Origin of the sequence: Marinobacter alkalisoli (assembly GCF_045449855.1) — a bacterium.
Taxonomy (GTDB): domain Bacteria; phylum Pseudomonadota; class Gammaproteobacteria; order Pseudomonadales; family Oleiphilaceae; genus Marinobacter.
Genome location: NZ_JBJJLC010000006.1, coordinates 229,261 through 271,356 on the forward strand (window position 1 = coordinate 229,261; position 42,096 = coordinate 271,356).

The window sequence follows — 42,096 nt, forward strand, 5'->3', positions numbered from 1 at the left end:
CCGGGATTGCGGTGATGGTCAGCATAGTGCCCTACATGTGCCAGATGGATGTGCCTGTTATGATAATGCATTACCCCGACCGCCCCAAGGGCGGCAATCACTTGGCCGAGGGCAGAACACAATGGCAGCGCGCGAACCCGTTGATTTCTCTTTACGGCATGACAGCTTTGAGCGGTGGTACCAGACGCCCCTGGGGCGGGCGCTGCTTGCGGATCAGCGTGCGTGCGTTGATGCTCATCTTGACGAACTGACCGGGGCCAGGCAGCTGCAAGTGGGTATCAGTCACCGGTTCCCATTGGCCAGTGGTACCGATTTTTCCCAAAAGATCGTAAGCACCCCGAACTGGAGCCCGGCCATTCCCGATGGTGTCGCCGTGTGCGATGCGGATGAATTGCCTTTCCCGGGTGACTCCATGGATCTGGTGATACTTCACCACACCGCGGATTTCTCCCCCCATCCCCATCAGGTATTGAGGGAAGCCTCCAGGGTGCTTCGCGGTGAAGGTACGATCCTGCTGATCGGCTTCAACCCCATCAGCATCTGGGGATTGCGCCGGCTGTTGTCGAGATCCCGGAATGGTCCGTGGGGCGGGCGGTTCCTGATGAAAAGCCGTATGGAAGACTGGCTCAGATTACTGGACTTTTCGGTGGAGTCTTCACGCTCATGCTTTTACCATCTGCCGCTGCAGAGGCCGGTGACGGAGCGTCGCCGCAACCTGGTCGGAAAACTCTGCGGTAACGGGATTCTTCCGGTGGGCGCCTATTACTGTATCCTTGCGAAAAAGCGGGTCTGCTCACGCATTCCCCGCCGCCCCGTGTGGAAACAGCAAAAAGTGATTACACTGCCCGGTTCCGGAACCGTGGGTGCATCGCGAGGATGTGCCAGCCGATCCACTATCAAATCATCCAATTCAGGGAGCAGTAATGGCCGGTAAGGTTGTGCTTTATACCGATGGCGCCTGCAAGGGCAATCCTGGCCCGGGAGGCTGGGGCGTGGTGCTCCGATACGGCGATACCAGGAAAACTCTCCATGGCGGTGAGCCACAGACCACCAACAACCGCATGGAGTTGATGGCAGCGATCAAGGGGCTGGAGGCTTTAAACAGGCCTTGCGAGATAGAGCTTTATACCGACTCCCAGTATGTGCGCAAAGGCATCACTGAATGGATGGCCGGTTGGAAGCGCAACGGCTGGAAAACCTCGGCAAAGAAACCTGTGAAAAACGAGGACCTGTGGCAGGAGCTGGACAGCCAGGTGGCCCGTCATGCTGTGAACTGGCACTGGGTGAAAGGGCATTCCGGAATTCCCGATAACGAGTTGGCGGATGAGCTTGCCAACCGGGGTGTCGAAGAACTGGCAAATGGGTAATCAGAGACAGGCAGGGGTATGAGACAGATAGTACTGGATACTGAAACCACGGGTATTGATCCTTCGGAAGGCCATCGGATCATCGAAATCGGGTGTGTGGAAATGGTTGAGCGACAGCTCACCGGCCGCAACTATCATGTATACATCAATCCCGAGCGTGAAGTCGAAGCGGAAGCGATCACGGTCCACGGTATTACCAATGAATTCCTGGCGGACAAGCCGGTGTTTTCTGAAATCGCGGACGAGTTTTTCGAGTTTATCCGGGGCGCTGAACTGGTCATTCACAACGCCGCGTTTGACGTGGGCTTCATGGACTCGGAATTTGCCCGTCTGAAACCCGTCCGCAAAACCGCTGATCATTGCGGTATTGTGGACTCCCTCGCCATTGCCCGTAAGAAGCATCCTGGCCAGAAAAACAGCCTGGACGCCCTGTGCAAGCGCTACGGAGTCGATAACAGCAATCGTGAGTTGCACGGCGCGTTGCTGGATGCTGAGATCCTGGCGGATGTCTACCTGCTGCTGACCGGTGGTCAGACTGCACTTTCCCTGGATGCCGGTACTGATAATGACAGTGGCACGGATGGTATCCGTCGATTGTCCGCTGAGCGGAAGCCGCTGAAGGTTCTGAAAGCGTCTGAAGATGAGTGTGCGGCCCATGACCAGTTCATGGAGTTGCTCGCGAAGCAGGCGGGCGGGACCGTCTGGGAGCGTATGGACAATCCGGGAGAATAACGCCGGATCTGGGTACACCGAACCCAGAGTGCGAACTGGGTCGTGCTGTACTCTTTGTTACATTCCCGGTTTCTTGAGCTACTTGAGTTTTATGTTATAAGTAATGATAAGTTCGCCAGTTTTTTGCGAACACAATAGTTAACCGGACAGGACAAAGCCGGTTCATAACAAGGCCTCGAAGTCCATCGACAGGGTCACATTCCAAGAACAGGACGCGGTAGTTTCCGCGAAGTCAACAGGAAGCGTTTATGGTTCAATCGTCTCTGGCGACGAAGTCACAGTCCTTTGATCTGGTCAAAAGTGAAATTGAGCAGACCATAAAGCAGGCTGAGTCCAGCCTTGAACGCTTTCAGGAAAATCGCGAGAGTGGGGAAGATCTGCAAAACTGTGTGGACTTCCTGAACCAGCTTCGCGGTATCTTCATTCTGGTGGAACTGCGCGGTGGCACCCTGTTGTGCCAGGAAGCCGTCACCATGGCGAACGACGTACCTGTCGGCGCCAACGATGACAAAAACATTCTGCTGACCACTCTCAACAGCGCACTCTTCATTCTACGGCGTTACGTTGAATACTATCACCAGCAGCGGGCGGACCATCCGGAACTGTTGCTCCCGGTGATCAATGACTTGCGCGAGGCCCGCCGGGAAAAACCTTACCCCGAATCCTGCTTCTTTGATGTTGATGTCAAAGCCCGACCGGACTTCTGTTCCGGGGTCGCGCTTGCTCCGTTCGAGGGCGATGAATCAGAATATGAAATCCTCGCGCGCCGCATGAGGCTGACGTTCCAGGTCGCCCTGCTGGGCATTCTGCGAGAGCGTAATGAAGTGGTCAGCAAAAAGCTGATCGGACGTGCCGCCAGGGGGCTGGCCAGAGTGTGCCAGGGGGCGCCGATGGGGCAGATGTGGTGTCTTGTCGCGATCGTGGCGGACACTATGCTGGATCGGGCAATGCCTTTTACCAAAGCCCGCAAGCGCATGTTCATGCGGATAGAAAAGTATGCCCGGGAAGTGGTTTACGTCGGCAAGGTGGCCACTTCCAAGGATGCTCCCGATTCACTGATCCGCGATATGATCTACATCCTCTATCGCAGCGGCTCCGGTAATCCGGAGGTGGCCGGCATTCTGTCTGCCTACCGGCTGGCGCCGGCGGAGTTCCCGGATTCCATGCTGGAAGCGCACGCAAGGAGGTTGTACGGTCCCGGTGCGGATGTTCTCAAGTCTCTTTCCGAAGCATTGCAGGATGAGCTGAACCAGCTGAAGGACAAGCTGGATATCATTGAGCGTGGCATTGAGCCCGATCTGGCAGAATTCTCATCGATTGCGGACACCCTTGAACGGCTCGGTAACACCCTGGTCATGCTGGACCTGAGCCAGCTTGCCGGAAAATGCCGGGCCGAGGCGAGCCGCCTGCGTGGCTGGGAGTCTGAATCGCGGTCGCCCGGTGATGAGGAACTCTACGCCCTGGCGGATTCCGTGCTTGGCATAGAAGACGCCATAATGCAGATTGTGACCCGTGGTATTACCTCGGAAACCGATGCCCTGGCAACGGGTGAGCGTAAGCGCGATGAATCCCTGTACCTGCAAGAAGCGACGTACGTAGTGGCCGATGAGGCCAGGAGCGCGCTGACACTGGCCAAGCGTGCCATTACGGCCTTCATTGAGTCTGATTACGACAAGCTGCACCTGGCCAACCTGCCTGGAACGCTGCACAGCATCTGGGGAGGGCTGCATATGGTCGGGGATCCCGGCGCCGCCAGTGTGCTGGAGCGTGTGGCCGCATCGATTCAGGAGCGACTGCTGGATTCCCGGGAAGCGCCATCCCCACAGGTGCTGGAAGCTCTGGCGGATGCGCTGACATCCCTCGAATATTACATCGAGAGCATAGGCAAGCGAGAAGATTGTAACGCAGACCTGCTCCGCCTCGCCGAGTCATCACTGAACGATGTAGGCCTGTAGAGAGACCTAAAAAAACCCTGCTGAGTAAGGCAGGGTTTTTTCAGGTCTGTCTGTCCGGGACTGCTTAGCCCATCTTGAACAGCTCGCCCAGCTTGGTAGCCAGCATCATGTCGCCTTCGGCGCGGAGTTGGCCAGCCATGAATGCCTGCATACCGTCAGTTTCGCCTGACACGATGCCCTGCAGGGTTTCAGAGTTCATGATCAGGGTTACGGAAGGATCGTCGTGTGCACCTTCGTGGAGTTTGCAGGTGCCATCCTTGATGACCAGGTGGTAGGTCTTGTCGTCTTCGATATCGAACTGGAATACCAGATCCAGGCCTTCGGCTGCGTCTGCGTTGAAATTCTGTTCGAGTTTGTCAAATACCTGAGCTACAGACATTATTTTACCCTTATTGATGATTGTCTTGGCTTGGCGACGGCTTGACGTCCCTGGCGGTGAGCCTGTTCCGGAAGGCCAGGGTTAGCCGACGCAGCCATTCGACTTTATGGTGCCAACATAGCAGTGTCAAGCTCGATCGAACGCTTGTTTTAAATTTTCGAGCGGCTTACCACAAAGACACCTGTAAGTTACAATCACCGCTTTAAAATCTGGCTGGAGAAGCACTTTGGAATTTCTGACAGAGTTCGGTTTGTTTATCGCCAAGGCCGCGACAATCGTCGTTGCCCTGGTCGTGGTTATCTCGGTGGTCATGTCAGCAGCCCAGAAGGATAAAGGTGACGACGGTGACGGCGAACTGAGGGTTCGCAAGCTCAATGAAAAATATCGAAAGCTGCGAGAGTCCCTGCACGCCCGTTTGCTCTCCGCTCACGAACGCAAGGCCTGGTCCAAGAAACACAAGAAAGAAGAGAAAGCCCGGGCCAAGGCAGAAAAGGAAAAACTGAAAGCCGGGGAAGGTCAGGCTGAAGACAAGAAGCGAGTGTTTGTCCTGGATTTCGACGGCGACATCAAAGCCAGCGACACCGACCCTCTGCGCAAGGCGATTACCGCGGTACTCAGTGTGGCGAATCCGGCTACGGACGAAGTGGTTATCCGGCTGGAAAGTGGCGGTGGCCTGGTGCACTCCTACGGGCTGGCGGCCGCGCAGCTGGACCGTATCCGCAGCAAGGGCCTGCACTTGACCGCCTGCGTCGACAAAGTGGCTGCCAGCGGCGGTTATATGATGGCCTGTGTAGCGGACCGCATCGTGGCATCCCCCTTCGCAGTGCTCGGCTCCATCGGTGTTGTCGCCCAACTGCCGAACTTCCACCGCCTCCTCAAAGAGAACAACGTGGATTTCGAAGTCCTGACCGCCGGCGAACATAAGCGTACATTGACGGTGTTTGGTGAAAACACCGAAAAAGGCCGGCAGAAATTCCTGGAAGATCTCGAAGATACCCATGTGCTTTTCAAGGAATACGTCAGCGAGCGCCGCCCGGAGCTCGACATCTCGGCGGTCGCCAACGGTGATATCTGGTTTGGCCGCCGGGCGCTGGACGTGAACCTGATCGACGAAATCAAAACCTCCGACGAATATCTCATTGAGGCCTGCGAAAGTGCAGACGTAATCTCAGTGAGCTACCAGCGCAAACGGACCTTGCCGGAAAAGCTTGGCCTGGCGACCAGCGCAGCCCTCGAGCACACCGTATGGAAAGTGCTGAGCGCGTTTCGTAACCAGAAAATCCAGTAGCTGATACAGACAAACGGGGACCAGTATGACAACAACGACCGAATTCAAAGCCTGGCGCGTACAGGAGCGGGACGGAGAATACGTTGGCAGTGAACAGACCCTGTCGACCAGCGACCTGCCGGCGAATGAGGTGCTGATCAGGGTCAGTCACTCGTCCCTGAACTACAAGGACGCCCTGTCAGCTTCCGGAAACAAAGGCGTCACCCGCAACTTTCCCCATACCCCTGGCATTGACGCCGCCGGTGAAGTCATTGAATCAGCCACTGGGGAGCCGGCGGTTGGCAGCAAGGTCATAGTGACCGGCTACGACCTGGGCATGAACACCGATGGCGGCTTTGGCGAATACATCCGCGTGCCGGCCTCCTGGTGCGTTACCATGCCCGACGGCTGGGAAAACCGTACAGCCATGATCTACGGCACCGCCGGCCTGACCGCCGGGCTATGCGTCCAGAAACTGCTAAAAATGGGCGCAGCCCCGGAGCAGGGCAAAGTCGCCGTCTCCGGCGCCAGCGGCGCTGTCGGTAGCGTCGCGGTAGAGCTGTTATCAACACTTGGTTTCGAAGTGATCGCCATCAGCGGCAAACAAGACCACGCCGACGAACTGAAAGCCCTGGGAGCCTCCGAAGTCGTCGGCCGTGACGCCCTGGCCGCCGAGAAAAAGCCCATGCTCAAGCCCGCATTCGCCAACGCCGTAGACACCGTCGGCGGACAGCCCCTGGCAGAGCTCCTGAAACAGATCCAGCCAGGCGGCTCCGTATCCTGCTGCGGCCTCGTCGCCGGCCCACAACTGGAAACCACGGTTCTGCCGTTCATCCTGCGGGGTGTAAACCTGCTCGGCGTGGACTCGGTAGAAATTCCGCTGGCGGACAAAACCGCTGTATGGAAAAAGTTCGCTGGCGAGTGGGCATGCCCGAAAACCGAAGCCTCCGCCCGGGACATTGGGCGAGGTGGGCTGGATGGCGCGTTGAAAGCGTTTCTGAAAGGGGAGTCGTCAGGAAAGATCGTGCTAGATCACTCTCTTTAAGAGAGTCGATTCTTTTCTTTAGAAGGGACGGCTGTCTGAATAGTCAGCCAGAACAAAGGGGGAATGGGTAACCAAAACTGTGCGGAGCCATGGATGGCGGAGCCCAAGCCGCACATGGACGTCTCGAGGCGTGTTTTGGTTACCCATTCCCCCTTTGTTCGTTTGGGGAGTAATTAGTAGTCAGGGATTAGGAAGCTCGGCGCCTAAACAGCGGCACGTCAGTATCTGTAGCAGCCTGATACCCCTGACTGAAAAAGTTCAGAGCACGGGCAGCCTTGGAAGCATCCTTATCTTCCCGCAAAGCATAACTATCAAACCCGCAACGCTTCATGAACTGCAACTGATCCAGCAGAACATCCCCGATTGCCCGCAGCTCATACTGGTAGCCAAAACGCTCCCGCAACAGACGCGCAATGCTGTAACCCCGGCCATCGGCAAACTTGGGAAAGTTCACGGCAATCAGCTTCAGCTCATTGACCTGACCCTCAAGCAACTCCGGCTCATCGTGACTGTCGAACCAGACGCCAATATCATCGCGCCCCTCAAAATGCTCCTTGCCAGCCAGCCAGAGATCCACAGGAATCAGCGCCGGCTGACCTTCGGGAATATCCAGGGAGTCGCCGTCCGCCGGGCGGGGAACAACAACCCAGGAATCCTGCTTGATGGCCCCGACTTTAGTGATAACTTCAGGCATAAACCCGCTCCTTGAATGGCTCAATTCCAATCCGACGGTAAGTCTCCAGGAAAGGCTCTTCCTCCTTCCGGTTGTTGACGTACACATCAATAATCTTGGCGATCACTTCCGGCATGTCCTCCTGGGCAAACGACGGCCCAAGAATCTTGCCGATGGTCGCATCGTGATGAGAGGAACCGCCCAGACTTACCTGATAGAACTCCTCGCCTTTCTTGTCGACGCCCAGAACGCCAATATTGCCCACATGGTGGTGGCCACAGGCGTTCATGCATCCGGAGATGTTCAGATCAATCTCACCCAGGTCGTAGAGGAAATCCATGTCGTCAAAGCGACGCTGGATAGACTCGGCAACCGGAATCGACTTGGCGTTGGCCAGGGCGCAGTAGTCGCCACCCGGGCAGCAGATAACGTCGGTCAGTGTGTTGAGGTTGGCGGTTGCGAAGCCCATGGGTTCGATGTCTTGCCAAAGCTCAAACAGCTGGTCCTGGCGAACGTCAGCCAGCACGACATTTTGCTGGTGAGTGACGCGAACTTCGCCAAAGCTGTATTGGTCTGCCAGCTCGGCAATCTGTTCCAGCTGTGTATCGGACACATCGCCGGGCGGAGTGCCGGTCTTCTTCATGGTCAGGGTGACGATCGCATAGCCGGGCTTCTTGTGACTGTCGACGTTGTGGCTCAGCCACTGGTCGAACCGCCGGTTCTCGAATCGCTGGCTGGCCAGCTGTTCGGAAGCGTTTTCCAGAGCATCATAGTCCGGCTCGGTGAAGTAGCCCTGAATGCGCTCAATGGCTTCGCGGGTCAGGCGGGTGGGGGAGTCCTTGATATGGGCCCACTCAGCCTCTACTTTCTCGGCAAAGCCTTCCGGCGTCAGCGCCTTCACCAGAATCTTGATTCTCGCCTTGAACTTGTTGTCCCGGCGACCGTAACGGTTGTATACCCGCAGTACGGCTTCAAGATAGGTCAACAGATCCAGCTCCGGCAGGAACTCGCGAATCACCGGACCCACCATTGGCGTACGGCCCAGGCCGCCGCCAACGTGAACGCGGAAACCAAGCTCGCCCTGATCGTTGCGCACCATCTGCAGGCCGATGTCGTGAACCTGGATGGCCGCCCGGTCGGTTTTCTCGGAGGCATTCACCGCCACCTTGAACTTGCGGGGCAGGAACGCAAATTCCGGATGGAAAGTGGACCACTGGCGAATGATTTCGCAGTAGGGTCTTGGGTCGGCCACTTCATCCACCTGGACGCCGGAGAACTGATCCGTGGTCGTGTTACGGATGCAGTTACCGCTGGTCTGGTTGGCGTGCATTTCCACTTCCGCCAGTTCCGCCAGAATGTCGGGCACATCTTCCAGTGCCGGCCAGTTCAGCTGAACGTTCTGACGGGTAGTGAAGTGGGCGTAGCCCTTGTCATAATCACGGGTGATTCGTGCCAGGCGGCGTAGCTGGCCGGAGTGGAGCATGCCGTACGGGACACAGATCCGCAGCATGGGCGCAAGACGCTGAACGTAAAGACCGTTCTGGAGTCGAAGCGGGAGGAATTCGTCCTCGCTCAGTTCGCCGGCAAGAGCCCGCTCGGTCTGGTCACGGAATTGGGCAACCCGCTCGGCAGCTATTTGCCGATCGTGTTCATCGTATACGTACATAGTAAAACGTCCTGCAAAAACGCGTGGAATCAGGCTCTATGGCCTTTTCAGGAGGGCAGAATATCACCGTGTATATATTCTTAAAATGATTATTTCCAAATATGTTTATCGATTTAGGTGATAATGAATTGGGAAAAACACTGGACGGATGGCCATTCAGTGCTTAACTTTATAGGGCGAGTGTTCTGGCGGGGCTCAATCCCGTGTGCCAGATCCAGATAACAAAAACAGTACCAGGAGGAATCCGGAATGAAGAAAAACGCACATTCTGACAGCAGTGTTGATGCCGTGGCAGCCGTGTTGCTGATCATGCTGGTTGTGGCATTTGCCGTGGTCTGGGTAAGCGGACAGTAGTCTACTGTCCGGACAGTACCAGTTTGACGACAATCACCAGGGTCACGACAAAACCAATGGTGAACAGCAGGCCCGCAATGATATAGGGAAGCGGGCTGTGGCTGGAAAAATCCTCCTGCCGGCGTTTGTCCGACTGGACACCAAAGGCGCCGGCAATGATGCTTTGCATTATTTTCAGCACCCCCGGATTTCTGGGTCTGGATTGTTGCTCCCCGTTATCCTCTTTACCTTCACTTGCCATCGGATTGCCCCGTTTCAGTGAATTATTCAGCCGGGTCATAAGCCAGGCTGGGCGCCAACCAGCGTTCAGCTTCCGCCTTTGAAATACCCTTGCGCTCAGCATAGTCCTCGACCTGATCCGCGCCAATCTTGCCGACCGCAAAATACTTGGACTCGGGGTGGGCAAAGTACCAGCCGGATACCGCAGCGGTCGGATACATGGCAAAGTGCTCGGTCAACTCAATGCCGGTTTGCCCGGTCGCATCCAGCAGGCTGAACAGCTCAGCCTTCTCGGTATGGTCGGGGCAGGCCGGGTACCCGGGTGCCGGACGAATACCGCGATAGCGTTCACGGATAAGATCTTCATTGGCCAGCTTTTCATCCGTGGCGTAGCCCCAGAATTCCTGTCGCACCCGTTCGTGCATCCGCTCAGCGAAGGCTTCGGCCAACCGGTCGGCCAGGGCCTTTACCATAATGGCGTTGTAGTCGTCGTTACGGTCTTTGTATTCCACGGACAGTTCTTCCGCGCCAACTCCCGTGGTCACAGCAAAGCCGCCCACGTAATCGGCGGTGCCGGATTGCTCCGGTGCGACAAAGTCCGACAGCGTCATCATTGGCTTGCCCGGGGCTTTATCATCCTGCTGGCGCAAGTGGTGCAGGGTAGTCAGTTCCTCGGTTCTGGCGTCGTCCTTGTAAACGACAATGTCATCGCCCCTGCGGTTGGCCGGCCAGAAACCGATCACGCCCCGCGCCGACACCCGCTTTTCATCGATCATCTGGCGCAGGATTTTCTGCGCGTCGTCAAAGAGCGTGCGGGCCGCTTCGCCACGCTTGGGGTCATCGAAAATGGCCGGGTATTTGCCAGACATGTCCCAGGAGATGAAGAACGGCGTCCAGTCGATGTAATCCACCAGTTCGTTGAGGTCATAGTCCTCAAAGACACGAATGCCGGTAAAGGCAGGTTTCGGGGGCTGATAGCCGTCGAAATCGATGTCCGGCGCGCGGTCACGGGCTTCTTTCAATGACACCAGTTTGGTGCGATCGCCACGATTCTTGCGGCGTTCGCGAATCTCGTCGTACTCGGTACGGGCCGCCTCGACCATGGCGGGTTTGGCCGTGTTGCTCAGCAATTGCGAGGCAACGTTCACGCAGCGAGACGCGTCAGAAACATAAAGTGCAATGTCGTTCTTGTACTGGGGCTCGATCTTGACGGCCGTGTGGGCCTTGGACGTGGTTGCGCCGCCGATCATCAGCGGAAGGTGGAAATCCAGGCGCTGCATTTCCCGGGCAACGTGTACCATTTCGTCCAGGGACGGGGTGATCAGGCCGCTGAGACCGATAATGTCGACGTTTTCCTTCTTCGCCGTCTCCAGGATCTTGTCGCAGGGCACCATGACGCCCATGTCGATCACTTCGTAGTTGTTGCACTGGAGTACCACACCTACGATGTTCTTGCCGATATCGTGGACGTCGCCCTTGACGGTGGCCATCAGGATCTTGCCCTTTGCCTTCTGGCCTTCGCTCTTCTCCGCCTCGATAAACGGAATCAGGTGAGCAACGGCCTGTTTCATCACTCGGGCGCTCTTGACCACCTGGGGCAGGAACATCTTGCCATCACCGAACAGGTCGCCGACCACGTTCATGCCATCCATCAATGGACCTTCGATCACCTCAATGGGATGTTCGGCCTCAAGGCGGCAGTCCTCGGTGTCCTCAATGATGTAGCTGGTAATACCCTTGACCAGTGCGTGTTCGAGACGCTTCTGCACTGGCCATTCACGCCAGGCCAGATCCTCTTCCTGGGTCTTGCCGCCTTTACCTTTATAGCGTTCGGCAATTTCCAGAAGGCGGTCGGTGCCGTCGTCCCTGCGGTTGAGCACAACGTCTTCCACCAGTTCCTTGAGCTCCGGATCGATCTCATCGTAGATCACCAACTGGCCCGGATTCACGATCCCCATGTTCATGCCGGCCTTGATGGCGTGGTACAAGAACACGGAGTGGATCGCCTCACGGACCACGTCGTTGCCGCGGAACGAGAAGGACACGTTGCTGACGCCGCCTGAAATGCTGGCATGGGGCAGGTTTTCCCGAATCCAGCGGGTGGCGTTGATAAAGTCGACGGCGTAGTTGTTGTGCTCTTCAATGCCGGTCGCAATGGCAAAGATGTTGGGATCGAAAATGATGTCGCCCGGGTTGAATCCGATTCCGGTCAACACATCGTAGGAGCGCTTGCAGATTTCGGTCTTGCGCTCGTAGGTATCTGCCTGGCCCTGTTCGTCAAAGGCCATGACCACCACGGCCGCACCATAGCGCATGCAATCACGGGCACGCTTGATGAATTCCTCTTCGCCTTCCTTGAGGCTGATGGAGTTGACCACGGCCTTGCCCTGGATGCAGCGCAGGCCCGCCTCGATCACATCCCACTTGGACGAGTCGATCATAAGAGGAACACGGGAGATATCCGGTTCGGAGGCGACCAGCTTCAGGAAGGTCACCATGACCTCCTTCGAGTCCAGCATGCCTTCGTCCATGTTGATATCGATGATCTGGGCGCCGTTTTCCACCTGGTCACGGGCAACGCTCAACGCTTCCTCGTACTGCTCTTCCTTGATCAGGCGCAGGAAGCGCTTGGAGCCGGTGACGTTGGTGCGCTCACCCACGTTGATGAACAGGGTGTTCTTGTCACCGGTGAATGGCTCCAGGCCGGATAGGCGCAGGGCCTTGGGGCGGTCAGGAATCTGGCGGGGTGGATACTTGGCAACCGCAGTGGCAATGGCTTCGATATGGTCAGGGCGTGAACCGCAGCAACCGCCGATAATATTGAGGAAACCATCCCGGGCGAAGCCTTCGATGATCTCCGCCATTTCTTCCGGCGTCTGGTCGTATTCGCCAAATTCATTGGGCAGGCCCGCGTTCGGATGCGCACTGACGTAGGTTTCTGCCTTGGTGGACAGCTCTTCCACGTATGGGCGCAACGCGTCGGCCCCGAGGGCGCAGTTCAGACCCACGGAAATGGGCTTGGCGTGCGCCACCGAGTTCCAGAAGGCTTCGGTGGTCTGGCCGGACAGCGTGCGGCCGGAGGCATCGGTAATGGTGCCGGAAATCATGATCGGCAGGGTAATGCCGCTGTCTTCAAAATACTGCTGGGTGGCGTAAATGGCCGCCTTGGCGTTCAGAGTATCGAAAATGGTCTCGATCAGGATCAGGTCGGAGCCACCCTCGACCAGGCCTTCCACCGCTTCGTAATAGTTGTCCACCAGGGTCTGGAAATCGACATTACGATAGCCGGGGTTGTTCACATCCGGGGAGATGGAGGCCGTGCGCGAGGTGGGGCCCACGGCACCGGCTACAAACCGCGGCTTCTCCGGGTTCCTCGCCGTAAAGTCGTCCGCGATCTCCCGCGCCAGCCTGGCAGCGGCAACGTTCAGCTCTTTGGCAATGGATTCCAGCCCGTAATCCGCCTGGGACAACTGGGTTGAGTTGAAGGTATTGGTCTCAATGATATCCGCGCCGGCGTCCAGGTAATCCGCATGGATATTGCGGAGTAGGGCAGGCTGGGTCAGGTTCAACAGGTCATTGTTGCCCTGAACTTCCCGGTCGTAATCCGCAAAACGATCACCTCGAAACGCTTCCTCGTCCAGCTTGAGGTTCTGGATCATGGTGCCCATGCCGCCATCAAGGACAACAATGCGTTCCTGCAGGGCCTTGTGGAGCTGTTCCAGGCGAGTGGTGCGATCGGTCATAGCGTACTTCCGGAAGTCGTGTTTAACGTCGTATTTAACTGAACGGCGCGGGATCATAGCAAAATTGCAGGATTCCGTCCCGGTACCGATGACAATAGTCAACTATCGGCGTCAATAGGGGAAATTCATCATCATCGTAATGCCCGACTATTTTACTTGGTCTTTCATGTTCAGGCGAACTCCCTTAAAATGAAGTGAAACTTTCAAACGGGTTGAAAACATGGCATTGGTTACTGTGACTGATCCCGCACGGGATTACCTGGCACAACTTATCGAAAAGCAGGACGTGGAAGGCATGGGCGTACGAATCTTCGTGACCCAGCCCGGCACCAAGAATGCCGAGACCTGTCTGGCCTACTGCCCGCCCAACGAGGTTGTTCCAACCGACGAGCAAGTGGATCTGGGCAAGTTCACCCTGTTTCTGGACCATAACTCCATACCCTTCCTCGAAGAGGCGTACGTAGACTATTCCAAGGACCAGATGGGCGGCCAGCTTACCATCAAGGCGCCCAACGCCAAGGTTCCGAACGTTGACGACGATGCGCCGCTGCCGGACCGCGTGAACTACGTACTGGCGTCCGAGATTAATCCCAATCTGGCCTCCCACGGTGGCGATGTGTCGCTGGTGGAAATTGTCGACGAATCTATTGCGGTGCTGCGCTTCGGTGGCGGTTGCCAGGGCTGCAGCGCGGTGAGCCTGACCCTGAAGCAGGGCGTTGAAACCACTCTGAAAGAGCGTGTCCCCGAGATTACCGCTGTCCGTGACGTGACGGACCATACCGTTACCGAGAACGCTTACTACCAGTAATCCCCGTGCTGAATCGCCGGGTTCCGGACAATTGATTCCGGGGCCGGGCGAATCCCTTCACTGCTGCCGCATTACCCTCGCTTGTTTGGCTACACGGCCAATGCCGTTGCATTTCAATTACTTCATCATCTGTCACACAATCAAAAACCATGGGCGGGTAACATGCCTGTCTGATAAATAAGGGCGCAATCGCGGGCACAAAGGGTCTGCGACACTTTTATAACCGGGGTTAGATTTGTTCGACGTTGCACTTCTTTCTGTGCCACTCATGGCGGCTGTTGTTGGTTGGTTTACCAACTGGCTGGCTATTCAGATGTCCTTCTATCCGGTGCGGTTTATCGGCATCGGTGTGATCGGCTGGCAGGGCGTTATCCCGCGCAAAGCGGAGAAGATGGCGCACATTTGTATTGATCGTACCCTGCAACAGTTCGGGGACCTCAACGCGGTCTACCGTAAGCTGGAACCCCATCGAATCGTCGAGCAAGTGGTTGCCCAGGTGAATCCGCGACTGGATGAATACATTGATGAAGTGATGTATGAAATCCAGCCGGTATTGTGGGACAACCTGCCGTTGTTTCTGCGCAACCGCATTTACGAGTGGGCGAGGGAGCAGTTGCCCTCGCGAATCGAATCCCTGGTCGAGGATTTCGGGGATGACCTCAACGATCTGGTGGACCTCAAGGCCCTCCTAAGCCGTGAGCTGGAACACCACCCGGATCTGATGAACCGTATTTTCCAGCAGGCCGGTTCGGTCGAGCTGCGTTCCGTTATCAATCGCGGGGCGATCATCGGCGGCTTGCTGGGCGCGATTCTCGCCCCATTGTGGGCGAGGTATCCGGAACCCTGGCTGTTGCCGTTGGGCGGGTTTGCCGTTGGTTTTCTGACCAACTGGCTGGCGATCAACCTGATCTTCAGTCCCCTGAAGCCCAGGCGCATCCTGTTCTGGAAGGTCCAGGGTCTGTTCCTGCGCCGGCAGCCTGAAATCAGCGATGTGTGGGCCCGTCTGGTGGCGGAAGAGCTGATTACTGTCGAGAAAGTCGCAGACGCGATGATCAATGGCAATCACGGCGACCGTACGCGGGCGATTATCCAGAAACACCTTCGCCCATTATTGGACAATTCCGTATTGATGAAGCTCACCGCTCAGGTCGCCGTTGGTATGACCGGCTACACTGAGCTGAAGAAAGCCATGAACCAGAAGGCCGTACTCGCGACCCGGGATGTGTTCGGTGACCCTGCTTTCAATCGTGAACGGGCGCCGGTCGTTGCGGATGTACTTGCTGGTCAGATGAAATCACTGAGGCCATCGGAATTTCAGGACATCCTTCGCCCGGCCTTCCGGGAGGAAGAGATTCAACTGATGGTGGTTGGCGGGTTGTTCGGCGCCGTGGCGGGCATACTCCAGTTTATTGCCCTCAACCATCTGTTGTAGATTTTTGAACACCTATTCCAAGGAGAGTCACGCATGGAATTCGGATTAATGTTACTGACCCAGGTTATCGTCACCGCCCTGGTTGTGCTGGGCGTGCTAGCCGGCTTCTGGTTCAGGGTTGTGCGCCCGTATCTGGACCGCAAGGTGCAAGAGCTTATCGAAGCGTCGAAAGAGATAGAGCCCAGTGTCACGCGAGGCGTGAAAGCAGGCGTGGCGGAAACGATACGGGAACTGCCTGAGAGCACGGTCAAGGAATCCACCCGCCAGTTTCTCAAGTTCGGATCCGGGCTGTTCGAGAACGGATTGAGCAGCTTCCTGGGGAGTGCGGCGGATCTTGAGCGTCAATCCCGCGAAAATGGCCTGGGCCCGCGGGAATAACCTACAGGCAGTTGGTTGGTCTGGGCAGCCCCGCGATGCGGCAGGCTGTCTTGGCCGGCGTGCCCGGGAACAGTTGCATCAGATAGATACTGTTTCCCTTTTCCTCACCCAATGCTTCCTTCACCGCCTTGACGAACAGTCGATTCGAGGGAGGTGACATTTCATGTTCTTTGTAAAAATCCCTCAGGAACATGATGATCTCCCAGTGATTTTCTGAAAGATTCATCGCGTCTTCCGACGCAATCTCCCGGGCCACCTCTTCGGTCCAGGCGGATGCGTCCTCCAGAAAACCCTCGTTATTGCGAATGACCGTTGCCATGATTTACCAGCTGATAACCCGTTGTGCCTGAATGGTGAGGGAGACCATATCATCGAAGGTGATATGTCCTGAACTATCCTGTGCGGATTCAATCGCTCTGGCGCGCAGATCCTCCCGCAACGCATACACCGTATCCGGCAGGGTGACGGTTGAGTCGGCCAGGGCAGTGACGGCATTGCCGGTCAGCAGGATTGCGTCCTGAGCGCCCATCATTCCCAGGCACTCACGAAACCGTGTGTGTCCGGGGGGCTTGCTGACGATATGAAGTGTGTGCATAACGGTTCTGTCTCCTGGGCGTTGGTGTTTCAACCTGAAAACACAACGTGTTGGTACTGTTCCAGCGTTTCGGATGTATTCTCAATCAGGTTGACGCCATCGATCAGGGTGGCATCGCTGAGGCCAAATCGCTGGCAGGCCGCTTTGTCCGCCAATATGGCCTCTACCCCGAAAATACCGGCCGCAGCCAGGTTCCGTTCCACCGACTTCTGATGGATACCCTGGGGGTTCTGGCTCTGCTTCAGCCAGAGCACGCCTGAATCGATAAACAGCAGGGACACGGGTTGATCAAAAGCCGCCAGTGAAAAGGCCATGTCCAGGCTCTCCCGTCCTCCCCAGCTGCCGTAGGGAGGCTGATCTATCACAATCAGCGTGTGCATGCTTCAGGCTCCACCGTGGAAATAGATAACGCGCGAAGATTGAACCGTGCTCTCCACCCATTCCCCCAGCCCTGCAACTTCAAAAGGCGCCGCAAGGTTGTTGGCTGGCAGTTGGTAGCGCCGCTGTTCCGCTTCATCAACCAGCCCCCGCCGCAGCGCCGAGGCAATGCAGGCGATACCGGGAACGCCATGCTCAGCCAGGAATTCACTCCAGGCGCGGGTCCAGTTGGTTTCGTCCGAGGGAGGGGATGCCAGCGAAGAGGCCAGATGGACCCCGTCACCATAGAGGAAGACACGATCAATGCCGTGTCCGGCCCTGACGGCGGCACGGGCGAACCCAAGGGCGGTTTCAGGCGCCTGTGAGGCGTAGGGAGCGCCGGTAATGACCAGCGTGAACGTATGTTTGTCAGCAGGCATCTGTAACGGTTAATTCCGATGAGGTCAGGGGGTAAGTGTACCGAAAGCAAAAGCCCCGGCAAATGCCGGGGCTTTCAGGCCGGATCAATGTTCCGTCATTGATCAGTCGTCGCCGCTGAATGCCATCAGCAGGTGCAGCAGGCTGACGAAGAGGTTGTAGATAGCCACGTACAGCCCCACCGTTGCGATCACGTAGTTACGCTCGCCGCCCTTGATGATCCGGGAGGTCTCGAACAGGATCATGATCGAGGCGAAGATCGTGAAGCCTGCGGATACCGCCAGGTGAAGCACGGAGCTTTGCATGAAGAAAGCCAGCAGCATCGCGCCGATCAGCACAAATGCACCAGCGGTCAGGAAGCTGGACAGGAAGCTGAAGTCTTTCTTGGTGATAAGCGCGGTTGCGGACAGCCCGACAAACGCCACAGCGGTCAGTGTGAGTGCCTGTGCGACGATCTGAGAGGCGCCCCCAGCCACGAGTGCACCGATGATCGGGCCCAGGGTATAACCCATGAAACCGGTCAGTGCGAAAGTCGTGAGGATGCCCCAGGGGCTGTTCTTCAGTTTATAGGTCGCGAACAGCAGGCCGATGTAGCCCACAATCGTGATCAGGAATCCCGGGTGAGTGCCGTTCATGTTCAGGAAGGCAGTCAGGGCCGAGAACGCCAGGGTCATACCCAGCAGCATATAGGTGTTGCGCAACACCTTCATGGCATCTGCGCTGATGCCAGTGGTCGCGCGCTCTGTCTGGGGAGCGGAGTAGGCTCCCTGATTATTGCGAACGCCGAATCGTCTGTCTTCCATTGTCATCTCCGTTGGTAAAACGTCTGGTCACTGACACCACTATAATGTCACAACCACAACTTTCAATCATTTACGACAGAAAAGCACGCATCAGATTCCATTAAATGCAGTTAATGTTGAAAATTTCGGTCAGCTTTATGCAGGGCGTTGACAGGGCAGGCAATTCCGGTATCATGCTCACCGCTGTCGCAATGACGGCGATGGAAAAAACGGTGGGCTGGCAGAGTGGCTGAATGCAGCGGTCTTGAAAACCGCCGAAGGTTAGTAGCCTTCCCGGGGTTCGAATCCCTGGCCCACCGCCATTTTTTCCTGACTTCCTGATTATTCCCCCGATCCTGCATCTTCTCAAAAGCTTTCTGATCACGACGCTTGCCTTACCTCCAGCTCAGGTCCATCCCATCCTCGTGCCAACGGCTTTTGCTGAAGAAACGGTGGAATACGACCCGTTCGTTCTGAATATCGGCCACCTCAGCAAAACAGAATTCCAGTTCCTGCCCCGGCAGTCTCTGGGCCAGCCGTCCCGCGTCCAGTGCACCAAGCGTACCGGGTTTCGGGTACCCGCCAATGGTCTGGCAGTCATTCAGCAACACGATGGGCTTGCCATCGCCAGGGATCTGGACCGACCCCGTTGGGATACCTTCTGAAATAATGCCTGGCGGCACCTGTTCGAGCGCTGGGCCTTCAAGCCGGTACCCCATCCGGTCCGACTGGTTACCCACACGATAAATGCTGGTTGTCAGTCTCAGCAGGTCATCCCGGCGAAACAGAGAATACTGGGCGGATGGAATCAGTCTCAGGGTCAGCCGCTCTGAATAGTTGCCCTGGAATCGCCCCGGAACCCGGCGAGGGATGAATCCGGCATTGCTCTTTGTCGGTGCGAGGAGGTCACCGGGCCCTATTGGTTCGATCCCTTCAATCTGCTCCCTCACAACGACTGAACGCGAACCAAACCAGGTAGCGGTATCAAAGCCACCAGGGGTTGCGAGGTAGGTGACTCTCCCGGTGCGGGTGGGGGCGATGGCGATCACGTCGCCTTTGCGAAGCTGAATGCTCTGCCAGCCATCTCGTGGAGCGTCGTTAATACGGATGCTGGTTGCGGCACCCGCCACGGCGATGACCATGTCGGTCTGCGCCTCGGCTTCAAAACCTCCCAACAGGATTTCCACGCAGGCGCAGTTGGTCGGGTTGTCCAGCAGCTTGTTGGCCCAGTGGTAGCTATGAATGTCCAGAGCGCCGCCAGCTGACAGACCGTGTTTGCGATACCCCCGCCGGCCGCTGTCCTGCACGGTTGCACGCGCGCCGGCATGGATCACCCGAAGCCCTGTCATAGCTCACCGCCCAGATCGATGAATTGTTGCCGGGTAATGGCGCGAAAACGAACCAGGTCACCGACGTTCAGCAGGGACAGGTTGGTGGGGTCGAACAGTTTGACGGGGCTTTTACCGATCAGTTGCCAACCTCCCGGAGAGGCCTTTGGATACACCGCAGTTTGCCGGTTGGCGATACCCACAGAGCCTGCAGGCACATGGGAACGGGGAGTGTCTTTTCGGGGCGTAGCTATGGCCGGGTCGACCTGACCCATAAACGCGAAACCCGGGGCAAACCCCATGGCGTACACGGTGTAGGTGGCGTCGGTGTGGTAATCAATAACGTCTTCAACGCTGAGATTGTTTTCCCGGGCAATCCATTCCAGATCCGGGCCGCTTTCCGGGCTGTAGTACACCGGAATTTCACGGGTGGTCTGACCGGACTGACTCCCGGACAGGTTATCCGGAGCGGTTTTTTCATCCATCTGCAGGGATCTTCTCAAGTGTGCCATGACGCGGCGGAAATCAATCCGAGCCGGGTCGTAGATCACCAGCAGGGTGGTGTAGGAGGGTACGAGATCTACCAGCCAGTCGCTGCTGTCATCCGCCTCGATAAACTCGCACAGCCGGGCAATGCGGCGCGGCAGGGTCTCATCGATGGCATCCGCCAGGGTAATGAGCACGCTGTCTTCGGAGATTGCGGAGATCTTCATTGCGCTGAATGCAGGGCGTCTCGTATGCCGCGCACAGCGGCCAAAGCGCTGTCGTTATCGCCATGGACGCAAAGGCTGTCCGCCGGCAGTTCCAGCCATTGGCCATTGACGCTGTTAATTCCGCCCTTGGTGGCGAACGAAACGGCCTGGTCGATGATGCGCTGGGGTTCATGGTGTACCGCGCCTTGCTGTTTTCTGGACACCAGTTGCCCCTCGTCATCGTAGGCGCGGTCGGCAAAGGCTTCCTTCAGGAGCGGTACGCCGACCTGTCCGGCCAGCTGTTGGTGCCGGCGATAATGGATCGTGACCGGTATCATCAGGGGCAGGTCATCACGGAAGGTTCGGACGGCCTCCATGACCGCCTGCAGAAGGGTGGCGTCCTTCATCATGTCATTGTTCAGTGCGCCATGGGGCTTCACGTAGCTGAGGGTCAGCCCCTCAGCACGGCACAGGCCCTCCAGGGCGCCAAGCTGATACAGCATCAACGCCTGGATTTCCTCTGTGGAATGAGCGATGGATCGCCGGCCAAAGCCAACAAGGTCGTGATAGGAAGGATGGGCGCCGATCTGAACGCCGTGTCGGGCGGCCAGGGCAATGGTACGGCGAATGACCATGGGGTCGCCGGCATGGAAGCCGCAGGCGACGTTTGCCATGTCGATCAGGGGCATGACCTGATCATCCTGACCCATGGTCCATGCGCCGTAACTTTCACCAAGATCGCAGTTCAGTTTCATCGTTGTTGCGCCTTCAGGAAGTCCTGCCCGGGTACACCATGTCTTGTTGCTGCTGCGCCCGGGCGTCGCGCTGCTGGAGCGTTTCCGGGCTGTTATCCGGAAGTGACCAGCCCTGAAGGTTATCTTCAATCAATTGGACCAGGGCATCAATATGCCCGGGCGTTGCGTTCATAGCCGGAATGTAGCTGAAGCCCTCGCCGCCGGATTCCATAAAGTATTCCCGGTTCTCTTCGTTGATTTCCTCAATGGTCTCAAGGCAATCCGAGGAGAAGCCCGGGCAGAACACGTCAATCGAGCGGACGCCCTTGGCGGGCAGGGCCTTCAGGGTTTCGTCGGTGTACGGCTTCAGCCATTCCTCCTTCCCGAAACGGGACTGGAAGGTGGTCTGATACTCGTCCGGCCCGATGCCGAGGCATTCGGCGAGCAACCTGGACGTCTTGTGGCACTCACAATGATAGGGGTCGCCTTTCTTCAGGTACTTCAGGGGAATGCCGTGATAGGAAAGAATCAGCTTGTCATTCCGCCCGTGCTGTTCCCAAAAGGCGCGGATGTGGGCCGCCATGGCTTCGATGTAGGGCGGATAATCCGGATAGTGGGATACGAAGCGGAAATCCGGCAACCAGCGGCGGCGGGTAAAGTCCTTCGCAATAGCATCAAATGTTGAGGCGGAGGTTGAAGCCGAGTATTGCGGGTAGAGCGGTAGTACCATCAGCTTGCGCACCCCCTGGTTCTGCATTTCATCCAGCACCGTGGCAATTGACGGATTCCCATAGCGCATGGCGAACCCGACCACGACCTGGTTGCCGTATTTCTTTTCCAACGTCTTGCGAATACCCTCCGCCTGATTGGCGGTGTGTGTCAGTAGTGGCGAACCCTCTGGTCGCCATATGCTGGCGTAGGCCTTAGCTGACTTTTGCGGCCGTATTCTCAGGATGATTCCATGCAGGATCAGCCACCAAAGCGGCCTGGGCAGTTCCACCACGCGTGGATCGGACAGGAACTCACTGAGATAGCGCCGGAGAGCGGAAGGGGTTGGGGCGTCCGGCGTACCGAGATTGGTGACCAATACGCCAAGCTTCCCGGGGTGTCTGTGGTTGAAGTTCTCTGTTCCTTTGTACTGCATCTGGAATGTCCTGGCTGACGATAGTGGGGAATGGCTCTTCCGGTTTAACCCTTTTTGGCGGCTTGTTGTGCGAGCCTGGGGGCCAGGCCGCGAATGTCATAGCCAGCGCTGTAAGCCTTGGTGAAAATTTCCTCGGCGGAGGTGTCGCGGGCAGAGCTCAGGGCCCAAAGCACGGTGCAACGGGTTCCTGATCGGCAGAAGGCCAGTACGGGTTTGTCAGCCTGCTGGATCATCGGGGCAAACTGGTCCACATCCCGATCGGTGATATTGCCGGATTCCACCGGCATATAGACCCATTCAAGGCCGTGTTCGCGGGCTGCTGCTTCAAGTTCCGCCATCGCCGGCTGGCCCGGCTCTTCCTGGTCCGGACGGTTGGCAACAAGGGTTTTGAACCCCTGCCTGGCAATCTCCGCCACGTCGTCCACGGTGATCTGGGGAGCCACGGTTATCTGATCATCAATCTTTCTCAGGTCCATAATGCAAGCAGGCCTTTGGGTATGAATGGAAGAAATACCGCAATGATGACATAGCACAAAGGATCTTTCAGAGCGGCATGACATTATTTTACCGGATATTCTCTGTCAGGCGCTGCGCCGGCTACGCTCGATCAATTCGAAGATTGCCATACCGGCAATCATTGCCGCCACAAAGATTGCAGCTTTGGCTTTGGCTTCGCCAGCCCCCAGCGCCACCAGGCCCGGTCCCGGACAAAACCCCGCAAGCCCCCAGCCAGCCCCGAACATCAGGCTGCCGACCATCAGGCGGCGGTCAATCTGCTTGTTGGCGGGGAGTTTCATCTCAGCCCCCAGAAAGCTCAGGGTACGTTTACGGGCAACCGTAAAGGCGAATACCCCGACAATGATGGCGCCGCCCATGACAAAGGCCAGCGAAGGATCCCAGGCACCGGCCAGATCCAGAAAGCCCAGCACCTTTTCAGGGTTCGCCATGCCTGAGATGAGCAGTCCAATACCGAAGACCAGTCCTGCACCAAAAGCCGATAATGAGTATTTCATTGGATTATCCTCCGAATACATGTCGAACCAGATAAACGGTCACGAAGCCGGTGGCCATGAAGCACACGGTGGCGACCAGCGAGCGCGGTGACAGGCGTGAGATGCCGCAAACCCCATGGCCGCTGGTACATCCGGAGCCGAAGCGGGTGCCAATTCCCACTAGCAGTCCGGCAAAGATGATCATTGGATAGCCTGCCTCTATCCGGATCTCCGGAAGATCTCCCGCCACGATCCAGATGATTGGAGCGATAACCAGGCCGGCAATAAAAGCGACGCGCCAACCAATATCGCTGCTGCGGGGAGTGAGCAAACCGCCGAGAATTCCGCTGATGCCAGCAATGCGGCCATTCAGGAGAATAAAGCTGGCGGCTGCCAGGCCAATTAAGATGCCGCCGGCCAGGGCGGACCAGGGGGTGAAGCTGTTCCACGCAACGTCGATCATAAAGGCCTCCTTGTGATTACCTTGTGCAGGCCCTGATAATAAATGGAATATGCATAGGTGTAATAGGAATATGCCTGGAGGGATGCAAAAAAGCCCGGCGCTGATGGCCGGGCAGAGGCGTGCGAGTAGTATCCATGAAAGACTTCCAGACAAACCGGCGTCAGCAGGGACACCGGTATAGGGAAGTATTGACCATAATTTGTACACTTCAAGCTACAGTGCCAATAGTTTGAAAACATTTTTTCATATTGATTGAGTGCTTATACTGCCGCCTGTCATTGTGCGGGTCACAGGGGCGCACTATCCACTGAAATTCCCCCTTGCCTGTAATACAATAGAGCCATAATGCAGTTCCAAGCCCCGAGGTTGTCACATGTCTGATGATGAAAACGAAAACAAAGCTCAGGATGATCCGCAACTGGCGGGCAAGATAAAGGATTCCGCGCGCCAGATCTGGCTGGCTGGCCTGGGGGCCTATACCAAGGCCGAAGAGGATGCCGGCCGGTTCTTTGAGAGGCTGGTGCACGAAGGCGAGCAACTGGAGAACAAGACCCGCGGCGTCGTTGAAAAACAGATCAAGACCGTCGAGTATCGTGTTGGCGATGTCCGTGAACGTGCCACCGGCACCTGGGACAGGCTTGAGCATATGTTTGACCAGCGGGTATCCGGGGCGCTGCGCCGATTGGGGATTCATCGCCGCGAAGAAATCGAGGCAATGGAGCGGCGCATTGAAGCGCTGGAATCCGAATTGAGTCGGTTACGGGGTGAGATCGAAGATCACTCAGAGGAGGAGTGACCGGATCAGGGCAGCCAGGCTACAGGTAGTCCTGGCTCATCAGACAGACCTGTTCTTGCTCGTCAGGGCCAAGATAGGGCAGCAACAGCTGCATCATCTGATAGACTCCCCGGCCCGGGTCAACTGCGTCCCGATTATCCAGGTGGGACAGGCTATCGTAACTGCTCCAATAACAGGCCGTTAGCGTCAATTGTTCACACAGGGATGAACGTTGGCTGTCGGTGATGTCCATCATGCCCTGACTCTGGAGACTGCTGCATATCGTGGTAAACGCTGCTGTTTTCTTCTTCAGGATTCGCTTGAAGCGGTTTTGCAGTTGGTCGTGCCGGGACAGGACATTCACCAGATCCTGGTAGAGAAAACGGTACCGCGCCACGGTTTCGAACAGCAGGTGGAGAAAGAAGCTCTGCTGGTCGAGGCTGATTTCCACGTCCTCCGGTACGGACAGCAGGTCCACCATCTCGTCTTCATAGCGATCAAACAATTCCTCGACGATGTCGCCCTTACTCTTGAAATGGTAGTACAGGTTGCCGGGGCTGATCTCCAGCTCGTCGGAGATCAGCAGGGTCGTGACGTTGGGCTCACCAACGCCATTGAACAGCATCAGGCTGGCATCGAGTATACGGTCGCGGGTTTTGATTTTTTTCATGTCGCGGCCTGGTTCAGGAATTAAAGGTCGAAGCGGGCCCAGATCGGGCAGTGGTCCGACGGCCGCTCCATGCCACGGATATCGTAGGATACACCGGCTTCCCTGGCCAATGGCAGAAGGCTGTCGCTGGCCATGATCAGGTCGATACGCAGGCCCCGCTTGGGTTCGCGCTCAAACCCTTTACTGCGGTAGTCAAACCAGCTGAAGGTATCGGCTTCTTCAGGGTGGAGGTGCCGAAAAACATCGGTGTAGCCGCGGCTCTCGACCTGACCAAGCCATTCGCGCTCCTCCGGGAGGAACGAACACTTGCCCGTGCGCAGCCAGCGCTTGGCGTTATCCGCACCAATGCCGATGTCCCTGTCAGTCGGTGAAATGTTCATATCTCCCATGAGCACCACATGGCCGCCTTCCGCTTTCAGGTCATCCAGATAGCGCATGAGATCGCTGTAGAATTTCTCCTTGGCGGGGAACTTGACCGGATGATCCCGGCTTTCGCCTTGTGGGAAATAGCCGTTAATCACGGTGATTTTCTCGCCGTGGGTTGAGAATTGCCCGGTAATCAGGCGGCGCTGGGCGTCTTCGCCATCCCATGGGTAACCTTTGATCACCTTGTCAGGCTCCTGCCGCGATAGCAGGGCGACGCCGTAGTGGGTTTTCTGGCCATGGAAATACACGTGGTAGCCAAGTTCCCGAATCGCTTCGACAGGAAAATCCTGGTCTGTCACTTTGGTTTCCTGCAGCCCGATCACGTCCGGATTTAGGGTATTGATCACCTCTGCCAACTGGTGCAGGCGAGTACGGATACTGTTGACGTTGAAGGAAACGAAGATCATGGGTGATTACTCTCTGATTCGCTGGCTCATTGGCTTGGGCTCAGCGCCGGAGTTTATCACAGCCTGCGAGGGATTCCGCCTTGGCTGAGAGGACGCATTCAGGGAGTCAGTTCACAATTCGCTTGCCGGGTGATTTCATAACGAATGTGGACGGTGTAGTTCTCTTCTCTGGATTTGCGGATATTGCTCAGACCAAAGTAATCGGTGAGGACGCCGGATTCGTTGTAGCCCAGGATGACAGGGTCCACCAGAAAACGGGCAAAAAAGCCGGAGGGCCGTATACGGACGATGTGGGCCACGTCGGTCCTTTCCGTGCTGGCAGGCTCAATGATGAAGCCGTAATGCTCCCCCCGGGTCGGGCCCAGGAACCGGAAGTCGACGGATTGTCCCGCGGTTACTGCGTTCCAGTTGCGACGGATAAGGTTGTCGAAGCCGGCATCCACTACAACAGTCTCATCGAAGGGTACATCATAGTTTTCGACCTCGCCGGATGGGCTTTGCCAGCGGATCCTGAGGGTGTCGTCATCCACGTGCTTTATGGAGAGGGTTTCATCGAAATCCCGTTGCTCAAACTCAATTTCCGGTCGCAGGGCAGAATGCTGGTAGTTAAGTTCTTTGGTGGCGAAGGTATCTCCGTCACCCGGGCGCTGGTAGTCGACAGAGTGTCTATCCGGGTGCCAGAGCCCGCCGATGCATTCTCCCGATACGCGATGTCGTTCCTCGTAAACCGGGGTACCGTCTTCACTGGCCTTACCGATGAAACGGAGCTCTGACTCGGCGGCGGACACCGTGCATGTCATCAGCGACGCCGTAATGAGTGAAACAGCGGATCGAATGTTCATGACGCAAGCTCCGTGTAAACTGCGTTGCGAACCAGCAACAGCAGCGGGAACACCAGTAGCCATCCCAGGGCGAGCGCCAGCAAAGACAGATTCATCAGTGGCAGCTCAACCGCGCCCAGCTGACTGGCAGACCAATAGGCAAACGGCCCGGCCATGGGGGCAAGAACCCACGGCAACCATGGCTTACGGCCGACCCATCGCAGTGAATGGCACAGTGTGGTCATAAATATGGCCCAGATCGCCACCAACCATATCGGTGTCAGCAATACCTCGCCGGTGCCATCGTCCAGAATTCCGGTTTGAAACCAGATGCCGTCCAGAACGCCGCCCACCACCGTGCCAAAACCGATGAATTGTGCTTCGAGCCAGCGGTGCTGACTGATCAGAATAAAATGCATCACCAGGAACACTGCCACGACACCGGCGGCAAGCATTCCTGGGTACAGCACGCAGATCAGCCAGCCGGCCTGAAAAAGCAGAAAGTTCAGGACGTTGCGCAACGTTTCGGAGCGAATCATAAGCTCAGGATATTGTCCCGCTTGTTCCCGGGTTTTGCGAGCATCAACTGGGAGACACCGATGGCGCGTTCACTGAAGCCGGCCTCGCAATAGGCAAAATAGAACTGCCACAGCCTCCGGAAGGCCTGATCGTACCCGTGAGTTTCAAGGCGATGGCTGCTGGCCATGAAGCGCTCGCACCAGTCGTGGAGCGTACGGGCATAATGGAATCCGATGTCCTCAGCGTGGGTCAGCACCAGGTTGCTGCCCTTACGGACAGATTCCAGGATGGCTCCGAAAGAAGGAATGAAACTCCCCGGGAAGATATAGCGCTGGATAAAGTCCACATTCCGCAATGCGCGCTGATAACGTTGCTCCGGCATGTTGATCGCCTGAATCAGCGCCAGTCCGTCCGGTTTGAGTAGCGCGCTGATCTGGCTCAGGTAGCTGTCGAGGAACTGCGGCCCCACGGCTTCAATCATCTCGATGGAGACCAGCTTGTCGAACTGCCCCGTCAGATCACGGTAATCGTCGAACAGCAGGGTAATGCGGTCTTCCAGGGCGGCCTCTGCGACGCGCTGTCTTGCCAGTGTCAGCTGCTCTTCTGAAATCGTTGTGGTGGTAACGTGACAGCCGTAATGCCTGGCAGCGTGAATGGCAAATCCACCCCAGCCGGTGCCGATTTCGATGACCCGGTCACCGGGCTTCAGGTCGAGCTTGCGGCAGATGGTGTCCAGCTTGTGAGCGGCGGCCTCGTCCAGCGTGCTGTCTTTGTCGGGGTAGATGGCGGAGGAGTACATCATGGTCGGATCAAGGAACATCTCAAACAGATCGTTGCCGAGATCGTAATGGGCGCTGATATTTTTGCGGGATCCCGCTTTGGTATTGCGATTGAGCCAATGCAGGCTCTTCAGCGCCGGCCTGGTGATCCAGCTGAAGCGGTCCTCGAATGCATTCATCCGGTCGACGTTGCGGGTAAAGAACCGCAGCAGGGCGACCAGGTCCGGTGAATGCCAGTCGCCAGCCACCCAGGATTCCGCCGCTCCCACGCTGCCGCCGGTAAGCAGGTCTCGCCAGGTGCTGTGATGATGGATGACTAGTTCAGCAGGCGCGTGGCCGGTGTCACCATCGCCAAACACAAGATCGTCATAACCCGATTCGCGAACCGTTAGCAGGCCTTCCTTCAACTGTGCCAGCTGCTGGCACACCAGACTTCTTGCAACGCGACTGGTCAACGGCGCAGGGGGATTGCGTTCGCCGGTTTCCAGTGAGGTATTCAGGTTCTCCATGAGCTGACCCTTCCACTTGTCTTTTCGGTGTTGTTTGTTTCGGTCACATCAAGCCCGGTGTCGCTGTGGCCCAGCCGGTAGGCGGGGTCGGAATTCCGCAGCTTGTCCGGATGGGAGTAAAATGGCGCGCCCTTGAGCTTGAGTTTCAGCGCATGCCAGTAAATGCCGCCTGCGACCTTCAGGGCTTCCAGCGGAAACCGCCTCAGGCTTCGGTGTAACTGTTTACGTGTCAGGGGGGTGCGTTGGACTACCAGGGTGGCGTCAAACTGCTTTTGCCCGCCCTCAAGCACGTTCATGTGAATGCGCAGGTCCGGTCCGCGGAAACTGAACGTCCATTGGTAATGCTGATCCATGCCATTGAAGGGCGACACATGGAAGCGCTTGCTGAAACCGAACCGCTCTGAGCGCCATCCGCTCTGTGTTCTGGTTTCACCGGTGGTTTCCAGGCAATAGACATGGCGCTCATGCCAGGGGGTATTGGTAATCTGGGCGAGAATGACCCTGGGGACAGCGCCGGCCTCGGGTCGATCGCCAGCGGCATAGCAAAAATAGAAACTGACCGGATTGAACACATAGCCAAGGTAGCGCGGGTGGGTGATCAGCTCCACGGCCCCGTCTGGCTGCCATCCGGTTGCCTGCCGGACCTGGCGACGGACAGCCTCCAGAAGATTTCCCGAATCGGGGGCAAAGTAATCCTTGCGGTAAAGCGACAGCCAGTTGAAGCGCTCCAGAGAGAACAGCCGGCTGATGCGGGTTACCCGGTTCCATTCACCGAGGTTCAGCGCCAGCATACCGGTGTTGTAGCTGAACTCATGGCCAACCGGGCTTTTGCGACGGTGGCGGATACTACCTTCCAGCCACTGGCTGGCGAGTGCGCTGGCGGTGTTGTCAGCCCGTTGCATCACCATGGCTAGAGCTCCACACCAAACGCCCTGGTAACACGCAGGGCGCTGCGTACACCGTCTTCGTGGAACCCGTTGAACCAGTAGGCTCCGCAAAAATGGCTGCGGTTCCGGTTACCGATTTCCTTGTATCGGCTCTGGGCTGCCACAGCTTCCAGGGTGAACACCGGGTGGGCGTAGTCAAAGCGTTTGATGACGCGTTCACTGGCGATGTCCTGACTGCGGTTGAGAGTGACGCAGAATGTTTCAGGGGCATCGTGGAAGTTCTGCAGGATGTTCATGTTGTAGGTCACGGAGACCGGCTCGGTGCTGTGGGTGGGAATAAAATAGTTCCAGGCAGCCCAGGCGCGCCGGTTTGATGGCAGTACCGAACGGTCAGTGTGCAGCACCACGTCATTTCGCTGGTAGGCAATCGCTCCCAGGACACTGCGTTCCGCATCTGTCGGGTCTGACAGCATGGCCAGCGCCTGATCGCTGTGGCAGGCGAAGATCACCTGGTCGAATTCGTGTTCCTGATCCCGGGCGGTGAGCAGAACCTTGTCCGGCAACCGCGTGACGGAGGTCACCGGACTGTTCAGGTGGGTACGTTCCCCGAGCCGGTCCATCATTTTGTTCACATACTGCGCGGAACCGCCGGAGATAACCCGCCACGTCGGTCGGTCATCCACCGACAGCATGCCGTGATTGTTGAAAAACTGCAGAAAGAAGCGGATCGGGAACCGTTCCAGCACAATTTCCGGTGCAGACCAGATGGCAGCCCCCATGGGCACAATGTAGTAGTTGCGGAAATAGCGGGAATAGCGGTTCCTGTTCAGGTACTCGCCTAGGGTTTCTTCATCATTGATGGCGCCTGAAGCCAGATCGGCGCGGGTTTCCTGATTGAAGCGGAGAATCTCACGGACCATCTTCAGGAATGGCAGATTCAGCAGGTTGCTGCGTTGGGCAAACAGGGTGTTCAGGTTGGTGCCGTTGTATTGCAGACCATTGGTGTGGCAATCCACGCTGAAACTCATGTCGCTGACTTCCGATGCCACGCCCAACCGATCCATCAGCCTGATGAAGTTGGGGTAAGTCCAGTCATTGAACACAATAAAGCCCGTGTTGACCGGCCACTCCTTCCCGCCGGCCTGAACGTTTTCGGTGTTGGTATGACCACCGGCGTAGTCGTCGGCCTCGAAGAGCTGAACATCGTGGTGTTCCGATAGCAGCCAGGCAGCAGTGAGACCGGAAACTCCGGCGCCAATGACAGCAATGCGCTGACGTGGTTCGTTCATCTGATCATTCCTGTTAAGTGTTGCTCTTCCGGGCCATCGCCGCAGCCATTCGGTCAATGATCCCGCGGGGCAGGGCGCCAAGCAGCCGCAGTGTCCACGTAAAACGCTTGGGAAACGCGATGTCGTGACGCCCCCTGGCTAGTCCGTTCACAATTCGCCGGGCAGCGTCGTCGGCAGTGACCAGGAATGGCATGGGAAAATCGTTGCGGTCTGTCAGGGGCGTTTTCACAAATCCCGGTGACACCACCACGACATCAATGCCTTCGGCAGCCAGATCCGCCCGGAGGGCATACGCGAAATAGCTGAGCGCAGCCTTGGAAGCGCCGTAGCCCTCGGCACGCCCGAAAGGAAACCACCAGGCTGAGGAGCTGACAATCACCAGTGTCGCCGGGCAGCCCTTTGCGCGGGTCCTGCGGAGTGCAGGCAGGGCAATATCCAGACAGCGTGCCGTGCCTGTCATATTGGTGTGCAGATTGTTGGCAATGACATCACTGCTGTAATGGCTGACCTCCAGGTATTCACAGGTACCGGCGTTAAGGATGGCCATGTTCAGGTCGCCATGGCTCTCAAGCCGGGGAGCTATAGACCCGAGCTGTTGCTGGTCGGTGGTGTCCGCAGGCGCAACGGTCACACGATCCGGCGCTACGGCCTGAATGGCCTCCAGAGGTTCCCGCCGACGGCCGGTCAGAATCAGTCTGTGGCCCTGCTCGAGAAGCGCGCGGGAGACCGCTTCACCGATACCGGAACCGGCACCGGTAATCCAGATATTTTCCGGAACCTGGAGTCTGCGACTCATGCCGCGCCCGTCCTGATCCAGCGGATAAAACGACCGATCACCGGAAGGTGTTCGTACAGTAACTGGCCGGCATCGAAATAATCCCGGTGGTATGTGACCTTGCCATTACGGATAACCAGCCGGCTCATACCGTCCACGAGAATCTCCCTGCCACGGCGAATGCGTTTGTGGCGCAGGCGCATGACCCAGGTGATTGCCACATGCTCCCCAGTGATCACGGCGTCGCCGAACTCAAACTCGCAGGACAGCACGTTGGCGTAGGCGCCTGCGAAGTACCGGGTAAGCTGATCCAGTCCGGACATGGAAGACAGCGGATCCTGAAACTGAACATTTTCGCTGTACACCGACGACAGCTTGTTCAGGTTGCCGGCGTCCAGGGAATTGAACAGGTCCCGGAAGCGCTCGAGCGTGCCGGGAACGGAGGAATTCCGGGTGCCAACTTCGATTGCCGGGGCGGTGCTCACAGTTGCTTCCTCTTTTGCGCGTCAAGTTGCCGGGTTTCTTCCTGAATGTGCCTGGGAATCGGATTCAGGTCCCAGATGATACCGAGTCTGGACAGCGCCCAGAGTCCGTACCAGGTAATATCGATTTCATACCAGCGGAAGCCCTGGCGGACCGATTGCGGCCAACGATGGTGATTGTTGTGCCAGCCTTCGCCCAGGGTGAGCAGGGCGAGCCAGAAATTGTTACGGCTGTCGTCCGGAGTATCGAACCGGCGCTTGCCCCACACGTGGGACAGGGAATTGATGGATACGGTGGCATGGAAAAGCACCACCGTGGAGATGAAAAAGCCCCAGGCCAGAAGTTGTAAACCGTTGGTGCCCAGACCAGGAGCCCAGACGGCCAGCGCCTCACCGATGCCATAGATCAGCACTGCGGCGGCGGCTGGAACAAGGGAGTCGAAACGGTTCACGAAGCGCAACTCCGGAAACTTCAGCCAGTCTCTGACGCGCCGCTCGTCCATCGCAAAACCGGCATCACAGGTGAACCATCCGGCATGGGACCACCAGAATCCGCCCTGATGCGGGGAGTGCAGGTCTTGCTCCTGATCGGAATGCTGGTGATGGTGGCGGTGGTGGGCCGCCCACCACAGCGGGCCCCGTTGAGCCGCGCTGGCCCCCAGAATGGCAAACACGAATTGTGTCGTGCGGCTGGTCTTGAAGGTTTTATGGGCGAAGTAACGATGGTAAAACCCGGTTATTGCAAACATCCGTAAAACGAAAAAGCCGACAGCAAAGGCCAGTGCGAATCCGCTGACCCCGGTAAAAAAGGCCAGCAGGCACGCCAGATGAAGTGCAATAAATGGGATAACCCGGATAAAGTTGAACGACCGTGATGTGGCATCGATGTGATCCGAACCGGCGGAGGAATCGAACCATCTCAGAATGTTTGTTAGCCAGTATTGCGCTCGGGTCATACCCAGACTGCCCTTGTTTCGTGAGTAAACTATCGCTGTTTCGTGTTGGGTTGGGCGAGTTTTTGTCCGCTTGCCCTGATCTACGTTTAAACACCTGTTTCTGGATGCACCTTCAATGAAGAATGACCAAATTAACCAGTGCCCGAATATACGCCGCATAGCGGTCGTTGGTTCAGGTCTGGCGGGCCTGTCTGCCGCAATTTTGCTGAAACAGCAAAATCACCAGGTAACGGTGTTCGAAAAAAGCCGCGGCCCCGGCGGTCGTCTTGCCGCCAAACGGGTCACGGGCGGGTCCGCCGACATCGGCGCCCAGTACTTCACCATCCGTAACCCGGACTTCCGGGCGTTTCTCGAACGCTATGCCGGCCCAGACAGTTTCGGCCCCTGGCCGGGACGCCTTGGCTTTCAGCAGTCCGACGGATACTGGCAATCATTCCCGGATGAGCCGCGTTATGTCGGTATTCCCAGGATGACGGCGGTCAGCCGGGCGCTGGCATCGAGCGTTGATGTCCGGGCGGAAGTGCGCATTGCCACAATGGCCCGGGAAGACAGCGGCTGGTTCCTGACCGACACTACCGCGCAGCGCCATGGACCTTTCGATCAGATCATTCTCACCGCCCCGCCTGCCCAGGCCAGGGATCTTCTGGCAGCCAGTGGTTTGCAGGAGTTGGCCCAATCGCTGGATGGTGCCGTTGCCGCCATGCAACCATGCTGGGCGCTGGCGGCTCATTTCAAGGCGGCGCCGTACGACGTATTCGAAGGCTTGCGTCCGGACAATAACGTGCTGTCCTGGGTTGCTAACAACTCCAGCAAACCCGGGCGTGAGGGCGAGGGACAATGGTGGGTACTTCACGCCACGTCACAATGGTCCGCCGCAAATGTGGACACGCCGCCTGCCGAGGTCATCGCGACAATGCTGGAGGCGTTCCGGACGGTAACCGGCACAGATCTTTCCCCGGACGAAACCGTAGCGCATCGCTGGTTATACGCGCGCTCTGACAGCAACGAGCAGCCCGGATGCCTGTGGTTCCCCGGGGAGGGCATCGGGCTGGCGGGGGACTGGCTGTGCGGAGGGCGTGTCGAGGGTGCCTTTGACAGCGCCAGCGCGCTGGTCAGGAGAATGACCCGTTGATCGGCGGTCATTCGTCTGGCCGTGTTACCTCCGGCTGCAGGTAAAAGTGAGTGATGGTGCCGTCACTGAACTTGCTGAAGAATGCACTGACGTCAGTAATCTTGCGCAATGAACGGTGGCGGTTAATCGGATCCCGGACCAGTACCTTGATACCGTTGAAATTGTCCTGGATGTTGGAAAAACGGGCACGCATCGAGCAGGTGACCACGTGGTCCGGCTCCAGGCCGAGTTCTTTCGCCAGCCATTGGCTATGATCGTCCATCTCTTGTGGAGACAGATCTTCCCGGGTATCCAGGTGATTGAGCTTGATGCGATCCACAATGCAGCGGGAGAAACTGTCGGGGTATCGGCGGGCGACCTTGCGAAATGCCTCCCAGAAGAAGTTGTCGGTCAACTCCGCAAAGTACTGCATGTTGCTCAGGCAGGTATCCACCCATTCGAAGCTTTCCGCGTCTTCCAGCACTTCGTTGATGGCTTCGCGCAGGAGCCAGTCGAAGCCCAGGGCAGTCTTGTGAGCGTAGACCTTGCGATACATCTGATGGCGGCTGTAGACAAAATCCTCCAGTGCGCCGAGGCCTTTCTGGGTGATGGCGAGCCCCAGCCAGGGCTCCGACACATCCCACCCGAACCGCAGGTTGCTGAGCAGGTGATCAAGATTGAAGCCGCCAATGGTCACGGATGAGTGGAAGCCATCCCTCAGCATATAGTCCGCCCGGTCCGCGTCGATCTCCCCGGACACGATAGAAGACAGCAGATCCATGACCAGACGGGGGATGTCCGCATGGCTCAGGGCACCGGAGTGGGCATCATCCCCGGCGATGAAGGCCCAGAACGTCCTTGCATGTTTGCGGAATGCCTCACTGGGCTGGACGTCGGTGGTCTCCATGATGCCGATAACGTCCCGGGCATCGAGCCCGGCGGCCCGGATGTCGATATCCTTCAATACCTCATGGGCAACGCGGACCGAATAGTGTTCGTGCTCAAGTTCATCCGGCTGGCTGCTGTGGTAGGTGGAATAATCCACGCCTTCCCACAGGTCTTCAAACCGGTCCCGGCGGGACATCAGATCCCGGATGCGGCGGGCCTGGGTGAACTGGTGAGAGAAACTGGAATGCCCGCTGTCGTGAAGCAGGCAGCCGAGGCGAATGGTTTTGGCCAGGTAATCGATGGCATCCAACTGGCTCAGACTGAGATCGGTTTTCTCGCTGAGCTGCTTTTCCCGCAAGTAAGCGTCAATCATTGAGCGGAACATGCGGGTGCCCACATGCATGACGCCGATACTGTGCAGGAAGCGGGAGTGGGTCGCCCCGGGGAATACAAGGCTGAGAATATCGTTCTGGCAGATGTTGCGCAGGCGCTGGAACAAAGGGTGGTCAATCACCCGTATTTCATGGCGATAGAGTGGAATGCCGCCGTGGACGGGATCCATAATCAGCTTGTCATATGCGCCGAGCAGGTCATTTACTGCGCTTCTCATTGCCTGGTTCTCCCAAAATCATCAAACTTGCCTTGTTATATCACAGGGTCGTGCCAGAATAGGCGTTAAGTACCCGATTTATCCTTTACCGATGGTAGTTTAGGGCAGAAGCCATGACCTCGCGCACCGAGCGCATATTAATTATTGATGCCGACAAAAAGGCACGCACGGAATTGAGCCGGCACCTGGAAGCACGGGGCTTCTACGTGACCGGATGCCCTGACATCGGCACGGCCTTCAACATGTTCGATCAGACCGTTCCTGATGTTATTTTCGCCGACATATTGCCCGCCGAAATCCGTGAACTGGCCTCCAGGCTGGAAGACCTGGAAACATTCACTCCGATAGTGGCCTGTTCCGATACGGCGAACTCAGTTGCTGTGGTGAATGCCCTTCGCGCCGGTGCCGCGGACTTTTTCCTGAAGCATTGTTCCGACGACAAGGCCGCCCTGGACGATGTCATCGGCAAGCTGTTCGACCGGGTGCGAGTGAATCGATTGAACCAACTTTACCGCCTGGAACTGGAGGAAGCCAACCGGGACCTGCGCAACGGGATTGCCGAATTGCGGGCCGATCAGCGGGCAGGGCGCAAGGTGCAACTGCGCATGTTGCCGGACAACGATCAGCGCCTGGCGGACCTCAGCGTGTCTCACCTGATCAAGCCATCCCTGTACCTGAGCGGAGATTTTCTGGACTATTTCCGGATATCGAAAGACAAGGTGCTTGTCTATATTGCCGACGTCTCTGGCCATGGCGCCAGCTCAGCGTTCGTTACGGTATTGCTGAAAAACCTCACCAATCGACTTCAGCGCAACCTTCGGCGCGGGTCCAGTGATGACATCCTGTATCCCGATCGGTTCCTGAGCAGGATCAATTCGGAGCTATTGGATACCGGGCTCGGTAAACACGTAACCGTATTCGTTGGCATAATCTCCGTAAATGAGCGTAAATTGAGTTATGCGGTAGGCGCCCACTTCCCGATGCCGATTCTTTCTTTCGAGGGCGGTAGCACCTCATTCCTGGAAGGAAGCGGGTTGCCTGTGGGGCTGTTTGAAGCGCCGGAGTGGGAAGTATACGAAGTACCGCTTGAGCAGCCGTTTCGGCTCATTCTGTTTTCGGATGGCATTCTGGAAGTTATCCGGGCAAAAAGCCTGGATGAAAAGGAGCAGACACTACTTGAACTCGTGTCGGGAGGTCGTCACACTATCGCATCTCTGAACCAGGCTCTGAATCTTGATGCGATTACAGAGTTGCCGGACGATATCGCGATCGTTTCGGTTACGGATACCGAACCCGGTTCAGAAAACACGTCGTCGAAATAGTGGCAGTGTATAACATGGCTGGTTACAAGATCCTGCAAGCTGAAAATCAGGGTATTTACCTCCTGAAGTTTATTGGGGAAATCCGGCTGAACCTGTGTTCGACGCTGGATAATCTGGTTGAGTCCATCACCCAGGATCCAGACTTCAAAACCGTGGTGATTGATCTTACCGAGTGCGAAATCATCGACAGCACCACCCTGGGGCTGCTGGCAAAGATCGCCATGGCGGCCCAGAAACGAAGCCATTTCCTGCCCACACTGGTATCCACCAACCCTGACATTACCCGAATCATCACTTCCATGGGTTTCGACAAGATTTTCATCATTGTTCGTGAGCCCGCATCCCGGATTGAACAACTCGAGGAAATTCCCGTACTGCGCGCCAGCGAACAACAGGTTCGCGACAAGGTGCTGGACGCTCACCGCGTTCTGATGGGGCTGAACAGCCGCAATCGGGAAGAGTTCAAGAATCTGGTTCGCGCCCTGGAATGTGAAGAACACGGCTGATCACGGCCACGTTTCCTGTGAGTATGGCAGCCGCGACCTCATTCGATCCAATAAAAGAACGGACAACCTATGCCTGATAAAAACGACCCGCAAACAATAGGGGCTTCCTCCACGGGCCGTGATGTTGCAGTGCTGGGCGGCGGCAGTTTCGGTACCGCCATGACCAAGGTGCTGGCGGATAACGGCCACACCGTACATTTCTGGATGCGCGACGAAAACCAGGTACAAGAGATCCGCAGTACCCGCATCAACAGCCGTTATATGCCGGGCATCGAGCTGGTCGGAGATGTCCAGCCGACCACCGACCTGGCGGCTGCCGTCAACAAGGCCGAGGTCGTGTTCCTGGCGATTCCGAGCAAGGCATTTCGGGTCGTTATTCGTGAGCATTGTACGGAATTTGCCGACGACCAGATTGTCATCAGCCTGACCAAGGGTATCGAAGAGCACGGTTTCAAGTTGATGAGTGAAATCCTGCAGGAAGAAATCCCGCGCTGTCGTATCGGTGTACTGAGCGGCCCCAACCTGGCGGGTGAAATCGTCAACAAGGATCTGACCGCCACCGTTATTGCCGCCAAGGATCCGGAAGTGCGCCGCACCGTACAGGACCTGCTCGGATGCGAATATTTCCGCGTCTACGCCAATGTGGACGTTTACGGTGTCGAACTGGCCGGCGCCCTGAAGAACATATATGCCATTGTTTCCGGCCTGGCGTCCGCGCTTGATCTTGGGGAGAACGCCAAGGCGATGCTGATCACCCGTGGCCTGGCGGAAATGAGCCGGTTTGCCGTCAGTCTTGGCGCCAATCCGATGACCTTTATGGGGCTGGCCGGTGTCGGCGACCTGATTGTGACCTGTACCTCGTCGAAAAGCCGGAACTATCGGGTCGGTTACGCGGTCGGTAAAGGCAAGAAGCTCGACGATGCCGTTGCGGAGCTGGGGCAGGTGGCCGAAGGCATTTACACCCTGAAGCTGGTCAAGGAAAAGTCTGAGGCTATTGGTATCTACATGCCTCTGGTCCGTGGCCTCTACGAGATTCTTTACGACTCCGCCTCTATCAGTGCGGTCATTAACAGCCTGATGATGTCGGTTCAGAACTCCGATGTGGAATTTATTCTGCCCCGGACCATAGCCAATAACCAGTGACAGCCGGAGGTGGCCCTTGCATCTGATTGTCATGCGTCATGGTGAAGCCGGGTGGCACACCATCGATCAGGAACGTGAGCTGACCGAAGCAGGGCGCGCATCGGTCGCCACCGTTGCGGCAGACATCGCCGAATCACCCTGGCGCCCGGAGGCTGTCTGGTGCAGCCCGCTGGTCCGCGCGAGGCAGACGGCGGCCATCATGTCCGAAATTATCAACTGCCCGGTTATTGAAAAGGACTTCATAACGCCGGATGACGACCCCGGCCGCTGTCTCGACGAATTGCTCGAGGCATCGATATCACCCTTGATGCTGGTGTCGCACATGCCATTTGTGGGTGCGCTGTCTACCTTGCTGGTGGATGGGCACCGTCGTGGTATTCCGTTCATGACTTCCCAGGCAATATTATTGGAAATGCCGGTAGTAGGACCGGGTTGCGCCGATATCCGGGCTCAGTTTCTGCCCTGAGTGGGGCGAGTCAAAGCCAACAGAGAGCACCCGAATCATTTATGTACAGTTTCCCGATTGATTACATCGAACCCGTATTCCGTCCGCCCAGCGAGGCCAAGTCCCTCATCCTGCCTGTCACCAATGGGTGCTCCTGGAACAAGTGCACCTTTTGCGAAATGTACACTCAGCCCCAGAAGAAGTTCCGGGCGAGGAAGCCGGAGGATGTTCGCGCCGATATCGATAAGGCTGCACGTAGCCTGGGCAGCGTTCGCCGCGTGTTTCTGGCGGACGGTGACGCCATGGTGCTGCCCACTCGCCGGCTGCTTGAAATCCTCGCGGACCTGAAAGCAGCGTTTCCGGATCTCCAGCGGGTATCGAGCTATTGCCTGCCAAGAAACCTGGCCAAAAAATCCGTAGAAGAGCTTACCCAACTGCGGGAGGCAGGGCTGAAGATTCTGTATGTTGGTATGGAATCCGGTGACGATGAGATTCTGCGTCGGGTCAACAAAGGGGAAACCGGTGAATCCACCCGGTCCGCCCTGCTGAAAATCCGCGAATCGGGCCTGACCAGTTCGGTGATGGTTCTCAATGGTCTTGGCGGTGAAGCCCTGTCAGAGCAGCACGCCATCAACACCGCGAAACTCTGCAGTGACACCCAGCCGGATTATCTGTCCACACTGGTGGTGAGCTTTCCGCAGGGTGAGGAACGATTTCGTGAGGGATTTGGCGATGATTTCGTACCACTGAACCAGGACGGTCTGTTTCGTGAGATCCGCCTGTTTCTCGAACACCTGGAGTTGGACCGGACGATCTTCCGCAGTGACCACGCCTCCAACTACCTGGTATTGAAGGGCACACTCGGGCGCGACAAGCAGCGGCTGCTGGACGAAGTGACTCTGGCGATCTCCAGTCCCGGCACTGCGGCCTTGCGGCCGGAATGGATGAGAGGGCTTTGAACCATGGCACATAAGCCGGAGAGCATTGCGAAGCAGGTTGAGCAATCGGGTGACTCAGGCAAGGGCCTGCCCCCGCTGGACAAGTGGCATCCGGAGTTGTCCGGGGACATCGATATCCGCATCACCCGGGACGGACAATGGATCTATGAAGGCGAGCCTCTCGCCAGAGAGGCCATTGTCCGGCTGTTTTCAACCATCCTTCGCCGTGAAGACGATGACCATTATTACCTGGTAACGCCCGTCGAGAAGTGGCGCGTCCAGGTGGAAGATGCGCCACTGCTTGCCCACACCCTGGAGGTGAAGGGGCAGGGAACTGACCAGACGCTTTACCTGACCACCAATGTGGGTGAAACCCTGGCTGTTGGCAACGAACATCCACTGAGTGTCGGGCGTTATCCCGGCAGCGACGAGCCGCGCCCGGTGGTGTTTGTACGGCATGGCCTGGAGGCCAGGCTGGTCACAGCAGCGTATTACGATCTGGCGGAGCATGTCAGCGAGGGTCAGGCGGATGACGGCTCGCCGATACTGGGAGTGTGGAGCGGCGGAAATTTTTATGAAATCGGGCAGGGGAGTTGAAAAGACTGACATCGCCCCAAATAACTGACGGTAGAAAAGGCAGTCCTACAATTGTTAAACTGTATTTTCGATCTTGTTACCGAGCCTGGCTCTCTAACGAGGCCCGGTGGTCGTTAGTCCCTCTGTGCAGTATGGCTGTTCATGAATACTTGCGATTACCCAAATTCAATTAAACAGTCATTGCGACACGCAAGGAGATCACATGGCCCAACCTCGTGTTGTCACCATCCATTACACACTCACTAATGACCAGGGTGAGCAGCTTGACTCTTCCCGTGTAGAAGGTCGTGAGCCTCTGTCTTATGTGGAAGGTGCACAAAACATTATCGGCGGACTGGAAAACGCGCTGAACGAAAAAAACGCCGGTGACCAGGCTAAAGTTACTGTCGAGCCCGGTGAAGGCTACGGTGAAGTTAACGAAGAACTGATCCAGCCGGTTCCCCGTTCTGCATTTGAAGGCGTTGATACCATCGAGCCGGGCATGCAGTTCCAGGCACAGACTCCGGGCGGCCCTCAGGTTGTTCGTGTAGTTGAAGTTGGCGACGAGACCGTCACCATCGATGCCAACCACCCGCTGGCTGGCCAGACTCTGCACTTCGACGTAGAAGTGGTAGAGACTCGTGATGCGACCGACGAAGAGCAAGAGCACGGCCACGTGCACTAAGCTTTTCCGAAGCGTTATCGAAGAACGGCTCCTTGTGAGCCGTTTTTTTATGTCTGCAGGTTTTGTCGGATTACGGCTTCGCCTAATCCGACACCCCAAACAAAAAACGACCCATAATGGGCCGTTTTTTGTACCGGAAACCGAACTTACATGTTCGGATAGTTGGGCCCGCCGCCACCTTCCGGAGTCACCCAGTTGATGTTCTGGGCAGGATCCTTGATATCACAGGTCTTGCAGTGAACACAGTTCTGGGCGTTGATCTGGAACTTCTTGCCGCTGCCGTCTTCGGCTTCAACCACCTCGTATACGCCGGCCGGGCAGTAACGCTGCGCGGGCTCGTTGTACTTGGGCAGGTTGTCCTTCAGCGGAATGTCCGGATCGGTCAGTTTCAGGTGAACCGGCTGATCTTCCTCGTGGTTGGTGTTGGAAATGAACACCGACGACAGCTTGTCGAAGGTCAGGGTGTTATCCGGTTTCGGGTAATCGATCTTCTTGGCCTCGGACGCCGGCTTCAGGGTGGCGTAATCCGGGATGGTGTCGTGCAGGGTGAACGGCAGGCTGCGATGCAGGATGTTCTGCTCGAAGAAGGCGATGCCGCCGCCAACCACATTACCGAATTTGTGCATGGCCGGGCCAAAGTTGCGCTCGTCATACAGTTCTTTGTAGAGCCAGCTGTCCTTGAAGCGATCGGCAAAGCTGGTGATTTCCTCACCGGACTTGCCTTCCTTCAATGCTTCGAACACCGCTTCCGCGCCCAGCAGGCCAGATTTCATGGCGGTGTGGGAGCCCTTGATCTTGGAGAAATTCAGGGTGCCGGCATCACAGCCCAGCAACAGGCCACCCGGGAAGCTCATCTTCGGCAGGGAGTTGAAGCCGCCCTTGGTGATGGCGCGGGCACCGTAGGAAACACGCTTGCCGCCTTCCAGATACTGTTTGAACTCCGGGTGCAGCTTGAGGCGCTGGAATTCATCGAACGGGCTCAGGTGCGGATTGCTGTAGGACAGGTCGGTGATCAGGCCGACATAGACCTGGCC

48 protein-coding genes and 1 tRNA gene (1 of these 49 only partly in view) are annotated in these 42,096 nt (G+C 57.1%); 19 read left to right on the forward strand and 30 right to left on the reverse strand.

Translation table 11 applies throughout. From position 1 onward, the window contains the following. A protein-coding gene (gene gloB / locus ACJO5Y_RS04490) for a hydroxyacylglutathione hydrolase (protein ID WP_406985228.1) crosses the window boundary here: on the reverse strand, positions 1-25 show its 5' portion. Its footprint begins 770 nt before the window's first position; 25 of the gene's 795 nt are visible here — the first part of the coding sequence; it begins with the start codon at positions 23-25; its stop codon lies beyond the left edge, outside the window. A gap of 96 nt (positions 26-121) precedes the next feature. Between gloB and ACJO5Y_RS04495 the strand changes: the two genes are divergently transcribed. From ACJO5Y_RS04495 to ACJO5Y_RS04510, 4 genes are all read left to right on the forward strand, one after another. Then, complete coding sequence (locus ACJO5Y_RS04495; protein ID WP_406985229.1) at positions 122-934, forward strand: class I SAM-dependent methyltransferase; 813 nt, start codon at positions 122-124, stop codon at positions 932-934. Continuing rightward, positions 924-1,367, forward strand: coding sequence for a ribonuclease HI (gene rnhA / locus ACJO5Y_RS04500; protein ID WP_406985230.1), 444 nt, complete (start codon positions 924-926; stop codon positions 1,365-1,367). Before ACJO5Y_RS04495 ends, rnhA begins: the two co-directional genes overlap by 11 nt. Positions 1,368-1,385: 18 nt before the next feature. Beyond that, a complete protein-coding gene (dnaQ, locus tag ACJO5Y_RS04505) occupies positions 1,386-2,099 on the forward strand; it encodes a DNA polymerase III subunit epsilon (protein ID WP_406985231.1) in 714 nt (237 codons plus the stop codon). Between the two features lie 248 nt (positions 2,100-2,347). Continuing rightward, a complete protein-coding gene (locus ACJO5Y_RS04510; protein ID WP_406985232.1) occupies positions 2,348-4,054 on the forward strand; it encodes a FimL-related protein in 1,707 nt (568 codons plus the stop codon). A 64-nt stretch (positions 4,055-4,118) separates the two neighbouring features. Here the strand turns inward: ACJO5Y_RS04510 and ACJO5Y_RS04515 are convergent, their stop codons facing one another. Then, positions 4,119-4,433: an SCP2 sterol-binding domain-containing protein gene (locus ACJO5Y_RS04515; protein ID WP_406985233.1), complete on the reverse strand. Its 315-nt coding sequence runs from the start codon at positions 4,431-4,433 to the stop codon at positions 4,119-4,121. Positions 4,434-4,659: 226 nt separating this feature from the next. On the opposite strand from ACJO5Y_RS04515, the gene sohB reads away from it, so the two are divergent. Next, positions 4,660-5,721, forward strand: a complete 1,062-nt coding sequence (gene sohB, locus ACJO5Y_RS04520; RefSeq protein ID WP_406985234.1) for a protease SohB — start codon at positions 4,660-4,662, stop codon at positions 5,719-5,721. A gap of 25 nt (positions 5,722-5,746) precedes the next feature. Then, positions 5,747-6,745: a YhdH/YhfP family quinone oxidoreductase gene (locus ACJO5Y_RS04525; RefSeq protein ID WP_406985235.1), complete on the forward strand. Its 999-nt coding sequence runs from the start codon at positions 5,747-5,749 to the stop codon at positions 6,743-6,745. Positions 6,746-6,932: 187 nt separating this feature from the next. Here ACJO5Y_RS04525 and ACJO5Y_RS04530 read toward each other — a convergent pair whose 3' ends face one another. From ACJO5Y_RS04530 to metH, 4 genes are all read right to left on the reverse strand, one after another. Then, on the reverse strand, positions 6,933-7,439 hold the full coding sequence (locus tag ACJO5Y_RS04530) for a DUF934 domain-containing protein (protein WP_406985236.1): 507 nt from the start codon (positions 7,437-7,439) through the stop codon (positions 6,933-6,935). After that, positions 7,432-9,084, reverse strand: coding sequence for a nitrite/sulfite reductase (locus tag ACJO5Y_RS04535; protein ID WP_406985237.1), 1,653 nt, complete (start codon positions 9,082-9,084; stop codon positions 7,432-7,434). Before ACJO5Y_RS04535 ends, ACJO5Y_RS04530 begins: the two co-directional genes overlap by 8 nt. Before the next feature lie 355 nt (positions 9,085-9,439). Then, entirely contained in the window at positions 9,440-9,679 is a 240-nt protein-coding gene (locus ACJO5Y_RS04540; RefSeq protein WP_406985238.1) for a DUF2970 domain-containing protein, read from the reverse strand. Between the two features lie 22 nt (positions 9,680-9,701). Beyond that, positions 9,702-13,400 carry a methionine synthase gene (gene metH, locus ACJO5Y_RS04545; RefSeq protein WP_406985239.1) on the reverse strand — a complete coding sequence of 1,233 codons (3,699 nt, stop codon included), beginning with the start codon at positions 13,398-13,400 and terminating at the stop codon, positions 9,702-9,704. A 220-nt stretch (positions 13,401-13,620) separates the two neighbouring features. Between metH and nfuA the strand changes: the two genes are divergently transcribed. From nfuA to ACJO5Y_RS04560, 3 genes are all read left to right on the forward strand, one after another. Further along, entirely contained in the window at positions 13,621-14,208 is a 588-nt protein-coding gene (nfuA, locus tag ACJO5Y_RS04550) for a Fe-S biogenesis protein NfuA (protein WP_406985240.1), read from the forward strand. 235 nt (positions 14,209-14,443) lie between these two features. Then, the gene (locus ACJO5Y_RS04555; protein ID WP_406985241.1) at positions 14,444-15,640 is read left to right on the forward strand and encodes a DUF445 domain-containing protein; all 1,197 of its coding nucleotides are present in this window, start codon (positions 14,444-14,446) and stop codon (positions 15,638-15,640) included. 33 nt (positions 15,641-15,673) lie between these two features. Further along, positions 15,674-16,018: a hypothetical protein gene (locus tag ACJO5Y_RS04560; protein WP_406985242.1), complete on the forward strand. Its 345-nt coding sequence runs from the start codon at positions 15,674-15,676 to the stop codon at positions 16,016-16,018. A 1-nt stretch (position 16,019) separates the two neighbouring features. On the opposite strand, the gene ACJO5Y_RS04565 is transcribed toward ACJO5Y_RS04560, so the two are convergent. The 5 genes from ACJO5Y_RS04565 to ACJO5Y_RS04585 form a co-directional block, all read right to left on the reverse strand. Then, on the reverse strand, positions 16,020-16,337 hold the full coding sequence (locus ACJO5Y_RS04565) for a TusE/DsrC/DsvC family sulfur relay protein (protein WP_406985243.1): 318 nt from the start codon (positions 16,335-16,337) through the stop codon (positions 16,020-16,022). 3 nt (positions 16,338-16,340) lie between these two features. Beyond that, positions 16,341-16,613 carry a sulfurtransferase complex subunit TusB gene (tusB, locus tag ACJO5Y_RS04570; RefSeq protein ID WP_406985244.1) on the reverse strand — a complete coding sequence of 91 codons (273 nt, stop codon included), beginning with the start codon at positions 16,611-16,613 and terminating at the stop codon, positions 16,341-16,343. Positions 16,614-16,642: 29 nt separating this feature from the next. Then, a complete protein-coding gene (locus ACJO5Y_RS04575; protein ID WP_406985245.1) occupies positions 16,643-16,993 on the reverse strand; it encodes a DsrE family protein in 351 nt (116 codons plus the stop codon). Positions 16,994-16,996: 3 nt separating this feature from the next. Then, complete coding sequence (gene tusD, locus ACJO5Y_RS04580) at positions 16,997-17,410, reverse strand: sulfurtransferase complex subunit TusD (RefSeq protein ID WP_406985246.1); 414 nt, start codon at positions 17,408-17,410, stop codon at positions 16,997-16,999. A gap of 102 nt (positions 17,411-17,512) precedes the next feature. After that, positions 17,513-18,211, reverse strand: a complete 699-nt coding sequence (locus ACJO5Y_RS04585; protein ID WP_406985247.1) for a Bax inhibitor-1/YccA family protein — start codon at positions 18,209-18,211, stop codon at positions 17,513-17,515. A gap of 211 nt (positions 18,212-18,422) precedes the next feature. Between ACJO5Y_RS04585 and ACJO5Y_RS04590 the strand changes: the two genes are divergently transcribed. After that, positions 18,423-18,513 (forward strand) — tRNA-Ser (locus tag ACJO5Y_RS04590). Between the two features lie 72 nt (positions 18,514-18,585). Here ACJO5Y_RS04590 and ACJO5Y_RS04595 read toward each other — a convergent pair. From ACJO5Y_RS04595 to ACJO5Y_RS04625, 7 genes are all read right to left on the reverse strand, one after another. Further along, the gene (locus ACJO5Y_RS04595; protein ID WP_406985248.1) at positions 18,586-19,539 is read right to left on the reverse strand and encodes a 5-oxoprolinase subunit C family protein; all 954 of its coding nucleotides are present in this window, start codon (positions 19,537-19,539) and stop codon (positions 18,586-18,588) included. Then, positions 19,536-20,231, reverse strand: coding sequence for a 5-oxoprolinase subunit PxpB (gene pxpB, locus ACJO5Y_RS04600; RefSeq protein WP_406985249.1), 696 nt, complete (start codon positions 20,229-20,231; stop codon positions 19,536-19,538). Before pxpB ends, ACJO5Y_RS04595 begins: the two co-directional genes overlap by 4 nt. Then, positions 20,228-20,965, reverse strand: a complete 738-nt coding sequence (locus tag ACJO5Y_RS04605; RefSeq protein ID WP_406985250.1) for a 5-oxoprolinase subunit PxpA — start codon at positions 20,963-20,965, stop codon at positions 20,228-20,230. Before ACJO5Y_RS04605 ends, pxpB begins: the two co-directional genes overlap by 4 nt. Before the next feature lie 13 nt (positions 20,966-20,978). Beyond that, positions 20,979-22,088, reverse strand: a complete 1,110-nt coding sequence (hemH, locus tag ACJO5Y_RS04610; RefSeq protein ID WP_406985251.1) for a ferrochelatase — start codon at positions 22,086-22,088, stop codon at positions 20,979-20,981. 44 nt (positions 22,089-22,132) lie between these two features. Continuing rightward, on the reverse strand, positions 22,133-22,564 hold the full coding sequence (locus ACJO5Y_RS04615) for a protein tyrosine phosphatase family protein (protein WP_406985252.1): 432 nt from the start codon (positions 22,562-22,564) through the stop codon (positions 22,133-22,135). A 105-nt stretch (positions 22,565-22,669) separates the two neighbouring features. After that, positions 22,670-23,101 carry a DUF6691 family protein gene (locus ACJO5Y_RS04620; RefSeq protein WP_406985253.1) on the reverse strand — a complete coding sequence of 144 codons (432 nt, stop codon included), beginning with the start codon at positions 23,099-23,101 and terminating at the stop codon, positions 22,670-22,672. A gap of 4 nt (positions 23,102-23,105) precedes the next feature. Further along, positions 23,106-23,543 carry a YeeE/YedE family protein gene (locus ACJO5Y_RS04625; protein WP_406985254.1) on the reverse strand — a complete coding sequence of 146 codons (438 nt, stop codon included), beginning with the start codon at positions 23,541-23,543 and terminating at the stop codon, positions 23,106-23,108. Between the two features lie 373 nt (positions 23,544-23,916). Here ACJO5Y_RS04625 and ACJO5Y_RS04630 point away from each other — a divergent pair, with 373 nt between their 5' ends. Beyond that, positions 23,917-24,339, forward strand: a complete 423-nt coding sequence (locus ACJO5Y_RS04630; protein ID WP_406985255.1) for a phasin family protein — start codon at positions 23,917-23,919, stop codon at positions 24,337-24,339. A 19-nt stretch (positions 24,340-24,358) separates the two neighbouring features. Here the strand turns inward: ACJO5Y_RS04630 and ACJO5Y_RS04635 are convergent, their stop codons facing one another. The 10 genes from ACJO5Y_RS04635 to ACJO5Y_RS04680 all read right to left on the reverse strand — a co-directional run bounded on the left by ACJO5Y_RS04635 (position 24,359) and on the right by ACJO5Y_RS04680 (position 32,838). Next, complete coding sequence (locus tag ACJO5Y_RS04635) at positions 24,359-24,988, reverse strand: TetR/AcrR family transcriptional regulator (RefSeq protein ID WP_406985256.1); 630 nt, start codon at positions 24,986-24,988, stop codon at positions 24,359-24,361. Positions 24,989-25,008: 20 nt separating this feature from the next. After that, positions 25,009-25,821: an exodeoxyribonuclease III gene (gene xthA, locus ACJO5Y_RS04640; RefSeq protein WP_406985257.1), complete on the reverse strand. Its 813-nt coding sequence runs from the start codon at positions 25,819-25,821 to the stop codon at positions 25,009-25,011. 98 nt (positions 25,822-25,919) lie between these two features. Then, positions 25,920-26,663, reverse strand: coding sequence for a hypothetical protein (locus ACJO5Y_RS04645; RefSeq protein WP_406985258.1), 744 nt, complete (start codon positions 26,661-26,663; stop codon positions 25,920-25,922). Beyond that, complete coding sequence (locus ACJO5Y_RS04650) at positions 26,660-27,181, reverse strand: DUF2878 domain-containing protein (protein ID WP_406985259.1); 522 nt, start codon at positions 27,179-27,181, stop codon at positions 26,660-26,662. The genes ACJO5Y_RS04645 and ACJO5Y_RS04650 overlap by 4 nt, the downstream gene beginning before the upstream one ends. After that, positions 27,178-28,449, reverse strand: a complete 1,272-nt coding sequence (locus ACJO5Y_RS04655) for a class I SAM-dependent methyltransferase (RefSeq protein WP_406985260.1) — start codon at positions 28,447-28,449, stop codon at positions 27,178-27,180. The genes ACJO5Y_RS04650 and ACJO5Y_RS04655 overlap by 4 nt, the downstream gene beginning before the upstream one ends. Then, the gene (locus ACJO5Y_RS04660) at positions 28,437-29,357 is read right to left on the reverse strand and encodes a DUF1365 domain-containing protein (protein WP_406985261.1); all 921 of its coding nucleotides are present in this window, start codon (positions 29,355-29,357) and stop codon (positions 28,437-28,439) included. Before ACJO5Y_RS04660 ends, ACJO5Y_RS04655 begins: the two co-directional genes overlap by 13 nt. Positions 29,358-29,359: 2 nt before the next feature. Further along, entirely contained in the window at positions 29,360-30,625 is a 1,266-nt protein-coding gene (locus tag ACJO5Y_RS04665) for an NAD(P)/FAD-dependent oxidoreductase (RefSeq protein ID WP_406985262.1), read from the reverse strand. Between the two features lie 13 nt (positions 30,626-30,638). Next, a complete protein-coding gene (locus tag ACJO5Y_RS04670; RefSeq protein WP_406985263.1) occupies positions 30,639-31,421 on the reverse strand; it encodes an SDR family NAD(P)-dependent oxidoreductase in 783 nt (260 codons plus the stop codon). Further along, complete coding sequence (locus ACJO5Y_RS04675) at positions 31,418-31,885, reverse strand: nuclear transport factor 2 family protein (RefSeq protein WP_406985264.1); 468 nt, start codon at positions 31,883-31,885, stop codon at positions 31,418-31,420. Before ACJO5Y_RS04675 ends, ACJO5Y_RS04670 begins: the two co-directional genes overlap by 4 nt. Continuing rightward, positions 31,882-32,838 carry an acyl-CoA desaturase gene (locus ACJO5Y_RS04680; protein ID WP_406985265.1) on the reverse strand — a complete coding sequence of 319 codons (957 nt, stop codon included), beginning with the start codon at positions 32,836-32,838 and terminating at the stop codon, positions 31,882-31,884. Before ACJO5Y_RS04680 ends, ACJO5Y_RS04675 begins: the two co-directional genes overlap by 4 nt. Before the next feature lie 115 nt (positions 32,839-32,953). Here ACJO5Y_RS04680 and ACJO5Y_RS04685 point away from each other — a divergent pair, with 115 nt between their 5' ends. Beyond that, on the forward strand, positions 32,954-33,970 hold the full coding sequence (locus tag ACJO5Y_RS04685) for an NAD(P)/FAD-dependent oxidoreductase (RefSeq protein ID WP_406985266.1): 1,017 nt from the start codon (positions 32,954-32,956) through the stop codon (positions 33,968-33,970). 7 nt (positions 33,971-33,977) lie between these two features. On the opposite strand, the gene ACJO5Y_RS04690 is transcribed toward ACJO5Y_RS04685, so the two are convergent. Continuing rightward, on the reverse strand, positions 33,978-35,447 hold the full coding sequence (locus ACJO5Y_RS04690; protein WP_406985267.1) for an HD domain-containing protein: 1,470 nt from the start codon (positions 35,445-35,447) through the stop codon (positions 33,978-33,980). Positions 35,448-35,560: 113 nt separating this feature from the next. On the opposite strand from ACJO5Y_RS04690, the gene ACJO5Y_RS04695 reads away from it, so the two are divergent. The 7 genes from ACJO5Y_RS04695 to ACJO5Y_RS04725 all read left to right on the forward strand — a co-directional run bounded on the left by ACJO5Y_RS04695 (position 35,561) and on the right by ACJO5Y_RS04725 (position 41,062). Continuing rightward, positions 35,561-36,769 carry a PP2C family protein-serine/threonine phosphatase gene (locus ACJO5Y_RS04695; protein ID WP_406985268.1) on the forward strand — a complete coding sequence of 403 codons (1,209 nt, stop codon included), beginning with the start codon at positions 35,561-35,563 and terminating at the stop codon, positions 36,767-36,769. Positions 36,770-36,783: 14 nt separating this feature from the next. Beyond that, positions 36,784-37,275, forward strand: a complete 492-nt coding sequence (locus tag ACJO5Y_RS04700) for an STAS domain-containing protein (protein WP_406985269.1) — start codon at positions 36,784-36,786, stop codon at positions 37,273-37,275. A 69-nt stretch (positions 37,276-37,344) separates the two neighbouring features. Further along, the gene (locus ACJO5Y_RS04705) at positions 37,345-38,418 is read left to right on the forward strand and encodes an NAD(P)H-dependent glycerol-3-phosphate dehydrogenase (protein WP_406985270.1); all 1,074 of its coding nucleotides are present in this window, start codon (positions 37,345-37,347) and stop codon (positions 38,416-38,418) included. Between the two features lie 16 nt (positions 38,419-38,434). Continuing rightward, on the forward strand, positions 38,435-38,884 hold the full coding sequence (locus tag ACJO5Y_RS04710) for a SixA phosphatase family protein (protein ID WP_406985271.1): 450 nt from the start codon (positions 38,435-38,437) through the stop codon (positions 38,882-38,884). Between the two features lie 41 nt (positions 38,885-38,925). Then, positions 38,926-39,822, forward strand: a complete 897-nt coding sequence (locus ACJO5Y_RS04715; protein WP_406985272.1) for a radical SAM protein — start codon at positions 38,926-38,928, stop codon at positions 39,820-39,822. Between the two features lie 3 nt (positions 39,823-39,825). Then, on the forward strand, positions 39,826-40,398 hold the full coding sequence (locus ACJO5Y_RS04720; protein WP_406985273.1) for a DUF1285 domain-containing protein: 573 nt from the start codon (positions 39,826-39,828) through the stop codon (positions 40,396-40,398). 202 nt (positions 40,399-40,600) lie between these two features. Next, on the forward strand, positions 40,601-41,062 hold the full coding sequence (locus ACJO5Y_RS04725) for an FKBP-type peptidyl-prolyl cis-trans isomerase (protein ID WP_406985274.1): 462 nt from the start codon (positions 40,601-40,603) through the stop codon (positions 41,060-41,062). 146 nt (positions 41,063-41,208) lie between these two features. On the opposite strand, the gene ACJO5Y_RS04730 is transcribed toward ACJO5Y_RS04725, so the two are convergent. Next, positions 41,209-42,096 (reverse strand): electron transfer flavoprotein-ubiquinone oxidoreductase (locus ACJO5Y_RS04730; protein ID WP_406985275.1); only part of this gene is annotated, 888 nt, incomplete at its 5' end.

Bases quoted from the DNA above. Each gene is read 5' to 3' on its own strand.
- ACJO5Y_RS04680 (WP_406985265.1), bottom strand. From the start codon at position 32,838: ATGACCCGAGCGCAATACTGGCTAACAAACATTCTGAGATGGTTCGAT.
- ACJO5Y_RS04605 (WP_406985250.1), bottom strand. From the start codon at position 20,965: ATGAAACTGAACTGCGATCTTGGTGAAAGTTACGGCGCATGGACCATG.
- ACJO5Y_RS04660 (WP_406985261.1), bottom strand. From the start codon at position 29,357: ATGGTGATGCAACGGGCTGACAACACCGCCAGCGCACTCGCCAGCCAG.
- ACJO5Y_RS04595 (WP_406985248.1), bottom strand. From the start codon at position 19,539: ATGACAGGGCTTCGGGTGATCCATGCCGGCGCGCGTGCAACCGTGCAG.
- hemH (WP_406985251.1), bottom strand. From the start codon at position 22,088: ATGCAGTACAAAGGAACAGAGAACTTCAACCACAGACACCCCGGGAAG.
- ACJO5Y_RS04650 (WP_406985259.1), bottom strand. From the start codon at position 27,181: ATGATTCGCTCCGAAACGTTGCGCAACGTCCTGAACTTTCTGCTTTTT.
- nfuA (WP_406985240.1), top strand. From the start codon at position 13,621: ATGGCATTGGTTACTGTGACTGATCCCGCACGGGATTACCTGGCACAA.
- ACJO5Y_RS04585 (WP_406985247.1), bottom strand. From the start codon at position 18,211: ATGGAAGACAGACGATTCGGCGTTCGCAATAATCAGGGAGCCTACTCC.
- ACJO5Y_RS04515 (WP_406985233.1), bottom strand. From the start codon at position 4,433: ATGTCTGTAGCTCAGGTATTTGACAAACTCGAACAGAATTTCAACGCA.
- ACJO5Y_RS04510 (WP_406985232.1), top strand. From the start codon at position 2,348: ATGGTTCAATCGTCTCTGGCGACGAAGTCACAGTCCTTTGATCTGGTC.
- ACJO5Y_RS04620 (WP_406985253.1), bottom strand. From the start codon at position 23,101: ATGAAATACTCATTATCGGCTTTTGGTGCAGGACTGGTCTTCGGTATT.
- ACJO5Y_RS04635 (WP_406985256.1), bottom strand. From the start codon at position 24,988: ATGAAAAAAATCAAAACCCGCGACCGTATACTCGATGCCAGCCTGATG.
- ACJO5Y_RS04645 (WP_406985258.1), bottom strand. From the start codon at position 26,663: ATGAACATTCGATCCGCTGTTTCACTCATTACGGCGTCGCTGATGACA.
- ACJO5Y_RS04655 (WP_406985260.1), bottom strand. From the start codon at position 28,449: ATGGAGAACCTGAATACCTCACTGGAAACCGGCGAACGCAATCCCCCT.
- ACJO5Y_RS04535 (WP_406985237.1), bottom strand. From the start codon at position 9,084: ATGTACGTATACGATGAACACGATCGGCAAATAGCTGCCGAGCGGGTT.
- ACJO5Y_RS04715 (WP_406985272.1), top strand. From the start codon at position 38,926: ATGTACAGTTTCCCGATTGATTACATCGAACCCGTATTCCGTCCGCCC.
- ACJO5Y_RS04495 (WP_406985229.1), top strand. From the start codon at position 122: ATGGCAGCGCGCGAACCCGTTGATTTCTCTTTACGGCATGACAGCTTT.
- ACJO5Y_RS04695 (WP_406985268.1), top strand. From the start codon at position 35,561: ATGACCTCGCGCACCGAGCGCATATTAATTATTGATGCCGACAAAAAG.
- ACJO5Y_RS04725 (WP_406985274.1), top strand. From the start codon at position 40,601: ATGGCCCAACCTCGTGTTGTCACCATCCATTACACACTCACTAATGAC.
- metH (WP_406985239.1), bottom strand. From the start codon at position 13,400: ATGACCGATCGCACCACTCGCCTGGAACAGCTCCACAAGGCCCTGCAG.
- ACJO5Y_RS04565 (WP_406985243.1), bottom strand. From the start codon at position 16,337: ATGGCAACGGTCATTCGCAATAACGAGGGTTTTCTGGAGGACGCATCC.
- ACJO5Y_RS04575 (WP_406985245.1), bottom strand. From the start codon at position 16,993: ATGCACACGCTGATTGTGATAGATCAGCCTCCCTACGGCAGCTGGGGA.
- ACJO5Y_RS04540 (WP_406985238.1), bottom strand. From the start codon at position 9,679: ATGGCAAGTGAAGGTAAAGAGGATAACGGGGAGCAACAATCCAGACCC.
- ACJO5Y_RS04615 (WP_406985252.1), bottom strand. From the start codon at position 22,564: ATGGACCTGAGAAAGATTGATGATCAGATAACCGTGGCTCCCCAGATC.
- tusD (WP_406985246.1), bottom strand. From the start codon at position 17,410: ATGCCTGCTGACAAACATACGTTCACGCTGGTCATTACCGGCGCTCCC.
- ACJO5Y_RS04525 (WP_406985235.1), top strand. From the start codon at position 5,747: ATGACAACAACGACCGAATTCAAAGCCTGGCGCGTACAGGAGCGGGAC.
- ACJO5Y_RS04665 (WP_406985262.1), bottom strand. From the start codon at position 30,625: ATGAACGAACCACGTCAGCGCATTGCTGTCATTGGCGCCGGAGTTTCC.
- rnhA (WP_406985230.1), top strand. From the start codon at position 924: ATGGCCGGTAAGGTTGTGCTTTATACCGATGGCGCCTGCAAGGGCAAT.
- dnaQ (WP_406985231.1), top strand. From the start codon at position 1,386: ATGAGACAGATAGTACTGGATACTGAAACCACGGGTATTGATCCTTCG.
- ACJO5Y_RS04685 (WP_406985266.1), top strand. From the start codon at position 32,954: ATGAAGAATGACCAAATTAACCAGTGCCCGAATATACGCCGCATAGCG.
- ACJO5Y_RS04530 (WP_406985236.1), bottom strand. From the start codon at position 7,439: ATGCCTGAAGTTATCACTAAAGTCGGGGCCATCAAGCAGGATTCCTGG.
- ACJO5Y_RS04625 (WP_406985254.1), bottom strand. From the start codon at position 23,543: ATGATCGACGTTGCGTGGAACAGCTTCACCCCCTGGTCCGCCCTGGCC.
- pxpB (WP_406985249.1), bottom strand. From the start codon at position 20,231: ATGAAGATCTCCGCAATCTCCGAAGACAGCGTGCTCATTACCCTGGCG.
- ACJO5Y_RS04670 (WP_406985263.1), bottom strand. From the start codon at position 31,421: ATGAGTCGCAGACTCCAGGTTCCGGAAAATATCTGGATTACCGGTGCC.
- ACJO5Y_RS04560 (WP_406985242.1), top strand. From the start codon at position 15,674: ATGGAATTCGGATTAATGTTACTGACCCAGGTTATCGTCACCGCCCTG.
- ACJO5Y_RS04690 (WP_406985267.1), bottom strand. From the start codon at position 35,447: ATGAGAAGCGCAGTAAATGACCTGCTCGGCGCATATGACAAGCTGATT.
- tusB (WP_406985244.1), bottom strand. From the start codon at position 16,613: ATGCACACACTTCATATCGTCAGCAAGCCCCCCGGACACACACGGTTT.
- xthA (WP_406985257.1), bottom strand. From the start codon at position 25,821: ATGATCTTCGTTTCCTTCAACGTCAACAGTATCCGTACTCGCCTGCAC.
- ACJO5Y_RS04705 (WP_406985270.1), top strand. From the start codon at position 37,345: ATGCCTGATAAAAACGACCCGCAAACAATAGGGGCTTCCTCCACGGGC.
- ACJO5Y_RS04630 (WP_406985255.1), top strand. From the start codon at position 23,917: ATGTCTGATGATGAAAACGAAAACAAAGCTCAGGATGATCCGCAACTG.
- ACJO5Y_RS04720 (WP_406985273.1), top strand. From the start codon at position 39,826: ATGGCACATAAGCCGGAGAGCATTGCGAAGCAGGTTGAGCAATCGGGT.
- ACJO5Y_RS04700 (WP_406985269.1), top strand. From the start codon at position 36,784: ATGGCTGGTTACAAGATCCTGCAAGCTGAAAATCAGGGTATTTACCTC.